Source organism: Meiothermus sp. (assembly GCF_025060375.1).
GTDB lineage: Bacteria > Deinococcota > Deinococci > Deinococcales > Thermaceae > Meiothermus.
In genome coordinates this window covers 1-55,512 of record NZ_JANXCG010000062.1, presented here as the reverse complement: position 1 = coordinate 55,512, position 55,512 = coordinate 1, and the positions used below count along the sequence as shown (strand labels likewise).

51 protein-coding genes (1 of these 51 only partly in view) are annotated in these 55,512 nt (G+C 65.0%); 18 read left to right on the top strand and 33 right to left on the bottom strand.

Translation table 11 applies throughout. The features are described from left to right. Window positions 1–68, top strand: partial view of an acetate--CoA ligase gene (acs, locus tag NZ849_RS07995; RefSeq protein WP_295405936.1) — the final stretch only. 1,816 nt of this gene lie to the left of the window's left edge; only the last 68 of its 1,884 coding nucleotides appear in the window; its start codon lies beyond the left edge, outside the window; the stop codon is at window positions 66–68. A 1-nt stretch (window position 69) separates the two neighbouring features. Here the strand turns inward: acs and NZ849_RS07990 are convergent, their stop codons facing one another. From NZ849_RS07990 to NZ849_RS07920, 15 genes are read right to left on the bottom strand one after another with little or no spacing between them, the layout of a single operon-like run. Continuing rightward, window positions 70–882: an alpha/beta hydrolase gene (locus tag NZ849_RS07990; RefSeq protein ID WP_295405934.1), complete on the bottom strand. Its 813-nt coding sequence runs from the start codon at window positions 880–882 to the stop codon at window positions 70–72. Next, window positions 879–1,589 carry an ABC transporter ATP-binding protein gene (locus NZ849_RS07985; RefSeq protein ID WP_295405933.1) on the bottom strand — a complete coding sequence of 237 codons (711 nt, stop codon included), beginning with the start codon at window positions 1,587–1,589 and terminating at the stop codon, window positions 879–881. The genes NZ849_RS07990 and NZ849_RS07985 overlap by 4 nt, the downstream gene beginning before the upstream one ends. After that, window positions 1,586–2,338, bottom strand: coding sequence for an ABC transporter ATP-binding protein (locus tag NZ849_RS07980; RefSeq protein WP_295405932.1), 753 nt, complete (start codon window positions 2,336–2,338; stop codon window positions 1,586–1,588). The genes NZ849_RS07985 and NZ849_RS07980 overlap by 4 nt, the downstream gene beginning before the upstream one ends. Continuing rightward, entirely contained in the window at window positions 2,335–3,246 is a 912-nt protein-coding gene (locus NZ849_RS07975; RefSeq protein ID WP_295405929.1) for a branched-chain amino acid ABC transporter permease, read from the bottom strand. The genes NZ849_RS07980 and NZ849_RS07975 overlap by 4 nt, the downstream gene beginning before the upstream one ends. Window positions 3,247–3,256: 10 nt before the next feature. After that, window positions 3,257–4,177, bottom strand: coding sequence for a branched-chain amino acid ABC transporter permease (locus tag NZ849_RS07970; RefSeq protein ID WP_295405926.1), 921 nt, complete (start codon window positions 4,175–4,177; stop codon window positions 3,257–3,259). A 2-nt stretch (window positions 4,178–4,179) separates the two neighbouring features. After that, window positions 4,180–5,346 (bottom strand): ABC transporter substrate-binding protein, encoded by a 1,167-nt coding sequence (locus NZ849_RS07965; RefSeq protein WP_295405924.1) that lies wholly within the window; start codon window positions 5,344–5,346, stop codon window positions 4,180–4,182. Window positions 5,347–5,390: 44 nt separating this feature from the next. Further along, entirely contained in the window at window positions 5,391–6,215 is an 825-nt protein-coding gene (kynA, locus tag NZ849_RS07960) for a tryptophan 2,3-dioxygenase (RefSeq protein WP_295405921.1), read from the bottom strand. Then, window positions 6,215–7,444, bottom strand: coding sequence for a kynureninase (kynU, locus tag NZ849_RS07955; protein WP_295405918.1), 1,230 nt, complete (start codon window positions 7,442–7,444; stop codon window positions 6,215–6,217). Before kynU ends, kynA begins: the two co-directional genes overlap by 1 nt. 9 nt (window positions 7,445–7,453) lie before the next feature. Then, window positions 7,454–7,861 carry a RidA family protein gene (locus tag NZ849_RS07950; RefSeq protein WP_295405916.1) on the bottom strand — a complete coding sequence of 136 codons (408 nt, stop codon included), beginning with the start codon at window positions 7,859–7,861 and terminating at the stop codon, window positions 7,454–7,456. A gap of 2 nt (window positions 7,862–7,863) precedes the next feature. Further along, complete coding sequence (locus NZ849_RS07945; RefSeq protein ID WP_295405913.1) at window positions 7,864–9,483, bottom strand: AMP-binding protein; 1,620 nt, start codon at window positions 9,481–9,483, stop codon at window positions 7,864–7,866. A 31-nt stretch (window positions 9,484–9,514) separates the two neighbouring features. Further along, window positions 9,515–10,696, bottom strand: coding sequence for an acyl-CoA dehydrogenase family protein (locus NZ849_RS07940; protein WP_295405911.1), 1,182 nt, complete (start codon window positions 10,694–10,696; stop codon window positions 9,515–9,517). Further along, window positions 10,697–11,527: an enoyl-CoA hydratase family protein gene (locus tag NZ849_RS07935; RefSeq protein ID WP_295405908.1), complete on the bottom strand. Its 831-nt coding sequence runs from the start codon at window positions 11,525–11,527 to the stop codon at window positions 10,697–10,699. After that, window positions 11,524–12,009 (bottom strand): MarR family winged helix-turn-helix transcriptional regulator, encoded by a 486-nt coding sequence (locus NZ849_RS07930; RefSeq protein WP_295405906.1) that lies wholly within the window; start codon window positions 12,007–12,009, stop codon window positions 11,524–11,526. Before NZ849_RS07930 ends, NZ849_RS07935 begins: the two co-directional genes overlap by 4 nt. Beyond that, the gene (locus NZ849_RS07925) at window positions 12,010–12,774 is read right to left on the bottom strand and encodes an SDR family NAD(P)-dependent oxidoreductase (RefSeq protein WP_295405903.1); all 765 of its coding nucleotides are present in this window, start codon (window positions 12,772–12,774) and stop codon (window positions 12,010–12,012) included. After that, the gene (locus NZ849_RS07920; RefSeq protein WP_295405900.1) at window positions 12,771–15,104 is read right to left on the bottom strand and encodes a bifunctional salicylyl-CoA 5-hydroxylase/oxidoreductase; all 2,334 of its coding nucleotides are present in this window, start codon (window positions 15,102–15,104) and stop codon (window positions 12,771–12,773) included. Before NZ849_RS07920 ends, NZ849_RS07925 begins: the two co-directional genes overlap by 4 nt. A gap of 255 nt (window positions 15,105–15,359) precedes the next feature. On the opposite strand from NZ849_RS07920, the gene NZ849_RS07915 reads away from it, so the two are divergent. Next, complete coding sequence (locus NZ849_RS07915) at window positions 15,360–15,842, top strand: redoxin domain-containing protein (protein WP_295405898.1); 483 nt, start codon at window positions 15,360–15,362, stop codon at window positions 15,840–15,842. Here the strand turns inward: NZ849_RS07915 and NZ849_RS07910 are convergent. Next, on the bottom strand, window positions 15,811–16,728 hold the full coding sequence (locus tag NZ849_RS07910) for a DUF1517 domain-containing protein (RefSeq protein WP_295405895.1): 918 nt from the start codon (window positions 16,726–16,728) through the stop codon (window positions 15,811–15,813). The two genes, NZ849_RS07915 and NZ849_RS07910, sit on opposite strands and share 32 nt — an antisense overlap. A 153-nt stretch (window positions 16,729–16,881) precedes the next feature. Here NZ849_RS07910 and lon point away from each other — a divergent pair, with 153 nt between their 5' ends. Both lon and NZ849_RS07900 read left to right on the top strand, forming a co-directional pair. Then, window positions 16,882–19,320 (top strand): endopeptidase La, encoded by a 2,439-nt coding sequence (lon, locus tag NZ849_RS07905; protein WP_295405892.1) that lies wholly within the window; start codon window positions 16,882–16,884, stop codon window positions 19,318–19,320. Window positions 19,321–19,379: 59 nt separating this feature from the next. Further along, window positions 19,380–20,366 carry a ribose-phosphate pyrophosphokinase gene (locus NZ849_RS07900; protein ID WP_295405889.1) on the top strand — a complete coding sequence of 329 codons (987 nt, stop codon included), beginning with the start codon at window positions 19,380–19,382 and terminating at the stop codon, window positions 20,364–20,366. Here NZ849_RS07900 and NZ849_RS07895 read toward each other — a convergent pair. The 3 genes from NZ849_RS07895 to ileS form a co-directional block, all read right to left on the bottom strand. Further along, the gene (locus tag NZ849_RS07895; RefSeq protein ID WP_295405887.1) at window positions 20,359–21,144 is read right to left on the bottom strand and encodes an RNA methyltransferase; all 786 of its coding nucleotides are present in this window, start codon (window positions 21,142–21,144) and stop codon (window positions 20,359–20,361) included. The genes NZ849_RS07900 and NZ849_RS07895 overlap by 8 nt on opposite strands. Window positions 21,145–21,146: 2 nt before the next feature. Beyond that, window positions 21,147–21,581: a SufE family protein gene (locus NZ849_RS07890; protein ID WP_295405885.1), complete on the bottom strand. Its 435-nt coding sequence runs from the start codon at window positions 21,579–21,581 to the stop codon at window positions 21,147–21,149. A gap of 156 nt (window positions 21,582–21,737) precedes the next feature. Then, window positions 21,738–25,019: an isoleucine--tRNA ligase gene (ileS, locus tag NZ849_RS07885; protein ID WP_295405883.1), complete on the bottom strand. Its 3,282-nt coding sequence runs from the start codon at window positions 25,017–25,019 to the stop codon at window positions 21,738–21,740. A gap of 425 nt (window positions 25,020–25,444) precedes the next feature. Between ileS and fsa the strand changes: the two genes are divergently transcribed. From fsa to NZ849_RS07870, 3 genes are all read left to right on the top strand, one after another. Continuing rightward, window positions 25,445–26,095, top strand: a complete 651-nt coding sequence (gene fsa / locus NZ849_RS07880; protein ID WP_295405881.1) for a fructose-6-phosphate aldolase — start codon at window positions 25,445–25,447, stop codon at window positions 26,093–26,095. A 75-nt stretch (window positions 26,096–26,170) separates the two neighbouring features. Continuing rightward, on the top strand, window positions 26,171–27,448 hold the full coding sequence (gene rho, locus NZ849_RS07875) for a transcription termination factor Rho (RefSeq protein WP_295405994.1): 1,278 nt from the start codon (window positions 26,171–26,173) through the stop codon (window positions 27,446–27,448). A 93-nt stretch (window positions 27,449–27,541) separates the two neighbouring features. Next, entirely contained in the window at window positions 27,542–28,723 is a 1,182-nt protein-coding gene (locus NZ849_RS07870; protein WP_295405879.1) for a peptidoglycan DD-metalloendopeptidase family protein, read from the top strand. Window positions 28,724–28,815: 92 nt separating this feature from the next. Here NZ849_RS07870 and NZ849_RS07865 read toward each other — a convergent pair whose 3' ends face one another. From NZ849_RS07865 to aspS, 3 genes are read right to left on the bottom strand one after another with little or no spacing between them, the layout of a single operon-like run. Further along, window positions 28,816–29,628 (bottom strand): HAD family hydrolase, encoded by an 813-nt coding sequence (locus NZ849_RS07865; RefSeq protein ID WP_295405878.1) that lies wholly within the window; start codon window positions 29,626–29,628, stop codon window positions 28,816–28,818. Then, complete coding sequence (locus NZ849_RS07860; protein WP_295405876.1) at window positions 29,625–30,536, bottom strand: PhzF family phenazine biosynthesis protein; 912 nt, start codon at window positions 30,534–30,536, stop codon at window positions 29,625–29,627. Before NZ849_RS07860 ends, NZ849_RS07865 begins: the two co-directional genes overlap by 4 nt. A gap of 15 nt (window positions 30,537–30,551) precedes the next feature. Next, window positions 30,552–32,294 carry an aspartate--tRNA ligase gene (gene aspS, locus NZ849_RS07855; protein ID WP_295405874.1) on the bottom strand — a complete coding sequence of 581 codons (1,743 nt, stop codon included), beginning with the start codon at window positions 32,292–32,294 and terminating at the stop codon, window positions 30,552–30,554. Window positions 32,295–32,483: 189 nt separating this feature from the next. Here aspS and NZ849_RS07850 point away from each other — a divergent pair, with 189 nt between their 5' ends. Genes NZ849_RS07850 through NZ849_RS07840 form a run of 3 tightly spaced genes read left to right on the top strand, consistent with a single transcriptional unit; the run spans window position 32,484 to window position 37,459 of the window. After that, window positions 32,484–33,716: an N-acetylmuramoyl-L-alanine amidase gene (locus tag NZ849_RS07850; protein ID WP_295405872.1), complete on the top strand. Its 1,233-nt coding sequence runs from the start codon at window positions 32,484–32,486 to the stop codon at window positions 33,714–33,716. Next, entirely contained in the window at window positions 33,713–34,246 is a 534-nt protein-coding gene (locus tag NZ849_RS07845) for a GerMN domain-containing protein (protein WP_295405870.1), read from the top strand. Before NZ849_RS07850 ends, NZ849_RS07845 begins: the two co-directional genes overlap by 4 nt. A gap of 9 nt (window positions 34,247–34,255) precedes the next feature. Then, window positions 34,256–37,459, top strand: a complete 3,204-nt coding sequence (locus NZ849_RS07840) for an AAA family ATPase (protein ID WP_295405868.1) — start codon at window positions 34,256–34,258, stop codon at window positions 37,457–37,459. A 53-nt stretch (window positions 37,460–37,512) separates the two neighbouring features. Here NZ849_RS07840 and NZ849_RS07835 read toward each other — a convergent pair whose 3' ends face one another. The 3 genes from NZ849_RS07835 to NZ849_RS07825 form a co-directional block, all read right to left on the bottom strand. Next, window positions 37,513–37,932, bottom strand: a complete 420-nt coding sequence (locus NZ849_RS07835; RefSeq protein WP_295405866.1) for a phosphate-starvation-inducible PsiE family protein — start codon at window positions 37,930–37,932, stop codon at window positions 37,513–37,515. A gap of 13 nt (window positions 37,933–37,945) precedes the next feature. Further along, entirely contained in the window at window positions 37,946–38,980 is a 1,035-nt protein-coding gene (locus tag NZ849_RS07830) for a tyrosine-type recombinase/integrase (protein ID WP_295405864.1), read from the bottom strand. A gap of 119 nt (window positions 38,981–39,099) precedes the next feature. Then, complete coding sequence (locus NZ849_RS07825) at window positions 39,100–40,662, bottom strand: S-layer homology domain-containing protein (protein WP_295405861.1); 1,563 nt, start codon at window positions 40,660–40,662, stop codon at window positions 39,100–39,102. 161 nt (window positions 40,663–40,823) lie between these two features. On the opposite strand from NZ849_RS07825, the gene NZ849_RS07820 reads away from it, so the two are divergent. Next, on the top strand, window positions 40,824–42,971 hold the full coding sequence (locus NZ849_RS07820; RefSeq protein WP_295405859.1) for a diguanylate cyclase: 2,148 nt from the start codon (window positions 40,824–40,826) through the stop codon (window positions 42,969–42,971). A 35-nt stretch (window positions 42,972–43,006) separates the two neighbouring features. Then, window positions 43,007–44,281, top strand: a complete 1,275-nt coding sequence (gene hisS, locus NZ849_RS07815) for a histidine--tRNA ligase (RefSeq protein ID WP_295405857.1) — start codon at window positions 43,007–43,009, stop codon at window positions 44,279–44,281. Window positions 44,282–44,289: 8 nt separating this feature from the next. Here the strand turns inward: hisS and smpB are convergent, their stop codons facing one another. Next, window positions 44,290–44,721, bottom strand: coding sequence for an SsrA-binding protein SmpB (gene smpB / locus NZ849_RS07810; protein ID WP_295405855.1), 432 nt, complete (start codon window positions 44,719–44,721; stop codon window positions 44,290–44,292). 210 nt (window positions 44,722–44,931) lie between these two features. On the opposite strand from smpB, the gene rodA reads away from it, so the two are divergent. Beyond that, window positions 44,932–46,014 carry a rod shape-determining protein RodA gene (gene rodA / locus NZ849_RS07805; RefSeq protein ID WP_295405853.1) on the top strand — a complete coding sequence of 361 codons (1,083 nt, stop codon included), beginning with the start codon at window positions 44,932–44,934 and terminating at the stop codon, window positions 46,012–46,014. Here rodA and NZ849_RS07800 read toward each other — a convergent pair. Both NZ849_RS07800 and yqeK read right to left on the bottom strand, forming a co-directional pair. After that, window positions 45,999–47,228, bottom strand: coding sequence for an LCP family protein (locus tag NZ849_RS07800; RefSeq protein WP_295405851.1), 1,230 nt, complete (start codon window positions 47,226–47,228; stop codon window positions 45,999–46,001). The genes rodA and NZ849_RS07800 overlap by 16 nt on opposite strands. Window positions 47,229–47,233: 5 nt before the next feature. Further along, the gene (yqeK, locus tag NZ849_RS07795; RefSeq protein WP_295405850.1) at window positions 47,234–47,803 is read right to left on the bottom strand and encodes a bis(5'-nucleosyl)-tetraphosphatase (symmetrical) YqeK; all 570 of its coding nucleotides are present in this window, start codon (window positions 47,801–47,803) and stop codon (window positions 47,234–47,236) included. 150 nt (window positions 47,804–47,953) lie between these two features. Between yqeK and rplU the strand changes: the two genes are divergently transcribed. Genes rplU through rsfS form a run of 4 tightly spaced genes read left to right on the top strand, consistent with a single transcriptional unit; the run spans window position 47,954 to window position 50,193 of the window. Then, window positions 47,954–48,259 (top strand): 50S ribosomal protein L21, encoded by a 306-nt coding sequence (gene rplU / locus NZ849_RS07790; RefSeq protein WP_295405848.1) that lies wholly within the window; start codon window positions 47,954–47,956, stop codon window positions 48,257–48,259. A gap of 10 nt (window positions 48,260–48,269) precedes the next feature. After that, complete coding sequence (gene rpmA / locus NZ849_RS07785; protein WP_295405846.1) at window positions 48,270–48,557, top strand: 50S ribosomal protein L27; 288 nt, start codon at window positions 48,270–48,272, stop codon at window positions 48,555–48,557. A 37-nt stretch (window positions 48,558–48,594) separates the two neighbouring features. Beyond that, entirely contained in the window at window positions 48,595–49,845 is a 1,251-nt protein-coding gene (obgE, locus tag NZ849_RS07780) for a GTPase ObgE (RefSeq protein WP_295405844.1), read from the top strand. A 6-nt stretch (window positions 49,846–49,851) separates the two neighbouring features. After that, the gene (gene rsfS / locus NZ849_RS07775; protein ID WP_295405842.1) at window positions 49,852–50,193 is read left to right on the top strand and encodes a ribosome silencing factor; all 342 of its coding nucleotides are present in this window, start codon (window positions 49,852–49,854) and stop codon (window positions 50,191–50,193) included. Here rsfS and NZ849_RS07770 read toward each other — a convergent pair. The 5 genes from NZ849_RS07770 to efp all read right to left on the bottom strand — a co-directional run bounded on the left by NZ849_RS07770 (window position 50,188) and on the right by efp (window position 54,073). Next, entirely contained in the window at window positions 50,188–50,841 is a 654-nt protein-coding gene (locus NZ849_RS07770) for a site-2 protease family protein (protein WP_295405840.1), read from the bottom strand. The two genes, rsfS and NZ849_RS07770, sit on opposite strands and share 6 nt — an antisense overlap. Beyond that, window positions 50,842–51,468, bottom strand: coding sequence for a site-2 protease family protein (locus NZ849_RS07765; protein WP_295405838.1), 627 nt, complete (start codon window positions 51,466–51,468; stop codon window positions 50,842–50,844). It lies immediately after the preceding gene. 41 nt (window positions 51,469–51,509) lie between these two features. Next, window positions 51,510–52,853, bottom strand: a complete 1,344-nt coding sequence (accC, locus tag NZ849_RS07760) for an acetyl-CoA carboxylase biotin carboxylase subunit (protein ID WP_295405835.1) — start codon at window positions 52,851–52,853, stop codon at window positions 51,510–51,512. Between the two features lie 12 nt (window positions 52,854–52,865). After that, the gene (gene accB / locus NZ849_RS07755; protein WP_295405833.1) at window positions 52,866–53,363 is read right to left on the bottom strand and encodes an acetyl-CoA carboxylase biotin carboxyl carrier protein; all 498 of its coding nucleotides are present in this window, start codon (window positions 53,361–53,363) and stop codon (window positions 52,866–52,868) included. A gap of 155 nt (window positions 53,364–53,518) precedes the next feature. After that, window positions 53,519–54,073, bottom strand: a complete 555-nt coding sequence (gene efp, locus NZ849_RS07750) for an elongation factor P (RefSeq protein WP_295405831.1) — start codon at window positions 54,071–54,073, stop codon at window positions 53,519–53,521. 130 nt (window positions 54,074–54,203) lie between these two features. Here efp and NZ849_RS07745 point away from each other — a divergent pair, with 130 nt between their 5' ends. Then, window positions 54,204–55,367, top strand: coding sequence for an MFS transporter (locus NZ849_RS07745; protein WP_295405829.1), 1,164 nt, complete (start codon window positions 54,204–54,206; stop codon window positions 55,365–55,367). Window positions 55,368–55,512: the final 145 nt, after the last annotated feature.

Genomic DNA, 55,512 nt, shown 5'->3' with positions numbered 1-55,512 from the left:
TACGGCGGCTTTTGAGGGCCCAGGCGTTGGGGCAGGACCCAGGCGACCTTTCCACCTTGGAGGAGTAGCCTAGGAGAAGGGCCGCCAAAGCGGGCTGCTGGGGTCAGCCAGGGCGTCTAGGACGCTGAAGTGATGGGTCTCAGGGACCCGGATGATCCCGTGACAGACCCCGGGCCAGGCCTGGTTGAGGAGCTGGCTTTGCCGGTGGAACTCCTCTGATTCCAGCGCCCCTAATGCCAGCACCAAGGGCACCTTCAGGGTGGGTCGCTTGTGAACGGGGCTCGAGGCCTTGGCGCTCTTTTGGTCAAGGCGCAACTCGGTGTTGAAGGACACCTGTAGAAGGGGCTCCAGGTCAAAAAGCCCGCTGATGGCGATGCCCCCTGCGAAGGCCTCCTGGGGTACGTCGTAGGCTTCCCAGGGGGTGGCGAAGAGTTCGGCTGTCAGGTGCCCTCCCGCCGAGTGCCCGCTGATGAGCAAGGGGCCGTGTGCACCGTAGCGGGGGGCCTCGCGGTGCAGCCAGGCCACTGCCCGGCGACACTGCTCGGTAATCTCTGGAATGGTTACCGCTGGGCAGAGAGCGTAGTTCAGCACCGCCACGCTGAGACCAGCCTCTACCAGGGGCGGGGCCAGCCAGGAGAAGTCGTTCTTATCGAAGGCCCGCCAGTAGCCGCCGTGGATGAAGACGAGCAGGTAGCGGCTTTCTGGGGCAGGGAAGAGGTCAAGGGTTTCCTTCTCGCCTGGGCCGTACCGCAGGTTGGCGTGGTGGGGTAAGGCTTCACGGGCGACCCGGGAGGCTTCGGCCCAGCGCTGGAAGTATGCGGCCGCGTCGGGCACGGTAAGACGGGGGCTGTACTGGAGTTCTATCCAGGAGGGTTCGCTCATACGCTCAGATACCTCTTCCAAACCTCGGGGCTAGCCTTGAGCTCTTGGGAGGTTCCCTGCCAGACCACCCGGCCCCGCTCCAGGATGGTGTGCTGGTCGGCCAGGGGGAATAGGCGCTCCAGGTACTTGTCGATCACCAGTATGGTCTGGCCACCCTCCTTGAGCAGGCGGAGTACCCGCCAGATTTCCTCGCGCAGCAGGGGGGCCAGGCCCTCGGTGGCCTCGTCCAGGATGAGCAGGCGGGGATTGGTCATGAGGGCCCGGCCAATGGCCAGCATCTGCTGCTCGCCTCCGGAAAGCTGGTGGCCCAGGTGGTGGCGCCGCTCCCGTAGCCTGGGGAAAAGCTCATAGACCCGCCCAAGGGTCCAGGGGTTTGGGCTTTGGCTGCGGTTGGCGGCGAAGGCGACGAGGTTTTCCTCCACGGTGAGGTTGGGAAAGATCTGGCGCCCCTCAGGCACCAGGCCGATGCCTAGGGCGGCAATTCGCTCTGGAGGCAGGCCCTCAATGGGTTGCCCGGCAAAGCGGATACGGCCTCGCATGGTTGGGATGAGGCCCATGATGGAGCGCACGGTGCTCGTCTTGCCCATGCCATTGCGTCCCAGCAGGGTGGCTACCTGGCCCTGGCCGACCTCGAGGCTCACCCCAAAGAGCACCTGGCTGGGTCCATAGAAGGCTTCCAAGCCTTCAATCTGCAGCAAGGGGTTCACGCCGCACCCCCTTCGTCGCCCAGGTAGGCCCTGTGCACCTCGGGGTTAGCCCGGATTTCCTCTGGGGTTCCAGTGGCGATGACTTGGCCGTAGACCAGCACCGAGATGCGCTGGGCCAGCCGGAAGACGGCGTCCATATCGTGCTCGACCAGCAGGATGGTGAACTCTTGGCGCAGGCTTTCTATAAGCTCCACCATTCGCGCTGACTCCTCAGGGCCCATGCCAGCCATGGGCTCGTCCAGGAGCAGAAGCTTGGGCTTGGAGGCCAGGGCCAGGGCCACCTCGAGGGCCCGCTGCTCCCCGTGGGAGAGCTGGCCCGCCACCACCTCAAAGCGCCTCCCCAAACCCACCCGTTCGGCCACCTGGAAGGCTTCCTCGGTAAGGGCCCTTTCCTTTGCGACGGGCTGCCAGAAGCGAAAACTGCTGCCCCGGCGGGCCTGCACGGCCAGCTCGAGGTTCACCCGCACGGTGTAGTTTTTGAACAGGTTGGTGATCTGGAAGGTGCGGGCCAGCCCCCGGTGCACCCGGGCATGGGCTGGCAGGTGGGTGATCTCCTGGCCGTCAAAGCGAATCTGGCCCTTGCTGGGGGCCAGCACACCGGTTATGAGGTTGAGCAGGGTGGTCTTGCCCGCGCCGTTAGGGCCAATTAGTGCGTGGACCTCTCCTGCCCTCACCTCCAGATTGCAGCTGTTGACTGCCAGCAGCCCGCCGAACCGCTTGCTGAGCTGTTGGGTTTCCAGGAGAATCATGGCCTCCTCCTCAGGAGACCGGCCAGCCCTTTGGGGGCGAAGAGCACGATGAACAGCAGGATCAGCCCCACCCCAAGCTGCCAATGGATGGTGAGGTCCTGCAGGACCTCCTCCACGATGGAGAGCGTTGCCGCCCCCAGCACCCCGCCCCAAAACTGCCCCACCCCGCCCAGGATGACCATCATCATCAGGTGGCCGGACTGCTGCCAGGCCAGCAGGTTGGGCGAGGCGTACTGGGTGTAGTGGGCCATCAGGGCCCCAGCCAGCCCGGCCAGGGCCCCCGAGAGCACAAAGGCCACGAGCTGGAAGTGGAAAACCGGGTAACCCAGGGCCAAAGCCCGGGACTCGTTCTCGCGGATGGCCTGGAGCACCCGCCCAAAGCGCGAGTGAACCAGCCGGTGCAGAAGGTACAGGGCCCCGGCCAGCACCGCCAGGCTGAGGTAGTAAAGGGCGGTATCGGTTAGCTCAAAGAGGCCAAACTCGGGCCGCCGGGCCCTGAGGCCGTCCTCCCCGCCGTACTGCTTGAAGGAGACCACCAGGTAGTAGATCATCTGGGCGAAGGCCAGGGTGATCATGATGAAGTAGACCCCCCGGGTCCTCAGGCAGATGGCCCCGATGAGAAGGGCCAGCAAGGCGCTAAGCCCCACCGCCACCCCCCAGATGACCCAGCCCGAGCTTATCCCTTCGCGCATCAGGATGGCCACGGCGTAGGCCCCCAGGCCGAAGTAGGCGGCGTGGCCGAAGCTCACCATACCCCCATACCCCAGGATCAGGTTCAGGCTGCTGGCGGCCAGGGCCAGGATCATGATCTTGGTCAGGAGGCCCTGGTAGAACTCGAGCCCCGTTGCGCTGGCGATGGGGGGAAACGCCAGCAGGAAGAGGACCAACAGAAGGAGGGGCCAGCGCATCGGGCTCCTCCTAGGTGCGGGCCGGGAAGAGCCCCTGGGGTCTGAAGAAGAGCACCGCCGCCATCAGGAGGTAGATCAGGATGGAGGCCAGGGCCGGCCCGAGGTTGGCCGCCACCTCGGGGGAGGCCACCTGCGAGAGCAGGAGGGGTAGGAAGGCCCGCCCCGCGGTGTCCACGGTGCCCACCAGCAGGGCCCCCACCAGGGCTCCCTTGATGGAGCCAATCCCGCCGATCACGATGACCACAAAGGCCAGGATCAGGATGCCCTCGCCCATCCCAATCTGCACCGCCAGGATGGGCCCCAAGAAGGCCCCGGCGACGGCGCACAGCCCCGCACCCACCCCGAAGAGCAGGGTGAAGAGGGGGCGGATGGGCACCCCCATGGCCTGGGCCATCTCGCGGTTGGAAGCCCCGGCCCGGAGCCACATCCCGACCCGGGTGCGGTTGACCAGCCAGAAGAGGAGCGCCGCCACCAAAAGCCCCACCCCGATGATGGTGAGCCGGTAGGCCGAGTAGCTCAGCCCCGGCAGGAGCTCCACCGGTCCTGAAAGCCCCTCGGGGGCGGAGAGCAGAAGGGGTTGGGAGCCCCAGATGATGCGCACCACCTCGTTGATGATGAGAATGAGCGCGAAGGTGGCCAGCACCTGCGAAAGGTGGTCGCGCCGGTAGAGCTGGCGCAGTACGCTGAGCTCCAAAAGCATCCCGACAAGGGCGGTGCCCAGGACCGCCAGGAGTACCGCTAGCCAGAAGTTGCCCAGCAGGCCCACGAAGGTTGCGGTCAGGTAGGCCCCAATCATGTAGAGCGAGCCGTGGGCGAGGTTGATCATGTCCATGATGCCGAAGACCAGGGTGAGGCCAGCGGCCAGCAGGAAGAGCATCAGGCCAAACTGAAGGCCATTCAGGAGCTGCTCTATTAGGAGTGAGGGGGGCATACCTAGCGGAGCTTGCACCTATCCACGTAGGCGTCGCGGTGGTTGGTGAAGATGGTTCCCACCAGCCGGTTCACGATCTCGCCACCGGGCTGCTGGATCACCTGCCGCAGGTAGTAGTTCTGGATGGGGTAGCCGTTGGGGCTGAAGCGGATGAACCCGCGGGTGCTGTTGAATCCGGCCAGCATGGCCTTGCGCAGCTCATCCTTCTTGCTCAGGTCGCCCCCCACCGCCTTGATGGCGGTGTCCAGGAGCAGGGCCGCGTCGTAGCCCTGCGAGGCGTAGAGCGTGGGGATGCGGCCATAGGCCTTGCGGAACTCCTCTACGAAGCGCTGGTTGACCGGGTTGTTGAGCTCAAGTGCCCACTGCGAGCTGTTGTAGATGCCTACCATGGCCCGCCCCACCGCGCGGATTACGTCCGCATCAGCGGAGAAGCCCGGTAGGAAGAGGGGTATCTCGCGCAAGAGGCCGGCCTCGGCGTACTGCTTGATGAAGTTGACCCCCATGGCTCCGGGCTCAAAGGCATAGACCGCCTTGGGCCGCACCGCGCGGATCTGGGCGATCTCAGCGGAGAAATCGAGCTGGCCCAAGCGGTGGTAGACCTCGGCCACCACCTTGCCCTTGAAGAAGCGCTTGAAGCCGGTGAGGGCGTCGCGTCCGGCGGGGTAGTTGGGGGCCAGCAGGAAGGCGTTCTCGAAGCGGCGGGTCTGCACGTACTGGCCCATCGCCTCGTGCAGGTTGTCGTTCTGCCAAGCCACGTTGATGAAGTAGGGGCTGCACTGCTCCCCGGCGTACTCTGAGGGGCCGGCGTTGGGGCTGATGTAGAAAACCTTTTCCTCGAAGATGGCCTCGCCCACGGCCAGGAGGACGTTGGAGAAGATGATACCGGTCATGAAGTCCACCCGGTCGCGCTTGAGCATCCGGTCCACCGCCTGGCGGGCTACGTCGGGGTTCTGCTGGTCGTCGGCCACCAGCACCTCCACCGGCAGCCCCCCGAGCTGGTTGCCAAGGAGCCTTATGGCCAGGTTGAAACCGTCCCGAACGTCAATGCCCAAAGCAGCCCCTCCACCTGAGAGGGTGCTCACGAAGCCGACCTTGACCGTGCGGGTTTGGGCCAGCGATGCCGAGAAGCCGAGGGCCAGAAGGACTAACAGCCAGATTGCCTTTTTCATCTTTCCTCCTCCGGTTTTCGCTGCATCATAAGGGTTTTCCTCATCTAAAGGAGTGTCCGCACCTGCCAGAGCTCGGGGAAGAGCACGACCTCCAAGGCCCGCCTCAGATAGGGGACGCCGGCGGTACCCCCGGTGCCCTGTTTGTGGCCGATGGTGCGCTCCACGGTGGTCAGGTGGTTGAAGCGCCAGCGGCGGAAATTCTCCTCCACATCCACCAGCTTCTCGGCCAGGTAGTACAGCTCCCAGTAGCGCTCGGTTTGGCGGTAGACCGCCAGCCAGGCTTCCGCTACCGCCGGGTGGGGCTGGTAGGGCTGGGCGAAGTCGCGCGCCAGCACCTCCGAGGGGATGCTTAGGCCCCGTCTGTGGAGGAGCCGCAAGGAGAGGTCGTAGAGGCTGGGGCTGTGCAGGGCCCGCTCGAGCCTCCCGTACTCGGGCCGGTGGCGGTGGGGGCGCATCATGAAGGGTTGCTTGTTGCCAAGGAGGAATTCAATCAGCCGATACTGATAGGACTGAAACCCCGAGGCTTTGCCGAAGGCCCAGCGGAACTCCAGGTAGTCCGCCGGGGTCATGGTGGTCAGCACCTCCCAGCTTTGGCTCATCTGCTCCTGGGCCCGGCAGACCCGGCTGAGCATCTTCAAGGCTGGGTCCACCACGCCTTCCTCCAGCAAGGCCATCGCCGAGGTGAGCTCGTGGATGATGAGCTTCATCCAGAGTTCCTGCACCTGGTGCACCACGATGAAGAGCACCTCGTCGTGGGCCTTGGTCAGGGGTTGCTGGGCCTCTAGGAGTGCGTCCAGCCGAAGGTAGTCGCCGTAGGAAAGCTCCCGGCTAAAGTCGGTGTGGGCGGTCCGGTAGGTCGTGTCCTTCATCAGGTCACCTGGGCTTTCTCCCGGTAGCGGGGGTCCTGCCAGAGCCCCTGCGCCATCACCCGCTCGAACCGCTCCACCGCCTCGTACACGTCGGCGTAGCGCAGGTAGAGAGGTCCAAAGCCGAAGCGCAGGATGTTTGGGTGGCGGAAGTCGCCCACCACCCCCTGGGCGATAAGGGCCTGCACGATGGCGTAGCCCTCGGGGTGGCGGTAGGCCACCTGGCTGCCCCGGCGGGCGTGCTCGAGGGGGGTGGCCAGCTCGAGGCCGTAGCGGGCCGCCAGGGGGGCCATCCGCTCTATGAACAAGTCGGTAAGCCTGAGCGATTTTTCCCGTACCTGCGCCATCTCTACCCCTTCCCACACCTCCAAAGCTGCTTCCAGCGCGCTCATGGAGAGGATAGGTGGGGTGCCCACGGTCATCCGGCGCAGGCCCTCTGCTGGGGTGTAGGTGACGCTGAAGGCAAAGGGGTCTTGGTGGCCCATCCAGCCGGTCAGGAAGGGTTTGAGGGACTTCTGGTGGCGCCGCGCCACGTAGAGAAAGGCGGGCGCTCCTGGACCTCCGTTCAGGTACTTGTAGCCGCAGCCCACCGCGAAGTCCACCCCGCAGGCGTTCAGGTGTACCGGGAAGGCCCCCGCGCTGTGGGCCAGGTCCCAGACCACCAGCGCCCCTCTGGCCTGAGCCAGCCGGGTCAGGTGGGCCATGTCGTGGCGGTATCCGGTGCGGTAGTCCACCTCGGTGAGCAGGAGCACCGCGGTCTCCTCGTCCAGGGCGGCTTCAATTTCCTCCCTCGGCACAAAGCGCAGCTCGCAGCCTTCCCGAAGCTCCCGCAGGCCCTGGGCGATGTAAAGGTCGGTGGGGAAGTTGTCCACCTCGGATAGGATGACCCTGCGGCCGGGGCGCAGCTCCAGTGCGGCCAGAAGCACCTTGAAGAGGTTGACCGAGGTGGAGTCGGCCACCACCACCTCGTCTGCCTCGGCCCCTATGAGCCGGGCGATTCGGGCCCCGAGCCTCTGCGGCAGGCCAATCCAGCCGTGCAGGTTCCAGCTCCGGATCAGGTCCTGCCCCCACTGCCCCTCCACCACCTCCCGCATCCGCTCCGCCACCCGCTTGGGCAGGGGCCCCAGGGAGTTGCCGTCCAGATAGATCAGCCCTTCGGGAATCACAAAGGCTTCCCGCTTGGCGGCCAGGGGGTCGGCCCGGTCAAGGGCCTGTATCTCGGCGGGAACCACAGGACCTCCTCACTCCGGGATAACCGCGGTGGCCTCAATCTCCACCTTGGCCCGGTCCTCCAAGAGGGCCTTCACCTCCACCACGGTCATGGCGGGGTAGTGGCGGCCCATCAGGGCCCGATAGGCTTCGCCCAGGGCCTCCAGCGAGGCCAGGTACTCCGCCTTGCTGGTCACGAACCAGGTGAGCCGCACCAGGTGTTCGGGCCGGCCACCGGCCTCAGCCAGGGTTTCCAGGACATTTTTCAGGGCCTGGTAGGCTTGGGCCACGAATTCGTCGCTCTCAAAAACCCCTTCCCGGTTCCAGCCGACCATGCCCGCGATGAAGACCAGCCGTCCTCGCGCCGCTATGCCGTTGGCGTAGCCTTTGGGCTTGGGCCAGCCGGGGGGTTGTAGAATCTGGATGTCCCTGGTCGCCATCTTCAGCCTTTCACCTGCTGGGCCTCCTGCCGCAGGATGTACCGCTGTAGCTTACCGGTCTGGGTGCGGGGCAGGCTCTCGCGGAATTCGATGGCCCGGGGGTACTTGTAGGGAGCGATTTGCTGTTTGACAAAGTCTTGTAGTTCCTTTGAGAGCTCGCTCGAGGGGGCAAAGCCAGGCCGCAGCACCACGTAGGCCTTCACAATCTGGCCCCGCTCGGGGTCGGGGGCCCCCACCACCGCGCACTCCGCTACGGCTGGGTGCAGCAGGAGGGCGTCCTCCACCTCCGGTGCGGCGATGTTGTAGCCTGCCGAGATGATCATGTCGTCGGTACGAGCCTGGTAGACGAAGTAGCCCTCCTCATCCACCAAATAGGCGTCTCCGGTGATGTTCCAGCCCTTCTGCACGTAGTTGCGCTGGCGGGGGTCATCCAGGTAGCGGCAGCCGGTGGGCCCCCGCACCGCCAGCCGCCCCACCACCCCGGGAGGAAGCGGGTTGCCTTCCTCGTCCACCACGCGGGCCTCATAGCCGGGCACGGGCTTTCCAGTGGCCCCCGGTTTGGCCTCCTCCTCGGTGTGGGAGATGAAGATGTGCAGCATCTCGGTGGCCCCGATGCCGTCTATCATCTCGATTCCGGTGGCCTCTTTCCAGAGCTTGCGGGTGGAGGGGGGTAGAAACTCCCCGGCCGAGACGCACTTCCTAAGCGAGGAGAGCTCGTGTCCCCGGGCCTGGGCGGCCATGGCCCGGTAGGCGGTGGGGGAGGTGAAGAGGACGCTGGCCCTGAACTCCGCAATGGCCGGGAGCAGCAGTTCCGGGCTGGCCCGCTCCAACAGCACGCTTTTGGCCCCGATGCGCATGGGAAAGAGCACCAGCCCCCCAAGCCCATAGGTAAACGCCAAGGGCGGGCTTCCGATGAAGGTGTCCTCGGGGGAGGCCCTAAGGATGTGCTTGCCGAAGGTGTCGCAAACCGCCAGCAGGTCGCGGTGGAAGTGCACGCAGCCCTTGGGCTTGCCGGTGGTGCCTGAGGTAAAGGCGATGAGGGCCACGTCGTCGCTGGCTGTGTCTAGGTTTTGGAACCCCGTGGGCTTGCCCTCCATCCGCCCCTCCAGGCCGCCCCCTTCGCCCCAGTAGAGCACCTGCTGCAGGCTGGGGCAGGCCGCTCGAGCGTTCTCCAGCTCTTCCCCCAGGCGAGCGTCGCACAGGGCGTGGCTGACCTGGGCTTTGGTGATCACCTCGGTGAGCTCCTTGCTCCGCAGCAGGGGCATGGTGGTGACGGCGATGCCCCCAGCTTTCAGCACCGCGAACCAGGCGGCCACCAGCATGGGGTGGTTGGGGGCCCGCAAGAGCACCCGGTTGCCCGGCACCAGACCCATATCCTCCACCAGCACATGGGCGATGCGGTTGGCCTTTTCCAGAAGCTCCCGGTAGCTCCAGCGGATCCCCGGGGCCAGCAGGCAGGTGCGCTCGGGGTGCCGCTCGGCCATCCGGTCGAGCAGCTCGGTGGCGGCGTTGAGCCGCTCGGGGTAGGCCAGCTCAGGTAGCTTGAAGATGAGCTCGGGCCACTCGGACCTGGGCGGCAGGTTGTCCCGAGCAAAGGTGTCTACATGGGCGGTGTGGCCCATACCGGCCCTCCTTTGGTTGGTCGCTTTGGCCTCATACCGAAACCTCCTCCGGCTTTTGGTAGGCTTTTAGCAGTTCGCGGGCGATGATGAGCTGCTGCACCTCGCTGGCCCCCTCGTAGATGCGCAGGGCTCGGATTTCGCGGTAAAGCGACTCCACCACCTGTCCCTTTTTCACCCCCAGACCGCCCCACAGCTGCACCGCGGCGTCAATCACCTGCTGAGCGTGTTCGGTGGCGGTGAGTTTGGCCATAGCCGCTTCCAGGGTTACCCGCCTGCCCTGGTCGCGCAGCCAGGCTGCCCGGTAGGTGAGGAGGGCTGCGGTGTCAATCTGGACGGCCATCTGGGCCAGCTTGGCTTGGGTGAGCTGGAATTCGGCCAGGGTCTGGCCGAACATCCGGCGGGTGGTGGCGCGGGCCAGGGCCTCGTCCAGCGCCCGCCGGGCGAAGCCCAAAGCCGCCGCGGCCACCGAGGTGCGGAAGATGTCCAGGGTCTGCATAGCGATTTTGAAGCCTTCCCCTTCCTCGCCCAGGCGTTGGGCCCGGGGTATGCGGCAGTCCCGGAAGCGCAGGGTGGCCAGGGGGTGGGGGGCCATCACCTCGAGCCGCTCGGCTACCTCGAGGCCCGGGGTGTCCGCGTCCACCACAAAGGCGCTTATTCCCTTGGACCCCTGGCTTCCTGGGGCGCGGGCAAAGACCACGTAGAAGTCGGCGATGCCCCCGTTGGATATCCAGGTTTTCTCGCCGTTCAGCACGTAGGTCCCGCCCTCCTGCTGAGCCAGGGTGGACAGGCCCCCCACATCCGAGCCGGCCTGGGGTTCGGATAGGGCAAAAGCCGCGATGGCCTGGCCCTGGGCTACCTTGGGCAGGTAGCGAGCCCTTTGCGCCTCGTTGCCGCAGAGGGTGATGGCCCCTGAGCCCAGCCCCTGCATGGCAAAGGCGAAGTCGGCTAGGCCGTGGTGGTAGGCCAGGGCCTCGCGGATGAGGCAGACCGCACGGGTGTCAATGGTCTCCTTGGCCCCGCCGTAGGCCTGACCCCCTACCGCATAGCGGATGAAGCCAGCCTCCCCCAAAGCCCGCACCAGGCGCTGGCAGGTGCGGTCCACGTCGGTCTCGGGGTGTTCCCCTAGGTTTTTTCGGGCCCAGGCCCAGACCTCCTGGGCCAGCCGGCGGTGCTCTGGCTCAAAGAAGGGCCACTCGAGGTGCGCGCGGTTCATCTAGTCCCCCTGGAATACCGGCTTCTCCCTGGCCACGAAGGCCTCGTAGGCCCGGCGGAAGTCCTGGGTAGCCATGCACAGGGCCTGGGCCTGAGCTTCGGCCTCTATAGCTTCGTCCAGCCCCATGCTCCACTCCTGGTGGAGCATTCGCTTGGTCATGGCGTGGGCGAAGGTGGGGCCGGTGGCCAGCTCCCGGGCGAAGGCCTGGGCCTCCTCCAGCAGGGTCTCGGGCTCGCAAAGCCGGTTGAAGAAGCCCCAGGCCAGCCCCTCCTCGCCGCTCATGCTCCGGCCCGTGTACAGGAGTTCGGCGGCCCGGCCCTGCCCGATGATGCGGGGTAGCATGGCGCAGGCCCCCATGTCGCATCCGGCCAGCCCCACCCGTGCGAAGAGGAAGGCGGTCCTGCTGCGGGCGGTGCCGAAGCGGAGGTCTGAGGCCATGGCCAAAATCGCCCCGGCCCCGGCGCACACCCCGTCCACCGCGCTTACAATGGGCTGCGGGCAGTTCCGCATGGCCTTGACCACATCCCCGGTCATGCGGGTAAAGGCCAGCAGCTCCGGGGTCTTCATCTGGGTCAGGGGGCCGATGATCTCGTACACATCACCCCCAGAGGAGAAGTTTCCCTGGGCTCCGGTGAGCACCACCGCCCGCACGTCTGTGGCGTAGGGGAGGGCCCGGAATAGGTCGCGCAGCTCGGCGTAGGACTCAAAGGTGAGGGGGTTCTTCCGCTCCGGGCGGTTTAGGGTCAGGGTGGCTACCCGGTCCTCTACCTGCCAGAGGAAGTGCTGGGCCTGGTAGTCGGCCAGGGCGATGCTGCCGTCGGGCCGCTTCATGGGCTCCTCCTCCCGTTTAGGTGGCGCTTGAGTTTGCCCAAAAGGGCGTAGAGGGTCTCCTTTTCTTCCGTGGAGAGTCCCTCGAAGAACTCGATGACCCAGCCCTCGTGGACTTTGGCCATTGCGCTGAAGACGGCCTGCCCCTTAGGGGTAAGCCGCAGCACCACCGAGCGGCGGTCCTTGGGGTCGGCCTCGCGCCGCACCAGCCCTTCAGCCTCGAGCTGGTCGGCAATCCCGGTAACGTTTCCGGTGGTGACCATCATGCGCTGGGAGAGCTCCCCCATCCGAAGCCCCTCGGGGTGGCGCTCGAGCTGGGCCAGCAGGTCAAAGCGGGGTAGGGTGGTTGCGAAGTTCTCGCGCAACCGGCCCCGGATCTTTCCGGTGATGAGGTTGGTGCAGGTCAGCATCCGTAACCAGAGCTTGATGGCCTGGTGGTGGTCTTCGGCCAGGCGGGTCTCCAGGTCCTTCTCCAGCGTGGTCATCTAGACTTCCCCTCCTGCTACCGCAATGGCCTGCCCGTTGACGGCTGCTGAGCCGGGCAGCGCCAGCCACAGCACGGCCTGGGCTACCTCTTCGGGCCTCACGAAGCGGCCCTGGGGGTTGGCCCGGACCAGCTCTTCCCGAGCCTCGCCCGGGCTGCGGCCGGTCTTCTCCACGATGCGGGCTATGCTGTCCTCCAGCAGCCCAGTCTCAGTGAAGCCAGGGCAGACCGCGTTGACGGTGATGTTCTTTTGGGCCAGCTCCAGCGCTAGAGCCCGGGTCAGGCCCACCAGGCCGTGCTTAGCCGCCACGTACGCGGCGACGTAAGGGTAGCCCTTCAGCCCAGCGGTGCTGGCCACGTTCACGATGCGTCCCCAGCCGGCCTGGAGCATTCCCGGCAGGACGGCCCGGGTGCAGAGGAAGGCCCCGGTCAGGTTGACCCTTAGCATCCGCTCCCACAGCTCCAGCTCGGTCTTGGGGAAGGGGCAGCTTTCGGCCTGGCCGGCGTTGTTGACCAGGATGTGCACCGGTCCCCAGGCTGCCTCCGCGCCCCTCACTGCCCGGTGCACCGCCTCGGGGTCGGTCACGTCGCAGACCTCCACGTGCGCCCTTCCCCCAAGCTCCCGGGCCCGCTGCAGGAGGGCCTTCTGGTCGCGGCCTAACAGGCTCAGGGCCGCACCGGCCTCGCCCAGGGCCCTGGCAATGGCCGCCCCGATGCCCCGGCTGGCGCCGGTGATGAGGGCGTGGCGGTCTTCCAGGGGTCTCATACGCCGCGGATGGCCAGCTCCTCGGCCCGCTCGAGCGAGGCCCGGGCCAGGTTGCGCTCGAGCTGGGCCTTGCCCGAGAGGTACTGCTTGGGCCACCCAACCTCGGTGTAGCCCAGCCGGGCAGCCTGGTTCAGCGTCCAGTGGGGGTCGGCTAGGTGGGGCCGAGCGATGGCGCACAGGTCAGCCCGCCCGGCGGCGATGATGGAGTTCACGTGGTCGGCCTCGTAGATGGCCCCCACCGCCATGGTGGCGATGCCCACCTCGTTGCGGATGCGGTCGGCGAAGGGGGTCTGGTACATCCGCCCGTAGATGGGCCGGGCCAGCCGGGTGGTCTGGCCGGAGGAAACGTCGATCAGGTCGCAGCCGGCTTCCTTGAAGAGGCGGGCTATCTCCACCGCGTCGTCGGGGGTGTTGCCCCCCGGGGCCCAGTCGTGGGCCGAGATGCGCACCGACATGGGCAGGTGCTCGGGCCAGACGGCCCTCAGGGCCCTGAAGACCTCCAGCGGGTAGCGGCAGCGGTTCTCCAGGCTGCCCCCATACTCGTCGGTGCGGTGGTTGGTGAGGGGGCAGATGAAAGCCGAGAGGAGGTATCCGTGGGCGCAGTGCAGCTCGAGCCAGTCGAAGCCAGCCTCAACCGCCCACAAAGCCGCTCGTACGAAGTCGGCCTTGACCCGCTCCATGTCCTCCCGGGTCATCTCGCGCGGCACCTGGTTGTTGGGGCCGTAGGGGATGGGGGAGGGGGCGATGAGGGGCCAGTTACCCTCGGGTAGGGGCTCGTCGATGGCCTCCCAGCCCACCTGGGTGGAGCCCTTGGGCCCAGCATGCCCGAGCTGGAGGGCTATCTTGGCGTCGGTGTGCTCGTGGACAAAGTCCACGATGCGCTTGTAGGCCCGCATGTGGGCCTCGCTCCACAGCCCTGCACAGCCCGGGGTGATGCGTCCGTCGGGCGAGGGGGCGGTCATCTCGGTGAAAACCAAAGCCGCCCCGCCCAGGGCCCTGGCCCCCAGGTGGACCAGGTGGAAGTCGTTCACCAGGCCGTCCTTGGCCGAGTACATGGCCATGGGCGAGACCACCACCCGGTTCTTGAGCTCCAGCCCCCGCAGGCGGAAGGGGAGGAACATGGGCGGGATGGGCTTTCTGGGCAGCCCAGCCCGCTCGGCCAGCCAGGCCTCGTAGCCCTCCAGGTACTTCCTGTCCCGCAGCCTGAGGTTTTCGTGGGAGACCCGTTGCGAGCGGGTAAGCAGGCTGTAGGCGAACTGCGGGGCCTCGAAATGGCTGTAGCGCTCCACGTTCTCAAACCACTCGGTGGAGTTGCGCGCGGCGTTTTGCAGCCTGAGCACCTCCACCCGCCGCACCCGCTGGTACTCCTCCAGCACCTCCCGCAGCTGGGCTGGGGTGTCGCCTATCCGCTCAAAGGTGCGCGCCAGCTCGATGGCGTCCTCCAGCGCAAGCTTGGTGCCGCTGCCGATGGAGAAGTGGGCGGTGTGGGCTGCGTCGCCCATCAGCACCACCGGAACCCGGCCGTTCCAGTGGACCCAGCTCTCGCAGACCACACGGGAGAACCTAATCCAGATGGCCGAGCCCCTGAGGTGCCGGGCGTTGGACATCAGCTTGTGCCCGCCTAGGTACTTGGCGAAGAGCCTCTCGCAAAAGGCGATGCCCTCTTCCTGGCTCATCCGGTCCAGCCCGGCCTTTTGCCAGACCGTTTCTGGGGTTTCCACAATGAAGGTGGAGGTTTCGGGGTCGAACTGGTAGGCGTGGGCCTGGAACCAGCCCCACTCGGTTTTCTCGAAGGCGAAGGTAAAGGCCGGGAACGGCTGGTGGGTTCCCAGCCAGACAAAGCGGCACTTGCGAACGTCCACATCGGGCTTGAAGGTGGCCTCGTACTTTTTTCGGGTGCGGCTGTTTATGCCGTCTGCGGCGATGACCAGGTCGGCCCGGTACGCCCGCGCCACTGCCTCGTCGTCGGTGACCTCGGTTTGGAAGACCAGGTTGACCCCCAGCTCCAAGCACCGGTCTTGCAGGATGTTCAAGAGCTTTTTCCGCCCGATACCCACAAAGCCGTGGCCCCCGGAGCGAATGACCTGGCCCTTGAAGTGGATCTCTATGTCGTCCCAGTGGTGGAAGGCTTGCCGGATCTGGTCGTAGGTGGGGTAGTCGGCCTTTTCCAGGTTCCCCAGCGTTTGGTCAGAGAAGACCACCCCCCAGCCGAAGGTATCGTCGGGGCGGTTGCGCTCGAGCACGGTGATCTCGTGCGCCGGGTTCTGCTTTTTCATCAGCAGGGCGAAATAAAGCCCCGCCGGGCCACCACCGATGCAGACGATCCTCATCCTCTCCCCCAAGGCAGACGTTGGTCCCTGCCCGCACTTTTTATTTAGCTCTAAAATAATGAGGTTTCAACTATAGGAATGCGAGGTAGCACACTTTTTCTGGCCCTAGGCCCCCGCGCGGCCCGGAGCCCGGCCTCGAGCCGGCGGAAGATGAAGGCGTAGCCTCCCAGGGCCAGCCCCACCGCCCAGGGCGGGCTGTGGGCCACTCCTCAGTACCCCACGGTTGGCCCAGGGCATGTGGGGTAAACTGGCCTCATGGCAGTTCAGGTAGGCGACCTTCTGCCCGATGTTGTCGTGTACACTCCCAGCGTAGAGCCCTGCCGGCTTCCCGAGCTCGCAGGGGATGGCCCTTTGGTCCTCCTGTTCTTCCCGGCGGCGCACACCCGGGTTTGCGAGAGGGAGCTTTGCGCCGTGCGGGATGGGCTTGCCACCTACAACGCCCTGGGGGCACGGGTCTACGGAATCAGCGTGGACACCCCCTGGACGCTGGGGGCCTATGCGGAAAAGCTAGGGCTGAGTTTTCCCCTGCTCTCCGACTACAACCGCGAGGCTACCCGGGCTTTTGGTCTGGAGATCAGCCTGAAGGGCCTGCCTGGTTTTTCCCAGCGGGCGGCCTATGTGGTGGGGCCTCAGGGGCGGGTGGTCTGGGCCTGGGTGGCTGAGGTTCCCTCCCAGGAGCCCCCTTACGAGGCGATAGAGGAGGCGGTCAGAGCAGCTCGAGCTGGGGCCAGCCCTTGAGCAGCTCCCCCTCGGTCAGCGCCTCGCCGGGGGCTTCGGGCGTCCAGGCTAGGTAGCTGGCTAGGGTGTTGGTAGGGCTCGAGGTGGTGAGGGCCAGCAGTGCGGCCTTGGCTCCTTCCCGGCGCAAGGGGGTGGGCACCGGCGGCAGCCCGCCCCGCACCGCCAGGAGCAGGGTGGCCAGGATGTACCGCCCGTCGGGCTCAGCTTGGGGTCGGTAGTCGTTGTGCACCTCCTTCCGCCCCTCAAAATGCTGGAAGGTCTCCACGAACTCCGCCCGGGTCTCGCTCATCCAGGCGTCGAAGCGGCCCTCGGCCTCTTCCAGTGGGCCTTGCCAGACCTCGTACTGGCCGAAGCGCCACCCCGGGGCTTCGCGCAGCAGGAGCACCGCGGCGTTGTCCACCAGGTCGGCCAGGCCCCGCACGCTCTCGGTATCGGCCTCTTCGGCCAGCCTGCGCAAGCGTTGCTGGAGGGTGGGGGAGTAGAGGATGGCAAGCCGCAGCCGGGCTACCGTGGCCTCCTCATCCCCGGTGCCTGCTCGTTTGAGGCCCCGCACCATGTAGAGGGTGAGCAGCACAATCCCTCCAATCAACAGGAGGGCCACCAGGTCAAACCCCCGGCTTGGGCCGGTGCCTGGAGCCACGTAGATGGGCGGTCTGGGGCTTGGGTAGGTTGGGGTCGGCAGGGGCCAGGAGGGGGTTGGGGCGGGGTTGACCCGCGGGACCGAGGGCAGGCTGCGGGGCGCGGAAAAGCCCCCTCGGCCCCCCACCCCGCCCCCGCTGCGCTGGCCCCAGGCCCAGCCCCACATGGATAGCCCCCAGGTCAGCCCTGCCAGAATCAGGAGGATCGTGAACAGCATTCGGGCCGCCCCTTGCATCCCCTCCAGCATACAGGCTGGACCCTCTGGGGGCTGACCTGGGCAGGCTGTTTGCTAAAGGTAGATTCACTAAACTTGACAAGACTAGGCTCATAGATGTACCTTGCAGATGAGGGCTGAGGGCCCTAAAGTAGTAATTCCGCTGTGCGCTCTTGAGGAATCCAGATGGAAAGGACCACCAACCACCCCATTCCCACTGCCCTCCCGGTCTGCCCGGTGCGCGGTTCGGTCATCTACCCCACCATGGTCATGCCCATTGACGCGGGCCGGCCGATATCAATTCGGGCCATTGAGGCTGCACTCTCCCAGGAGAGGGTCATCCTCATCGTGAGCCAGCGCGATAAGGAGGTAGAGGAGCCGGGCCCCCAGGACCTCTTTGAGGTGGGGACGGCCTGCAACATTCTGAGGATGCGCAAAAACGCCGATGGTTCGGTCCAGATGCTGGTGCAGGCCTTTGCCCGGGTTCGAGTCCTGCAGTACCGCAGGCAGGAAGGCTACCTCGAGGCTGAGGTGGAGCGGTTGCCTGAGGTCATGGGCAAGGAGACCGAGCTCAAGGCTCTCTTCCGCGAGGTGCGGGAGCGGTTTGAGAGCCTCCTCAAGGAGGGTAGGCTGGTTCCTCCAGAGGTGGCCCAGGTCATCCTCAACCTGGAAGACCCCGTGCAGCTGGCTGACTACATTGCCTTCCACCTCGAGCTAAAGCTAGAGGACAAGCAGCAGATCCTCGCTCAGCCCTCCGTGACCGAGCGGCTGAAGCGGGTGGCCGTCCTTTTGGACGCTGAGCTCGACCTCATAGAGACCCAGCGGCGCATCCAGCAGCAGGTGCGGGAAGAGATCGACAAGAACCAGCGTGAGTTCTACCTGCGCGAGCAGATGAAGGCCATTCAGCGCGAGCTGCACGGGGAAGAGGGCGAGATGGAGGTGGAGGAGTTCCGCCAGAAAATCGAGGCCCTCAACCTGCCTGAAAGCGTTCGAGGCGAGGTTGAACGCGAACTCTCGCGCTTTGCTCGCATGCATCCTGACTCGGCCGAGGCCAGTGTGGTGCGCACCTACCTGGACTGGATTGTCAACCTTCCCTGGAACACCCGCACGGAGGACAGGATCGACCTGATAGAGGCCAAGCGCATCCTGGACGAGGACCATTACGGCCTGGAGAAGGTCAAAGACCGGGTGTTGGAGTACCTGGCGGTGCGCAAGCTCAAGCTCGAGCGTCAGCAGAAGGGCGAGATTCCCCCTGAGGAGGCGGCTAAGGGCCCCATCCTGCTCTTCGTAGGCCCCCCCGGGGTGGGGAAGACCTCCATTGCCAAATCCATCGCTAAAAGCCTGGGCCGCAAGTACCACCGCATCTCCTTGGGAGGGGCTCGGGACGAGTCGGATATCCGGGGGCACCGGCGCACCTACATCGGGGCCATGCCGGGGCGCATCATTCAGGGAATGCGGCAGGCTGGTAGCAAGAACCCGGTCATCCTGCTGGACGAGGTGGATAAACTAGGGGTTTCCTACCAAGGCGATCCAGCGGCGGCCCTTCTGGAGCTTTTGGACCCGGCCCAGAACAAGGAGTTCACCGACCACTACCTTGGGGTGCCCTTTGACATGAGCGAGGTGCTCTTCATCTGCACTGCCAACTTTCCCGAGCACATTCCCACCCCCCTTTTTGACCGCATGGAGCTCATCGAGTTCACCAGCTACATCGAACAGGAGAAGCTGGAGATCGCCAAGCGCTACCTGCTGCCTCGCCAGCTCCATGAGAACGGCCTCAGGGAGAACCAGGTGCACATCACCGAGGCGGCCCTGATGCGGCTTATCACCCACTACACCCGTGAGGCTGGGGTGCGGAACCTGGAGCGGGAGATTGGGGCCCTTTTGCGCAAGTCGGCCCGGGTCATTCTGGAGGGCGGCAAGAAGCGGGTGCGCATCGGCGAGGACGACCTGGAGAGGTACCTGGGGCCTGCCCGCTACCAGCCTGAGTCGGAGGCCCGGGAGCCCCAGGTGGGCATGGCGACGGGGATGTTCTACACGCCGGTGGGAGGCGACATCCTCTTTGTGGAGGTGGCCCTGATGCCGGGCAAGGGCAACCTCATCCTCACCGGCCAGCTCGGTGAGGTGATGAAGGAGTCGGCCCGCGCGGCCCTCTCCTACGCCAAGAAAAACGCGCTGCGCTTTGGCATTGACCTGAAGCGTTTTGACCAGACCGACATCCACATCCACGTGCCGGCGGGTGCGGTGCCCAAGGAGGGGCCCTCGGCAGGGGTGGCCATCACCGCGGCCTTGGTCTCTGCGTTGGCCGAGGTTCCCGTGCGCAATGATGTGGCCATGACCGGTGAGATTACCCTGACCGGCCGGGTTCTGCCTATTGGAGGGGTTCGGGAAAAGGTTCTGGGGGCCAGGCGGGCTGGCATCCGCGAGGTCATCCTTCCGAAGCGCAACCAGCCCGACCTTTCCGATATACCCGCCTACCTGCGCCAGAGCCTCCAGTTCCACTTTGCTGAGCATCTGGACCAGGTGCTGGATTGGGCCTTGGTGGGAGGGCTTTCAGCCCTTACCGCTCGGGCTATTGCCCCCAAAAAGGCCCGCCGGTCTAAGGTACAGCCAGCAGCCCGGGCCTAGCCTTTCCCTCTGGTTTGCTGGGTATACTGAGGCGGAAGGCGTGGGTGCTAGGAGGGGGTATGGGTGGAGCTTTCTTGACCGAGGGGCGGCCTGCCCCTGGTGTGGAGGCGGTGGGGGGCGGGCAGGTCAAGCTGTTTAGCGGGAACGCCAACCGGCCCCTGGCTGAGGCCATCGCCAAGGCCCTGGGGGTCCGCCTGGGGGAGGCCGTGGTGGAGCGCTTCCCCGACGGCGAGGTGCGGGTGCGCTTGCAGGAGAGCATCCGGGGGGACGACGTCTACCTTATCCAGCCCACCGCTCCCCCTGTCAACGACAACCTGATGGAGCTTTTGGTTCTGGCCGATGCGGTGCGCCGCAGCAGCGCAGGCCGGATCAATGCGGTAATCCCCTACTTCGGCTACGCCCGGCAGGACAAGCAGACCCAGGGCCGCGAGCCCATCACCGCTCGGTTGGTGGCGGGGTTGCTCGAGCATGTGGGTATCCACCGGGTGATTACCGTGGACCTCCATGCCCCGCAGATTCAGGGCTTCTTCTACCATCCGGTGGATGAGCTCTCTGCGGTGCGGCTTTTTGCTGAGTACTTGGAGGGCCGCGGGCTGACCCAGGACGCGGTGGTGGTTTCCCCCGATTCAGGTCGGGCCGAGCAGGCCCGCAGGCTTTCTGAGCGCCTCAATCTGCCCCTGGCCATCCTGGCCAAGCGTCGCACCGGACCCCTAGAGACCCAGGTCAGCTACGTCATCGGGGATGTGGCAGGCAAGCGCCCCCTGATTATCGACGACATCATCTCCACGGGCGGCACCATACGCCGAGGGGTGGAGGCCCTGCTGGCGGCAGGGGCGGCGCCGGAGGTGGTTGTGATGGCCTCCCACGCGGTCCTGGTGGGAAACGCCCGCGAGAACCTGGCCCACCCGGCCATCCGGGAGGTGGTCTTTACCGATACCATCGCGCTGAGCCCCGACCTGGGCTACACCATCCTGCCCACCGCTCCCCTCCTGGCCCAGGCCATCCGGCGGGTGCACACCAACCAATCGGTGAGCGTTCTTATCTGAGGTTGCGCTGACGGGCGGCCTCGTAGAGCACGAGGGCTGCGGTGACCGAAACGTTCAGGCTGTCGGCCTGGCCCCACATGGGCACCCGTATGCGTGAGGCGGCTCGAGCCAGCCACGCGGGGCCCAGCCCTTCATGCTCGGGGCCCAGCGCCAGGGCTACTGCGCCCCTCAGCTCAGCTTCCCAGTAGGTTTTTTCTGCATGGGGGGTGGTCGCCACGAGGGGGATTTGGTGCCGCTCTAGCCAGCCCCAGGCTTCCTCTTCGTCTACGGAGAAGCAGGGCAGGCTGAAGACAGCTCCTGTAGAGTTGTGCACGACCTGCGGGTTGTACAGGTCAGTTCCCCCTACCACCAGCACTGCGCTGGCCCCAGCGGCCTCGGCGGAGCGGAGGATGGCCCCCAGGTTGCCGGGTTTTTCTATCCCCACCGCCAGGAGCACCAGCGCGTTTTTGGGAGGGGTATACCCGGCCAAGGTGGCCTTGGGAATTCGGGCCAGGGCTACCAGGCCCGCGGGGTTTTCCCTGTTGCTGAGCTTTTTGAGGACGGCTTCAGAGGCCAGGATCAGGGGAAGCCGGGGTTCCAGCGCTGCCGCCAACCGAGCTTCCTCCGGGCTTAGGCGCTCTCCCCGGTAGGCCTCTACAAAATCAAGGCCCGCCTGAAGGGCTCGCCCTATCTCCCTCGCCCCTTCGATCAGGAAAAGCCCCGTTTTCTCTCGAGCCCTTCGCTCCTTGAGCGCCGCGGCGGCCTTGATGCGGGGGTTGGCGGTGGAGGTAATCCGCATCCCTAGCCTTGGGCCTCCCGCACCTGCCGCTTAATGCGCATCAGCACCGCCTGGAGCCCGCGCAGGCGCAGGGGGGTGATCACCTCCTCCAGTCGGGCCAGGGTGTAGAAGTCCTCCGGGACGCTCAGCACGGCCTCGGGGCTTTCCCCTTCCAGCCCCTCGGCCAGCATCCCTGCGAAGGCCCGCACTGTAGGGGCCTCTTGGGGGGCGTCGAAGTAGAGGTGAACCCGCCGGTCCCTTATCTCAGCGTGCACGAAGAAGGGGGTGGTGCACTCGTGCACCTGCTCGAGCTTCCCCTTCATCCCTTCCGGCAGGGGGGGCATTTTCCTGGCGAATTCCAGAAGCATCTCGGTTTTGAGCGCCTTGGGCACGCTTCCTAAAGCCTTGACCACGTTTTGCAACCTGGGGGGCAGCTGGGCCAGCCGTTCCTCGGCCATACGCCCAGGATATAGGTTTTTCCCCTGGTTTTCGAGATGGGGACTTTTTTCCCTAGTCGGCTCTCCGCATCGAGGGTATAAAAGCCTTGCCACCGCCCAGGTAGGCACACCAAGGCGGCCGAAGGTTTTCCTCCCTGGCCTTCGGCCGTTTTTGCCCTAGGCCTTGCTCAGTCCAAAGCGAACGGTGCCCTCCTCGTCGGAAAGCTCGGTGACGAAGCCGGCGGGTTCGCCCTCCAGGAGGGAGAGGGCCAAGGTCTCCTCCTGAAGCCTAGAACCGTGCTGCCTAAGCGCCTCGGCGTACTTGCCCTGGGCCTGGTAGGTTAGGTGGATGCGGTCCGAAACCGCCAGCCCCATCTCCTTGCGGGCCTGCTGCACCAGCCGGATGAGATCGCGGGCTAGGCCTTCCAAGAAGAGCGCCTCGTCTATGCGCACCTCGAGGGCGGCCAGGTACCCCTCCTCCTCCTGGGCGGTGAAACCCTCTGGCGAAAGGGCTTCCAACAGCACCTCCGAGGGCTCCAGCACGACCCGTTCACCCTCGATTTCCAGGCTCAGGCTGCGGCCAGCCTTAACCGTCTGGGCCACCATGCGGCCGTCCAGCTCGGCCAGTGCAGCTCGGATCTGCGGCACCCGCTTGCCGTACTTCCTCCCCAGCAGCGGCAAGTTGGGCAGCACCCGGTAGGAGAGGACTTCCTCGCCTAGCTCCAGGACCTCTACCTGCTTCACGTTGAGTTCCTCGGCGATCTCGTCCGCGAAGTGGCTCAGCCCTTCCCGTTCGGTCTCGCTGGGAGCGGTGGTCAGGAGCCTGGGTAGGGGCATCCGGGTCTTGACACCGCTTATCGCTCGAGCCGACCGGGCCAGACCCACCACCCGCACCACCGCCCCCATCTGGGTCAGCAGGGTGGTGTCTTTGAGCTGGGGGTCTGCTTCAGGCCACTCAGCCAGGTGCACCGACTCAGGGGCCTCGGGCTCCACCGACCGCACCAGGTTCTGCCACAGCGCCTCGGCGATGAAGGGGGTAAAGGGCGCGGTGAGCTTTGCCAGGGTGACCAGGGCTTCCCACAGGGTGGCATAGGCCGCCTCGCGGTCAGCCGCGTCCTCGTTTTTCCAGAATCGCCGCCGGTTGCGCCGCACGTACCAGTTGGAAAGCTCGTCCACGAAGGCCTCCAGGGCCTTGCCTGCACCGCGGGCATCGTAGACCTCGAGCCTCTCGGTAACCTGCTCGATGAGCTGTTGCAGGCGGGCTACCAGCCAGCGGTCCATCTCCGGCCTCTTTTGGACCTCTGGACGGCTTTGTAGGTTCGGTCTGTCTAGATTGGCGTAGAGCACAAAGAAGCTGTAGACGTTCCACAAGGTGCCCAGAAAGCCCCGCTGGGCTTCCTGGACGAGCCGCTCGGAGAAGCGCTTTTGCTCCCCCGGCTCAGAGGCGGTGAAGAGGTACCAGCGCACCGCGTCGGCCCCGTACTTGTCGAACATCGGCAAGGGTTCCACCACGTTGCCCTTGCTCTTGGACATCTTGTGGCCCTTTTCGTCCACCAGGTGGCCCAGGCAGATTACGTTTTTGAAGCAGGGCTCCCCATAGAGCAGGGTGGAGATGGCGTGGAGGGAGTAGAACCAGCCGCGGGTCTGGTCGATGGCCTCGCAGATGTAGTCCGCAGGGAAGTGGCGCCGCCACAGGCGGTAGTTCTCCTCGGTTCCGGGTAGGGGCTGGCCCTTTTCGTCCAGCATCAGGTGCCACTGGGCGTAGGGCATGGCCCCGGAGTCGAACCATACGTCCAGAACCTCTGGTACCCGCCGGAAGGTCTTTCCATTCTTTACGAAGGTGATCTCGTCCACGTAGGGGCGGTGCAGGTCTATGCCGCTCAGGTCCCTCCCGGCCAGCTCCGAGAGCTCCTTCACACTGCCCACGCAGATGTACTCCGAGCCGTCCTCGGAGACCCAGAAGGGCAGCGGGGTGCCCCAGTAGCGCTCTCGGCTGATCGCCCAGTCCACGTTGTCCTTGAGCCAGTTGCCGAACCGGCCGTGCTTGATGTGGGGGGGAATCCAGTTGATCTTCTCGTTGTTCTCGTAGAGCTCCTGCCGGAAGTTGGAGGTCTTGATGTACCAGCTCGGCTTGGCAAAGTAGAGGATGGGGTCGCCGGTGCGGTCGTGAAAGGGGTAGCGGTGGCGGATCTGCCCGGCGTGGTAGAGCAGGCCCCGCTCCTTCAGGGAGCGAATCAGGCCTTTGTCAGCGTCCTTGAAGAACTTGCCCCGCTCCTCGGTAACCTGCATAATTCCGTACTCATCGGTCCCAAAGAGGAGAGGAACCTCGTACTTGCGGGCTATCTCCAGGTCTTCCGCCCCGTACACAGGCGCCTGGTGGGCCACGCCGGAACCGTCCTCGGCGGTCACAAACTCGGCCAAGGCGATGAAGTGCATCACCGGCTTCCCATCCTCCCGCCGCTCCCCTTGGGTCCTCACCACGCCCAGCTCCACGCACACCTCTGGAAAAGGGGGCAGGTACTCCCACCCTTCCATTTCCGCACCCCTAAGGTGGGCGAGCACCTCGAGCCCCTCCTTGCGCAGCGCCCCCACCCGCTCCACCGCCTGGCTGGCCAGCACCAAGTAGCCCACCGAGGGGGAGCGAACCAGGGCGTAGTCCATCTCCGGATGGACCGCGGCCAGGGTGTTGGAGGGCAGGGTCCAGGGGGTGGTGGTCCAGACCAGGATGGCGAGGCCCTCCAGCTCTTCCAGGCGTATTCCCTGGGCCTCCAGGCTATCCCGCACCGGCTTGGGGGTGGTCTCCAGCCTCAAGGGGAAGCGCACGTACACGCTGGGGTCGTCTACCTCCCGGTAGCCGTCGGCAATCTCGTTTTGCGAGAGGGTGGTGGAGATGCGGGGGGAAAGGGGCACCACCTTGTAGTCCCGGACGATCATGCCCCGGTCCCACATCCGTTTCAGCAGGTTCCAGACCGACTCGATGTACTCGTTGGTGTAGGTGATGTAGGCGTTTTCCAGGTCAAGCCACATCCCCATCCGCTCGGTGAAGCGGTTCCAGTCCTCGATGTTGGCGAAGACCCATTCCCGGCACTGCTGGTTGAATTCGGCGATTTGTTCCGGGCTCAGGGACTTACGCCCCAGCACCCCCAGCTTCTTCTCCACCGCAATTTCTACCGGAAGCCCGTGGGTGTCCCATCCTCCCTTGCGGGTGACGTGGTAGCCGCGCATGGTTTTGTAGCGGGGGAAGATGTCCTTGAAGGCTCGAGCCAGCACGTGGTGCATGGCGGGTTGGCCGTTGGCGGTGGGGGGGCCTTCGTAGAAGACGAACTCCCCTTTGGGGGCCTCCTTCCCGTCCGATTTTGCAAAGATGCGGTGTTCCTTCCAGAAGCGAAGAACCTCCTCTTCAAGCCTGGGAAAGTTGGGCTCGCCTACTGCTTGAAACGGTTTTTTCTCCTCCACCATACCTGCTCCTTAAACAAAAACCGCGCCCTGCCGGGTGCGGACGAGAGAACTCCCGCGGTACCACCGCACTTCCCGGGGCTGTCCCGGGCCCTCTTCTGCGCTGTTTCGGGCGCTCCCGCCGGGTTCTACTCGGGGCTTCCCTTTCTTCCCGGGTTAAGCAGGGGGATTTTCAGCGCCCAGGTTGCCGCCCGGCTCGCACCCTCCCGGGCTCGCTGCTTGGGCCTTGGGGGCTTACTCGTCCCTGCCCTTTACACGGGTTGCCGCCTGTGCTATATTCCACTGCTGGCAACCGGCTAGCCTGCATGGTAGCAAGCCGCTAATCCCCACGTCAACAACCTTGCTTCCCATCCGAGGTCGGCGCTATACTCGACCTATTCATCCGCACAAGTGCGCCCATGCGGGAAGGCTGGTAAGGAGTGGACTCAATGGACCTATACCTGGACACAGCGGAACTGAGCGAGATAAGGGAGATTGCGGCCTGGGGTGTGCTCTCCGGGGTAACCACCAACCCCTCCCTCATTGCCAAGACGGGCCGTCCCCTGGAGCCCACCATCAAGGAGATATGCCAGGTGGTGCAGGGGCCGGTTTCGGCGGAAGTGGTCGCCACCAGCGCTCCGGAGATGATTGCTGAAGGGCGGAGGTTGGCTGGAATAGACCCGCACGTGGTGGTTAAGCTACCCACCACCGTAGACGGTCTGAAAGCCTGCAAAGCCCTCTCCTCGGAGGGCGTTCGGGTCAACATGACCCTCGTCTTTTCCCCAAACCAGGCCCTTTTGTGCGCAAAGGCTGGGGCCTGGTGCGTCTCCCCGTTTTTGGGTCGGATCGACGACATCTCCTGGGACGGGATGGGGCTCATTCGGGAGATTGCCGAGATATACCGAGTGCAGGGGATCAGCACCCGAATCCTGGCCGCTTCTATTCGGCACCCTCGCCACGTGACCGAGGCGGCCCGGATGGGCGCGCAGATCGCCACCATGCCCGCCCGGGTTTTCCAGCAGCTTATCAAGCACCCCCTGACCGAGGCAGGCCTCGAGGCCTTCCTTAGGGACTGGGCCAGAGCGAGTGCAAGCTTCTAGGAGTCTCCCATGCCCAAGACCACCCCTGCTGAGAACGCCGAAGCCCAGGTTACGGTAACCCGCACTGGGAAGAAGATTCGCCGCAAACCGCAGAGCAACGTTCCCCTAAGCTACCAGGAACTGGCCAACCGCATTCTGCCTGAGCTGCACCTGCTCGCGGCGGAGGCCGGGATTCCCAACTACAAGAAGCTCTCCAAAGATGAGCTGGTCATGCTTTTGCTCTCGCGGGAAGCCAGCGAGGAGGGATTGGTCATCGCCAAGGGGTACCTGGAGATAAGCCCCGATGGCTACGGTTTCCTACAGGAGAACCTCTACGACCTCGAGTCCCGCACGGTCATCGTTTCGGCAGGGCTCATCAAGCAGTACCAGCTCCGCAGCGGGGACTATGTGGTGGGTCGGGCCCGTCCAGCCCGTGAGCACGAGCGCTACGGAACCCTGATGAAGGTGGAGGCGGTCAACAACCTTGACCCCGAGGCTGCTGCTAAGCGCCCCAGGTTTGACGACCTCATCCCCCAGTTCCCCGACAAGCAGATCATCCTAGAGACCACGCCGGAGGAGGCCTCTACCCGTGTAATTGACCTCTTGGCCCCCATTGGCCGGGGGCAGCGGGGTCTGATCGTGGCCCCGCCAAAGGCCGGCAAGACCACCCTACTCAAGAAAATTGCCCGGGCGGTGCTGAAGAACGAGCCCGACATCAAGGTTATCGTTCTCCTGATTGATGAGCGCCCGGAGGAGGTGACCGATTTTCGCGAGTCGGTGGAGGGGGCCGAGGTGATCGCCTCCACCTTTGACGAACCCCCTCAGAACCACATTCGGGTGGCGGAATTCGTCCACGAGCGCAGCCGCCGCATTGTGGAGGAGGGAGGGCATGTGCTCATCCTTTTGGACTCCATCACCCGTTTGGCCCGGGCCAACAACCTGGTAACCCCACCCACCGGCCGCACCCTTTCGGGCGGTCTGGACTCCGCCGCATTGCACTTCCCCAAGCGGTTCTTGGGGGCAGCCCGCAACATCCGCGGGGGTGGCTCGTTGACCATTCTGGCTACGGCCCTCGTGGAGACCGGTAGCCGCATGGACGACGTGATTTTTGAGGAGTTCAAGGGCACCGGCAACATGGAGCTGCACCTGTCCCGCCGCCTGGAGGAGCGCCGCATCTTCCCAGCCATAGACATTTTGAAATCGGGCACCCGTCGGGAGGAGCTCCTCTTGGGGGAGGAGGTGTTGCAGAAAATGTGGCTTCTTCGCAAGGTGCTCGCCGACATGGACCCTGCCGAGGCGATGGAAATGCTGCTGGCGAGGCTTTACCGGACCAAGTCCAACAAGGAGTTCCTTGCGTCCTTGGGGGGTAAGTAGGTATACTCCCTGCGGAAGTCGCCGGAAACCCTGGGGCTACCCCTGAGTTTCCGAATTGGGGTCTTGCGGCCCCACCCCGCAAGGAGGTTGGCTTTGTCCATCGGCGAAGTCTTGGGTGGTGTGCTGGCTACGGGGGTTCTCGGCCTGCTCCAGCCCAATCTACCCGGAACCAAGATCACCGTAGACGCTCCGGCCCGCAAGGGATGGGTGCTCTACACTGTGCAGCCCGGTGATACTTTGGCTGCGATTGCCCATCGCTACCGCGTGGACCTTCGGGCCATCATGTACAGCAGCGGCCTTCAGAGCGACCATTTGCGGCCTGGTCAGCTTTTGCGCATCCCGCTGGTGGATGACGCTTCCAGCCAGGTCCGGCTGCCCCCAGGGGTGCGGCCCTACGTCGTGCGGTCTGGGGACACCACCGAGTCCATTGCCCGACGTTTTGGGCTGACCCTGCTGGGTCTGGTTTCGGCCAATCCAGACCTAAAGAGCCTGGACCGGCTCGAGGTGGGTTCCACCCTTTACATCCCCACCGGTGAGCCTGGCCTGTTGGTGCGGCTCAGACCAGGGGAGACCATTCACGATCTGGCCCAGCGTTATCGGGTGCCCCTGCTGGTGGTGGCCAGAGCCAACGGGCTGACCTCTCCTACGGAGGTGGGACCAGGCGATCTGGTGCTGTTGCCAGGGGTTCAGGCCAGGGCTACCTACGAGCGGCTGTTGCAAATCCAGGAGGCTGAGCGGAAGGCGCGCGAGGAAGAGCGCCGCCGGCTTGCGGAGGAGCGCCGCCGGCAGGAGGAGGCCCGGCGTAGGCAGATGGCCGAGCGTCAGGCCCGGCTCCAGACGCGTTCCCCAGCACAGGGTCAGCCTCAGCTCCGTCGGGCCAACGCGGTGGTGGCCGCTGCGGGGTACCGGTGGCCTATGACCAGCTTTACCGTAACCACCTACTTTGGCCGCCGGGGGGCTTTCCAGCGCTTCCACACCGGTATAGACCTGGCTGCCCCGGTGGGCACACCCATCTACGCAGCCCGTGCGGGGCAGGTGGGGGTGGCCGGCTGGAGCCGGTTTGGCTATGGGCTTCATGTGGTGCTGGACCATGGCGGGGGTCAGGAAACCCTCTACGGCCACATGTCCCGGATTGCGGTGCGCCCTGGGCAGTGGGTGGAGCGTGGTCAGATCATCGGTTATGTCGGTTCTACTGGCTGGAGCACCGGTCCTCACCTTCACTTTGAGGTGAGGGTGGGGGGTGTTCCCCGCAACCCCCTGGCTTTCCTGCCTTAGCCCCTGCCCCCCATCGGGTGGCGGGGGTTAGCTGGTTGTGGGGTGCAGGTATTAGATAAAATTTTCCCAACCGAGAAAAATCGTGAATAAAATCACTTTAGTCCCCATGCCAGCGCCAGTGCCTCGGCCAGCCCACACTCCTCCACCCGCTTCACTACCCGCCGAGCGGTCCGCCTGACCTTTTCAGGGGCATTGCCCATGGCGATGCCAAGACCGGCGGCCTCTATGAGCTCGAGGTCGTTCTCCCCATCGCCCACCATGGCTGCTTGGGCCAAGGAGAGGCCCAAGCGCCTTGCCACCCACTCGGCCGCGCTGCGCTTGGAGACCCCTGCTGCGGTCACGGAGCTGAACCCTACCCCCGGCATTCCCGGGCTGGTGGCCTCGTGTAGCTCTATCCCTGGGATCTCCAGGATGCCCTGCCGCACCGCTTCCCAGGCAGGGGAGGGACGCCACACATACTGAACCCGGATGACCTCACCGGGGACCCTGTCGAGAGGGAGCTCCTCTGCCGCAAACCCTAGCATGGCTTCGTGCTGGTGCAGGTCGGGGTGGGAGGACTCGCGATAGAAACCCCCCTGAGCGGTGTAGACCTCGAAGGGGATGCGGTGCCTTCGGCTCAGCTCGAGGAGCCTGGCGTAGGCCTTCTCTGGCAGGCCTGAGGCCCTGACCGTCTCCCCCTGGCCCGAGACCACCACTGCCCCCGACTCAAAGACGTGGAAGCCCTGGGGGTCCAGCCGCTTGGCGTACTCCAGGGCGAAACCCCGGCCTGGGCGGCCGGTGCACAGGCTCAGGTGAAGACCAGCCTGGCGAGCCTGTTGGGCCGCTTCCCAGGCGCACTCGGGGACGCCCGAGGGGCCGAGAAGGGTGCCGTCCACGTCGATCAGCACCAGCTGAATCCGGCTCATAGCCCTCCTGTGCCAGGGGAGGCCCCCAGCTCGAGCCATCCGCTCTTCGCAACCACGGCCCTTCCCCCGATGTAGATGGCCAGAATGTTTCCTGCCGGTCCATAGCTGACCCGAACCTCCACTTCGCCCGGCCCGCCTACCCGGTGCCCCTGCACCACGTTAAGCCGCACCTCCCCCTCCCAGCGGGGCACCACCCCTGCCCGGGCCAGCATGGCCCCAAGGGCGGCGTTGGGGGAGCCAGTGACCGGGTCCTCGGGGATGCCCAGGGCCGGGGCAAAGGTGCGGGCGTAGAAGCGCCTGGGTCCGATGGGGGCGTATACGTGGACTGCGGCTACCCCCAGCTCGGCCGAGAGACGACTTAGAGGCTCCATTTCCGGCTCCAGCGCGTCCACCAGGCCAGGCGCCACCACTGGGACGAAGAGCGTCCACAGCCCCGTGAAGGTAATGCCGTGGGGGAGCCCGCGGTGCAGGTAACGCTCGTTGGCCCCCAGTACCTCGGTGATTTCCTGAAGCGCTCGCCAGGTTGGCGGGTCGCGGAAGCGGGGGGTTGGGCTTTGCACCAAGGCCAGCCGGTCCTCGAGCCGGGCCGTGAGGGGGCCGCCTATGGTTCGGAGGAGGGTTTGCGGGGTCTTGATCCGCCCCTCCTGGGCTAGGCTGTGGGTCAGGGCTACCGCGGCGTGCCCGCTGAACTCCACCTCCCCGCCCGCGGTGAAGAAGCGCACCTCGAAGCTGGTGTGGTCCCAGTCGGTGACGAAGGCGGCCTGGGCCTCCCCAAGCTGGGCGGATACCCGCTGCATTTCCTCTGTAGCGAGCCCCCGCGCATCCAGCACCAAGGCCACCCGGTTGCCGCCGCCCACCACCTCAGTAAAGGCATCCACCAGCTTGTAGGCTACCCGGGGGCTACCCACGGGACACCTCCTGCCTCATCCCTCACCCCTCAGCTGCAACCCCAGGGCCTCGAGCTGGGCCCTTTCCACTGGAGCAGGGGCGCCGGTGAGGGGCTCTTTGCCCTCTTTGTTCTTGGGAAAGGCGATGACCTCGCGGATGGACTCCTCACCTGCGAGGCTGGCCACGAAGCGGTCCAGCCCCCAGGCAATACCCCCGTGGGGTGGGGCGCCGTAGGAGAGGGCCTCGAGCAGGAACCCGAACTTCTCCTGGGCTTCCTTTGGGCCGATGCCCAGGAGGGCAAAGACGCGCTCCTGCAGGTCCCGGCGGTGGATGCGGATGGAGCCTCCGCCGATTTCGCTGCCGTTGAGCACGAGGTCGTAGGCGTAGGCCCTCACCCTGCCAGGCTGGCTTTCCAGCAGGTGTAGGTCGTCCAGGTTGGGGCTGGTAAAGGGGTGGTGCATGTAGGTCCACCGCCCAGCCTCCTCATCCCACTCCAGAAGGGGGAAGTCCACCACCCACAGGAACTTGAAGCCGGGTTCAATCAGCCCAAGCCGCCTGCCCAGCTCGAGCCGCACCACCCCCAGGCTCTCCACCGCCTTTCGCCAGGGGCCGGCCACAAACAGGAGGGTCTGCCCCTCCGAGACGGCCACCGCCTCCAGGAGCGCAGGGGGGATGAACTTGGCGATTCCGCCGGTAAGCACTCCGTTTTCCAGGCGGGCCCAGGCCAGCCCGGCCGCCCCTTTGGCCTTGGCTATGGCCTCGAGCTCCTCAATCTCCCTGCGGCTGAGCGCTTTGGGGACCACCAGGGCCTTGACCACCTCGGCCTCCGCAAAGGCCCGGAAGTCCCCGCCCTTGAACACCTTGGTTACGTCCTGGAGCTCCAGGCAGAAGCGCAGGTCAGGCTTGTCTGAGCCGAAGCGGTTCATGGCCTCAGCGTAGGAAAGGCGTGGAAAGGGCAGGCTCAGCTCCACCCCCAGCGCCTCCCGCAGGACGTAGGCAGCCAGCCGCTCGTTGAGTTCGATGACGTCCTCCTGGTCCACGAAGGACATCTCCATGTCGAGCTGGGTGAAGTCGGGCTGCCGGTCGGCCCGCAGGTCTTCGTCGCGAAAGCAGCGGGCAATCTGGAAGTAGCGGTCGTAGCCTGCCACCATCAGCATCTGCTTGAAGAGCTGGGGCGACTGGGGCAGGGCGTAGAAGTGGCCCGGCTCGAGCCTCGAGGGCACCAGAAAATCCCGGGCTCCCTCGGGGGTAGAGCGGGTCAGGTAGGGGGTCTCCACGCTGATGAAGCCCTCCGCGTCCAGGAAGCGGTAGATGGCGGCGATGACCCTGTGGCGCAGCCGCAGGTTGTCGTGCAGACGCTTGCGCCGCAGGTCCACCACCCGGTTTTTGAGCCGCACCTCCTCGGCGACGTTCTGGTCCTCCTCCCCGCGCCAGCCAGCGTCGATGGGGAAGGGGGGGGTTCGGGCCTCGGCCAGCACCTCGAGGCCCTGGGCTACCACCTCCACTGCACCGGTTGCGATTCTCGGGTTGACCTGCTCAGCTGGGCGGTTCCGCACCACCCCCTCCACCCGGATGACCCACTCCGACCGGACCCGGCTGGCCTCGGCAAAGCAGGGCGCCTCGGGGCTCACAACGACCTGGACAAGCCCCTCGCGGTCGCGCAGGTCTATGAAGATGAGCCCACCCAGGTCGCGTCTTCGGTTGACCCAACCCTCCAGGGTTACCCTTTGGCCAGCGTGTTCTTCTCGCAATTCCCCGCAGTAAAGCGTCCGGCGCATGGGCTTTAGCATACCCCTTTGTGAAGGCTTCTCAAGAGGGGAAAAACCAGAGGTTGGGAGGTCTTGTCCTGCTGTGCGGTGTTGGTGGGCCAATTTCCCTTCCTCAGCCAACCCCGCTGGGTGGCTTTGTGAGGCCTTGACCTTGCGCTTGAGCCCTCCCCTCAGTAAAACTGAGGCGGCGGTGTCTGGATGTGGCGTGTGTTCATCCTCCTTCTGCTCGCCCTCGGCCCCACCTCGGCCCAGTACGAAAACCTCCTGCGGGTGGGGGCCCAGGAGGGCCGGGTTGTCCGCCCGGGGGGCGCGGAGGTCTATGGTCAGGCCCGCTTGATCGCGGACGCCCTGGGTCTTGGGTATTTGGAGACGCCGCAACAGCTCTACCTGAGCCTGGGAAGCCGGGTGGCGGCCTTTGAGATCACCGCCCAGGAAGCTGAAGCTGCTCGTTCATCCGTGGCCTACCGCCACCAAGGAGAGCTATGGGTCCCGGTGCGGGAGCTGGCCCGTCGGCTGGACCTCTACTACCGCACCGACTTCGGTGCCTCAGTCCTTGCCCTGCACCCAGCCCGACTGCTCGGCCTGGAGCGGGTTGCCGCGGGGGGGGTAGAGCGTTATACCCTGCGCTTTGACCGGGAGGTGCAGGCCCGGCTCCTTCCGGGGAACCCTCCGCGCGTGGCCCTGATTGGGGTTCAGCAACTTCCGGATACCCCTCCTGACCCCTCCGTTGGCCTCAGTCAGGCAGAGTGGGGCACCGAGGTCCGCCTTCCCCAAGGGGAGGGGCCGCTGCGCCTCTTCTACCTTCCGCGCCAGGTTGTCGTGGAGAGGGGGGAGGTTCGCCGGGCTGTCCGGGTGGTGCTGGACCCAGGCCACGGGGGGAGTGATGTGGGGGTAAGGGTGGGCGAGCTGCGGGAAAAGGATCTGACCCTGAGCCTTGGCCTGCGGCTGAGGGGGCTGCTGCAGGCCCGTGGCTTAGAGGTTATCCTGACCCGGGAAGCGGACCGCAGCGTTCCCTTGCTGGCGCGCGCCCAGTATGCCTCCACTGCCCAGGTCTTCGTAAGCCTGCATGCTGCTGCAGGGCGGCGGACCACGGTCTATACCCATCCCGAGATCCAGACCCTGCGCCTCATAGAAAGGGGCCGCGAGCTCCTTCGCGCCCCTGGCGCTCAGCGAGAGCTGCTGGAGCGCTACGTGGCCCCTTCGGGCTCCTCGGCGCGCCTGGCCCAGGCCATGCTGGAGGGGTTTGCGGCCCAGGGGGTGGTAGCCCAGGTAAGCCAGGACGCAATGTACGTGCTGTCGCTGGCAGGGGGTGCGGCGGTTTTGGTGGAGGTCGGTTTTGAGGGGCTCCGCACCCCTCAAGGGCGGGACCAGACAGCGGCCGCGATTGCCCAGGCGATCGCCTCTTACCTGGGCCTCGGAGGTAGCCGATGAAGGGGTGGCTTAGCCTGACCAACCTGGTGGGGCTCTTGGTTTTGCTGCTGGGGGTTCTGGCCCTGTGGGCCACCCAGGAGTCCTCGGAGTTTAAGCCCCTCAACCTGCCCTCTGGACCCCAGGTTCAGGACCACAGCACCCGCACCCTCCGGCTCTACTTCGCTAAGGACGCTCAGGATGGCCTGGTGGTAGAGGAGCGCACCATTCAGGTAGCCGAGGGGGAGTACCTCCTTGGTCGGGCCCTGGAGGAGCTGGTCAAGGGGCCCCAGCTTCCCGGTGCGGCCCCTCTGGTTCCTGCCGGAACCCCTGCTCCTACGGTCTTCTTGCGCGATGGCACTGCCATTGTGGATCTGCCCTCTGCCTACGGGGGCCTAGGCTTCGGTGCTGCGGGTGAGACCCTGCTCATCTACGGCATTGCCAATACCCTGCTGGAGTTCAAGGAGGTGCAGCAGGTCAGGTTTCTGCTGGCAGGACAGGAAGTGGAAAGCCTGGGGCACCTCTCCCTTCTCGACCCCTTCAAGCGCCCCTAGGAGACCCTAATGCGCATTGAGCGGCTCATTGTGCAAGGCTTCAAGTCGTTTGGTGAGCGGACCAGCCTGGAGTTTGGCCCTGGCGTCTACGGCATTGTAGGGCCCAATGGCTCGGGGAAGAGCAACCTGGTAGAGGCCCTGCGCTGGGCGGTGGGGGCCCGGGCCCGGGAGCTTCGGGGCGAGGAGGCGCTCTCCCTGCTCTTTCACGGCTCGGAGGGGCGGGCGCCTTTGGGCTTTGCCGAGGTGACCCTGGAGCTGGGCGGCAACGGCCGTCGGGTGGTGCTGAGCCGCCGTCTGGAGAGGGACGGCAGCGGCGAGGTTCGGCTAGGGGGTGTTCGCAGCAGCCTTCGCCAGGTGGAGCAGGCCCTGATGGGTACGGGCCTCTCCCGCAACGGCTACGCCATCGTGGGCCAGGGGGAGGTGGGCCAGGTCCTGCAGGCGGGGCCGGCGGTCCTGCTGGGCTACCTGGAGGAGGCTGCTGGGCTGCGAGCGGTGGCCCAGGCCAGCCGGGTGGCCCAGGAACGTTTAGAGCTCGCTGGCCTCGAGCTAGACCAGCGGGCCAGGGAGCTGGCCGAGCGCAGGGCTGTTCTGGGTGAAAAGGCGGCCCAGCTCGAGGCCTCCCGCAAGGCTAAAGCCCTGGCCGCCCGCGCTCTGGCGCTCAAGCGCGGCCTCCTCCTGGCCCGGATGCGCGAGGCTGAGCAGGAGGCGACGGCCTCCCGTGAGCGGGCCCGGGCTCTGGAGGCCGAGCGTGAGGAGGTGGAACTGCGTTTGAAGGCCCTGGAGGCTCTCAGGAAAGAGGCTTCAGAGGCCCTGGAGAAGGCCCAGGTTGCCTATACCGAGGCCCTGCGCCGGACCGAAGCCCTGGCCGGCGAGCTGCGTTTGGTGGAGCAGGAGCAGGCCTCGCTGGAGCAGCTTTTAGGACGGCTCCAGCGGGAGAGGGAGGAGCAGCTTGGGCGGCTCGAGCGGCTTCGGTCGGTAGGGGCCCCCTCCCAACCCCAGGAACCCGAGCCTACTCTGGCCGATCTGCAGGGTGCCGAGCTGCGTCTAAGGGAACTCCAGCAGGCCTTGCGGGCTGAGGAAGAGCGGCTTCGGGCTCAGCGGCGGGCCTACGAGGACTACCTTCAAGCCCAGGCCAGCCATCAGGCCCGGCGGCAGGTCTATGAGGAGGCCCGTGCCCAGCGGGAGGTTCTGGAGGCTGAGGAGGTTCGTTTGCGCTCCGAGCTGGAGGTTTTGAGGGATCAGATTTCCCGCCTCCAAGCCCGTGAGCGGGAGCTGCGCGTCCGCCTGGAGGAGGGCCGCCGGGAGCATGGGCGGCTTTTGGGTGAGGCCCAGGCCGCCCTTTCTGAGGCCCGTCGCCTGGAGGCCCTGCTGCGCTCAGGGGCCGACCTGGCCGAGGGGCCTAAGCGGGCCCGAGCCTCGGGAATTCCCGGGATTATTGGGGTGGTGGCCGACCTGCTGCAGGTACCCCCAGGTCTCGAGCTGGCCCTCGAGGTGGCCTTGGGTGGGCGGATGCAGTGGGTGTTGGCTGAGGATGAAAAGGCTGCCCAGGCGGCCATTGAGTACCTCAAGCGCCACGGGGGTCGGGCCACCTTCCTCCCCCGAAGTCTGCTCAAGCCTCCTCGGGAGCGGAACCCCGACCTCAGCTCCTTTGCCGGGGTAGTGGGCGAGGCCCGCCGGCTGGTGGCGCTGCCGGCCTGCCCGGAGGCTTTGCCGGTCCTTTTGGGGGAAACCCTGGTGATGGAGAACCTTTCCTCTGCCTTGGCCTTGGCCCGCCGCTACCCTCAGCACCCCCGCCTGGTGACCCTGGAGGGGGAGCTCCTGGAGAGCAGTGGGGCCCTCACCGGGGGGCGGGTACAGCGCGGGGGTCAGGTGCTGGCCCTTCGGCGGCGCCACCGGGAGGCTCTTCTGGAGGCCCACCGCCTGGAGGAGGAGGCCAGGACTGCGGGGGGGCACCTCGAGGCCCTTCAGGCTGAGCTGGAGGGTCTTGGTCTGTCCGCCCTGCGCCAGAGAGAGGCTGGGCTAACCTCTGAGCTGAGGGTGCTGCGTTCCAACCTGGCCCGGCTGGCCCAGGCCCCGCTCCCCGAGGCCCCTACCCCGGTGGAACCCCCCGACCCGGGCCGCCTGGAGGGGCTTCGGCAGGAGCAGGAGGCGCTGATCGCTCGGCTTGCGGCGCTCCGCGAGCTCTACCAGCGCTGGCAGCGCTATCGGGAGGAGCAGGAGCGCTACCGCCTGGCCCAGCAGGAAGCCGCGCAGGTGGGGGAGCGCATTGCGGCCTTGCGCTTGGAGGAGGAGGGGTTGCTCCAGCGGCGGATGCGCCTGCTTGAGCGTAAGGAGGCGCTGGAGCGAGCCCGCGAGGGGCTCCAGCTTGGCCCCTTGGAGGAGGGCCTGCGCCTGGCCCGCCAGCAGAGCCGCGCCCTGGAAGAGGAGGAGCGCCGGCTTCTGGCCCGTGTGAACCAGCTTCTGGCTGAGCTCGAGGCCCTCCATCTGGCTCAGGCTCGTCGCGAGGCCACCGCTGAGGCCCTGCAGCAGGAGCTGGCTGGCCTGCCCCCGGGGCTGGCTGAGGTAGGGCCACCGCGCGCGCTGGCCCGGGCTTTGGCTGAGGCCGAGGCTGCCCTGGAGGCCTTGGGCCCTGTCAATCACCTGGCCGAGCAGGAACATGCCCTGCTGGAGAAGGAGGTGGGTGAGCTTGAGGCGGCCCTGCGGGAAGCGGAGGCAACCGCAAGGCGGCTCGAGGAGGAGCTTCGACGGGTTGAGGCAGACCACCGCGAGCGGTTGGAGCGGGTCTACGCCCGCTTCAAGGAGCGGTTTGCCCAGTACGCAAAAGCCTTGCTGGACGCCGAGGCCGGCCTGGAAAGGGGGCCTCAGGGCCTAGAGCTGGTGCTCAGACCAGCGGGTAAGCGCACCGTGAGCCTGGGCCTTCTGTCCATGGGTGAGCGTACCATGGGGGCTTTGGCCTTTCTTTTCGCCCTTGCGGAGGTCGGGGAGGGTAGCGGTCTTCCTATTGCTGTGCTGGACGAGGTGGACGCGCCCCTGGACGAGGCGAATATCCAGCGCTTTTGCAGCTTTCTCCAGCGCTTCAAGCTGCAGACCCAGTTCATTTTGGTGACTCACCAGAAGCGCACCATGGAGGCTTGCGATGCCCTCTATGGGGTGACTGCTGATCGGGGGGTGAGTCGGGTTTACAGCGTTAAGCGGGCTGAGGCGTTGGTTTAGCATATTTTTTTCACGAGGTGCTATAATCGTGAAAAATATCACTAATACCGCAGTCACCTCTTCCCGTAGGGGAAGGCGATGGCCAGCGCTCGAGCCCCAATAAGGGCCAGAATACCCGCACTCCAGACCAAGACATCCAGGCCGCGGATGTCGCCGGAGAAAAGCCCTAGCATCATCTCCCTCAGCACAAAGACCACCGCCACCTCCACTAAAATCTCAGCCCGGATGCGCTCGTACTCAAAGTAGTCTACGAAGGCTCGGACGAGCTCGAGCACCACCACCAGGGAGAGGATATTGGTCACCAGATCCTTCAGCCCAAGGCGCACGGTGGGCTGGCTGAAGGCTAGGCCCAGGTCGAGCAGGGTTCGGGTAACGCTCACCAAGAGCCCAACCAGGAGGGCCACCAGGGCCAGATTGAAAATCAGCCGGGTGACGATCCGGAAAAACGCCAGCAGGTTTTTCTGGTTGATCATTGCTTAGAGTCTATCAGACCTCTTCCTCCAACCTGTCCACCAGCGAGAACAGCCCTTCCATGTCCATCTTGGCGTAAATCGCACTGGTGTTTACGTTGGCGTGGCCCAGAAGCCTGGCGGTAATGTGAAGGTCGCGGCTTTTCCTGTATATGCGCGTGCCCGCGGTGTGCCTGAGGAGGTGGGCCCCATGGTAGCGGGAAGGGAAGCCCAGGGCACGGTAGTGCTGGTTGAGCCGCTCCCGCAGGGTTTTCTCGGTCATGCCCTTTCCGTGACCCTTGCGCCCTCCTAGGTTGATGAGCAGGCGTGCCTCACCGGGGCGGGCGTGAGCCCGGCGTAGCAGGAGCCAGCGCCCAAGCTCTTCAGCCAGCGAGCGGGATATGGGGACACTGCGGCGTTTGCCGCCTTTTCCGGTTACCTCGAGGAGCCGTTCGTCTAGGTGTACCTCTGTCAGCCTCAAGTTAACGACTTCACTTATACGCAGCCCAGCCTCGCCCATAAGCCGCACCGCCAGGCGGTCTCGGTGGGCTTGGGGTTCGTCGTAGGTCAGGTACAGCAAGAGCTTTTGGTAAAGCTCCGGCGGCAGAGCCGGGCGGCGTTCGTGGGCTGGGGTGGGGTCCTGCGGGGCCCGTACCTGAGGTATCTCGGCGGCCTTGGCCCAGGCTAGGGCACGGTAAAACGACCGCACGGCAGCCAGGTAGGTAGCGATGCTGCCGGGCTTGAGGGGGCTGGGCTTTGGGTTCAAATGGCCGCCTTGGGTTTCGAGGTCGTGTATCCAGCGGTCGAGATCGTCGCCGGTGGCCTTGAGGATCTCTACCTTAGGCCCAGGGGCCTCAGGGGGCCAGGCCCAGGCCAGGTAGTCCCGGATCGCTACCTGGTACAGGGCTAGAGTCTCAGGGCTCAGCCGGGCCCGCTTGCGGCCTTTGAGCACCAAGTAGGCCCGGTGCAGCTCGAGCAGTTTTTCCTCGTTGCGCTCCTGCGCTGCCCGAATGGCCTCAAGGCGTCGCTTGCTGGGGTTGTCCCAGGCGCTTAGGGGAACCAGGGTGCCCATGCTCAACACTATACAAAAAGTGCGTTTATACAGCTAAATGAACTTTTTAGCCGGAGCTTCCCCCAGCCGCACAGTTCAGCCGGGGTCGAGCAACTACCCAGAGAAGACCGGCGGTGGGGTTACCAAAGGGGCTTGTTCAGGCTGATACGCAACAGCCCCTGCTGGACCGTTACTATCTCGGTAGGGCTTGGGATGGCCAAGCCACGCGGGTTTTCCAGGGCTACCTCGAGCAACAGCCTTTTGGGTAAGGGCCGTACCTGGGGGCGCAGCTCGAGGCCTGCCTCAGGACGGTCCCATTCGGTAAAGGCCAGGTCATCGGCTTCGTTGAGGTCCACGCTGTAGATGCGGCTTTTGGTGCCGTCGTGCTCGTGTACCAGGAGCAGCCTGGGCTTAGGCCAGGCCAGGCCCACCACCTGGCTTCCAGGGCTGTCCAACAGGTAGGCGTGCTCAGCAAAAAGCCCGTCGGGGTTCAGACCCAGAAGCACTAACCGCAGCACCGAGGAGCGGGCGGCCTGCTCGCAGTTCGGCAAGCACAGCGGACGGCCGTTGATGAGGGCCAGGTAGTTGCGGCTCTCGTCCAGGGCCACCCCACCCAGCGCCCCTTTGGCCACACCGGCTGCGAAGACCGGGGGCAGGGCCTCCTTAGCCTGGCTCTGGCCGATGGGGCCATACAGGCGGGTTCTTTGGGTCTTGGGGTCTAGGTACAAAAGTCTCTGGCCGCCCTCGAGCCAAACCCAGCCCTCGCTGGCCGCCATCACCCCCCCATCAACTGGGAAGAAGGCTTCCAGACTGGGAACCTCATCCAGGCGCAGCAGGGCAATGGCCTGCCGGCCCTGGTGCTGGAGGGTAGCCCAGACCTGTCCGCCCCGCTGGGCCTGTCCGAGGTGGAGCAGGCTTTGCTCGAGGGAGGCCCCAGCCCACTCCTCCGGCAGCGCCACACTGCTGATGTGGGCCAGCAGGGTACCCTTGGGGTCTTCCGCGCGCTGCAAGGCGCCCACTTTGGCTATGAGCTCTTTGGGCTGGGTTTCCTCTGGCCCCGTGGGCGCACCTCTGGGGGCCAGAGCAGGGCTGGCTGGGGCCGCAAGGCCGGAGGTGAGCTGGCCGATGCGCCAAAGGGCCCGGGCCATCTGGTAGCGGTTTACCGGCTCCCCGCCGCGGAAGCGGCCGTCCGAGCCCAGCGGCAACACCTCCAGCGCGACCACCCGGAGCACCGCGGCTTCTGCCCAGTGACCTCCGGGCAGATCATCGGGACGCCACATCCTGGCTGGCGGCGCAATCCCCAGGGCCTGGGTGAATTTATCTAGCACGAGGGCCAGTTGGTAGCGGGTCAACACCGACTCGCCCCGGTAGGTCCCGTCGGGAAACCCCTGGACCAGGCCCTCCCCCACCATCCGGCGGATGCCCGGCAGGGCCCAGTGGTTGGGCTTGACATCTTTGAAGCGGACCTCGGCCTCGCGCACCGGCAGGGGGCTGTCGGCGAGCACCCGGGCCAGGGTAGTGGCAAGCTGGTAGCGGTCAAGAGCTACCTCACCGCGGAACTGGCCGCCTGGATAGCCCTGCAACCACCCTCGAGCCGTCACCTCCACAACGGCCTGGGCTGCCCAGTGGTCCTTGGGAACGTCGGACGGAAGTGCTTGTGCTGTGGTCGCCACGAATAGGAGGCTGTGGATAAGAATTCTCATACTTTCCGTTCGAAGAATAGCGGCTCAGGGGTCTTTTCCCTGTGGGATTTCACCCGTGCAGCGTTACGTGTACCTCAGTCCAGCTTTGACGGATGGGCCAGCAGGTGGTCCTGCACTTGATTTGCTAAAGTAGTCCCAAGCCGGTGCGACGGGGCTCGCCTATGCCCATACCCTACCCCGCAGTTCTTGTCCTTTCCTTGACGGCCATTGTGGCGGTCTACAGCCTGGGCATGGCCGGCGTGTACGCCCTGCCTTGGATGATGTTTTTCACCGCCATCACGGCCAGCATCTATGGGCTGATCCCCGGCCTGCTTTCGGCGGCGGCCTCGGTGGCTGGGCTACACCTTTTCCGCTCGAGCCTCCTGGATTACCTGGTCATGGGCTTCATCCTCTTCCTCTCGGCCTACCTGGCCCACCAGGTGGGAGAAAGCCTGCGGCGGGCCCACCGACGGGCCAAGCAACTGGCCCAGGTCCAGGAAGTCTTTCTGCAAGGCCTGGAGGTGGTGCCGCGCTTTTTTGAACGCCACCAGCTCCTGCGGGAGCTGCCCAGACTGCTCTCGCGCCTGCTTCGAAACAGCCATCTCCGGATTTGGGTCTTCAGCGGGGCTGGGCGGGTAGAACTGCTGGAGGCGGAGGGTCCGGAGGCGCCAAGCGAGCTGGTCTGGCAGGCCCTGCGGGAACGCCGCCCAGTCTGGCTCGAGCCTGCAAGGGTGGCCTGGCTGCCCGATGGAGGCAGCTACGAACTGGCGCTCCCCCTGCTGATGCGGGAGGAACCGGTGGCGGTCCTGCAGATTGTCCGGACCGAGGCCTGGCGCCCCGAAGAGCTGGAGCTCTTTTCCCGGCTGGCCCAGACCATCGGGCGTCAGCTCGAGCACCTACACGACCTCGAGCTGCGCCGCCTCCTGCTCCAGGTAGCCGACCGCCTGGCCACCGCGGACAGCAAGTACGAGGTAGCCCGAACGGCTCTGCGGAGCCTGATGCCCGCTTTGGGGATGGAGGCCGGAGCGGTTCTTCAGTACCGCCGGGGGGTGCTTCGGGGCATAGCCTGGGAAATCCCCAAGGAATTGCGTCCCAAACTGGTCCCGCTGGCCCGGGAACTCCAGTGCCACCAGGGCCCGGCCTGGCAGGCCTACCACAGCGGGATGCCCTTCTTCACCGAGAGCTACAGCGCCCACCCCGGGGCTCTGCCGGAGCTCAAACAGCTCGGCTTCGAAACCCTGGTGGCCTATCCGGTCCACACCCGCGACGCTATGAAGGGTCGGGTAGTGCTGGTGCTGGCCCACCGGGGCCGGCTGGCCTGGACACGGGGGCGAAAGGAGATCCTCCTGGGGGTGGAGCGGCTTCTCAGCTCGGCTCTGGAGCGGGCCCTACAGGATGAGCTGTACCAGCGGATTAACCGGCTGCTCACCGAGGCCTGGTCGTACCCCTCCCAGGAGGTCTACCACCGCATTCTCGAAGCGGCGGTAGAGCTGGTTCCGGGCAGCAAGACGGGGAGCCTTTGGATATGGGAGAAGGGGGCCTACGTCTGCCGCGCGGCGGTGGGGAGTGCCTGGGATTGCGGGGTCCAGATGGGTGAGGAGGGGATGCTCGAGTGGTACGCCGAGGGCTCGGCCCAGGCTCTGGAAGGGAGACCCCGTATCCGCCTGGGGGGTGGGGAAGGCGCAGAGGCCACCGCCAACCTCTGCCTCCCGGTGGCTCACCAGGGTCGGGTGCTGGCCTACCTGAACCTGGACAGCTCGCAGGACCCCGAGGCCTTTGCCGAGGACTCCCTGGCTGCGGTTCAGCTCTTTGCTACCCCCATCGCTACCCTGGTGCACGAGCTGCAAAACCGCGCAGCCCTGGAAGAGGCTGCCCTGACCGATGGGCTCACCGGGCTGTACAACCGCCGGGCCTTTGACCTGAGGCTCAAAGAGGAGGTCGAGCGGGCCCGCCGCTACCGCTATCCCCTTTCCCTCCTGGTGATCGACCTGAAGAACTTCAAACCCATCAACGACCATCTGGGCCACGCGGCGGGCGACTGGGCGCTGCGGGAGGTGGCCCGGGCACTTCTGCAGGGGGGACGGGCCGGGGATCTGGTCTTCCGCTGGGGCGGGGATGAGTTTGCGGTGCTGCTGCCCCAGACCGATGCGGAGGGGGCCCTGGTGGTGGGGCGGCGGCTCCTTGCGGCCATTGGGGCGGTCTGCCTGGAGGGCTTATGCCTCTCGGCCAACCTGGGGCAGGCCACCTTCCCCCAAGAAGCCCGGAGCGCCGAGGAGCTGTTGCGTCTAGCCGACAACCGGATGTATGCGGACAAGCGGGCGTCTCCCTAGGTTGGGACTGAGCCGGCCTGCTTAGAATGGGGCTCATGCTGAGAGCAGTGCCCGGAAGTAACGACATCTTCCCCCAGGCCAAGGAGTACCCCTTTCGCGAGCCGGTTTTTCGTCACATCGTGAGGACTGCCGAGGAGGTTTTGCGGAATGCGGGAGCCCAGATGATCCACACCCCTATCTTTGAGCAGCTCGAGGTCTTTCAAAGGGGTGTGGGGCTCACCTCGGATATCGTTGTCAAGAAGGAGATGTTCGTCCTGGAGGACCGGGGCGGCCGGCTCCTGGCCTTGCGCCCGGAACCCACCGCGGCTGTTGTGCGGGCCTACAACGAGCACGGCATGAAGGTCTGGCCCCAGCCTGTGCGGCTTTTCACCTGGGGCCCCATCTTTCGCGGGGAGCGGCCGCAGAAGGGCCGTTACCGGCAGTTCCACCAGGTGGACTACGAGGCCTTGGGCCTGGCCGACCCGCTGCTAGACGCCGAAGCCATTGCCCTGATGGTCCGGATTTACAGAACTTTGGGCCTTAGGAACCTCGAGGTCAGGCTGGGCTCGGTGGGCGACCCAGAGGATCGGGCTCGCTATAACCAGTACCTGCGGGGGTTGCTCATGCCCCATGCCGACCGGCTTTCGGAAGAGTCCAGGGCCCGTTTGGAGGCCAACCCCATGCGCATTCTGGACTCCAAAAGTGAGCAGGACCAGGCGGTTTTGGCTGAGCTTGGGGTAAGGCCGATGCTCGAGTTCTTGGGCGAGGAGGCCCAGGCCTTCCACGAGCAGGTCTGCCGCTACCTGGAGCGGCTGGGGGTGGCCTATACGGTGGACCCCAGCTTGGTGCGGGGTCTGGACTACTACGTTCGCACCGCCTGGGAGGTCCACCATATGGCGATAGGGGCCAAGTCGGCCCTCGGGGGTGGGGGCCGCTACGATGGGCTTTCGGAAATGCTGGGCGGCCCCCGGGTGCCTGGGGTGGGTTTTGGGATTGGGATTGAGCGGGTGGCCATTGCCCTGGAGCAGGAAGGGGTGGTTGTCCCTCCCGACCCCTCCCCTACCCTCTACCTGGCCCCGCTGGATGAGCCTGCCAAGATAGAGGCTCTGGCCTTAGCTGAGCAACTGCGGCCTAGGGTCTATGTGGAGATCGGCTACACCCCCAAAAGCCCGCGTAAAGCCCTCGAGGACGCCCTCAGGAAAGGAGCCCAGTACGTAGGGTTCCTCGGTGAAGCCGAGCGGGCCAGGGGGGTGATTACCCTCAAACACCTGCAAAGCGGTGAGCAAAGGGAAGTGGAGCCTTTTCAGCTCCACAGCCTGTTTGAAGAATAGAACCCAGATCAGAGTTCCCTCAGCGCCCGTTGCAGAGCTTGGCGTTTATCCTCCTCCTTCTTCTGGTAGCCGCGCCGGCCTCGAGCGAGCGCCAGAAGCAGCTTGGCCTTGCCTCTCTCGTTGAAATAGATTTTGAGGGGCACCAGGGTAAGGCCCTTTTGCTCCACGCGCGCCCTGAGCCGGTCCAGCTCCCTCCGGTGGAGCAGGAGCTTGCGGGAACGCCTGGGCTCATGGTTGGCATAGCCGCCCTTCTCGTAAGGGGCCACATAAAGGTTTTCCAGAAAGAGCTCGTTGCCCTGAAAACGGGCGAATGCCCCGGTGAAGTCCACCTGGCCTCCCCGAATGGACTTCACCTCACTTCCCTTTAGGGCCAGCCCCGCTTCAAAGGTCTCTAAGACCTCGTAGTCATGCCTGGCTCTGCGGTTTTCAAGACCCGCCATGGGCTTTATGTGATATTATTCACGATTACTAGGTTCGTGAAAAAAATATCCCGAAAAGGCTCAGTGGTCCTTATCCGGCAACCCCTTGTCCTTGACCAGAAAGATGAACATAAGCAGCAAAAGCAGGATGACCACCGCCGCAGCTATGGTAATGGCTTCGTCCATACAACCTCCGGGAAAAGTCTATCACTTCTCCTATAGACTGAAGCCGTGACGCTGCCCAGGGTTCCGATGCTCGCCTATGACTGGGTGCTCATCAGCCTGGTCCTCCTTATCAACTTGGTGGGCCTGATCACCCTCTACAGCGCCGCCCCAAGCAAGGCGGTGTGGACACAGCAAGTGGTCGCCGTTCCCATATCCGTGGCCCTGGCAGTCTTGGTACAAACCCTATCCCGCCGCCAAATTTTCTCCTGGGCCTTCCCGCTATACGGGCTCTCCATCGGGCTTCTCGTCCTTGTCCTGCTTGTAGGCCGGGAGATCAACGGGGCCAGGGCCTGGTTTGATCTGGGACCTGCCAGCTTTCAGCCCAGCGAGGTAGCTAAAATCAGCCTGGTGCTGGTGTTGGCCCGGGTGCTAGCCCTGCGGCCCCTTGAGCGGCCAACCGACTACCTGCTGCCCATCACCATCGCAGCACCGGTACTGGGCCTGGTGCTCATCCAACCCGACCTAGGTGGAACCCTGGTGCTCCTCGCTGGAGTGCTGGGAATGCTTTTTGTGCGGGGCATGCCCCCACGGCACATCCTGGTCAGCTTGGCAGTTGCTGCAGCCTTGCTGCCCACGGTGGTCTGGCCCAACCTAAGCCCCTACCAACGAGAACGGGTAGCCATCCTCTTTGACCTCTCCAAAGACCCGCAAGGAAAAGGCTTTCAGCAAATCCAATCCACCATCGCCATCGGCTCGGGCGGCCTCACCGGAAAAGGCTTTGGCGCTGGCACCCAAACCCAACTGGGCTTCGTTCCAGAACGGCAAACCGACTTCATCTTCTCGGTGCTGGCTGAGGAATGGGGCTTTGTGGGGGCTGTGGGGTTGCTCTTCCTCTACGGGCTGCTCTTCTTCCGGCTGGGGCGGATGACCACCGAGTGCGTGCGGCTGGAAGACCGGTTGGTCATCGCAGGCATACTCTCCATGCTGGCCTTTCAGGTTGCGGTCAACGTTGCGGTAACCCTAGGCCTGGCCCCCGTCACCGGCCTCACCCTCCCCTTAGTGTCCAAGGGTGGGAGCAGCCTTCTGGCGGTTTACCTGGGGCTTGGGATAGCTCTTCTAGTCCACCGCGACCGTTACCGGGAGGCGTAATCCGGTCCAAGAACCACCACCACGCTGTAGCCAGCGGGTTCCAGGCGCAGGCGGGTCTGCAAGGGGAGGTGCATCAGGTCGGCCAGGTCTTTGGCAAGCATAAGGGCCGAGGATTCCCGGCCTGAGGAGGAGACCCCACTCTGCACCAAAACCTGGCTCCGACCCCCGGGCTCTGCCAGGCGCACCTCCGGAGGGGAAAGGCCAAGCTCGAGGAAGCCCTGCCGAAAACGTTCCCCCAGGCCCACGCCGCTTCGATCCAGCAAGAGAACCCTAAGCCCAAGGGCCTCAGCCTGTACTAGCCGCGCGATGGCCTCAGCGTCGGTGCGGTAGCCCAGAAGGGCTGAGGTAAAAGCAGGCATAGCCACAGGGTCAGGGACAAGGTAGGGGCCCTCCTCGAGGGTGGGCAAGGTAGCGCTGCGCAGCACCACCCCGCGCAACCCTGGAAGCAACTCCAGCACCTGGGTAAGCGAGAGGTTTGTCTCTAGGGAGCCCCAAAGGGAAGCCGCCACCCCGGGTAGGCGGGGCCAGTAGCGGGGGCTTTGGGCTTTCTGGGCAACCTGCTGCAAAACCTCCTTAATCCGGTCTATCCGGCCCAAATCAGCACCCTCCCAGCGGCGAAAACGCATGTACTTGACCGCGTCCTTTCCGTCAAGGTGAAGCCGGCCAGCAGGAAAGTCTATGTACAGGCCCGCCGCCCGGTCGGTGTAGCGCATGGGGTAGGGCAACTCCACCTCAACCCCATCCACCGCATCCACCAGGCGCATCACCGCTTCAAAGGTGAGGATGAGGTAGTGCTGTACCGGAACACCCAAAACATCCTGAACCGCCCAGCGCAACCCCTCTGGGCCCGCCCGCTCGTAAACTGCGTTGATTCTCCCGAAAAAAGGGCCGCTTGGGGTCTCGCCCCGGTAGCGCAGGTCGCGAGGAATAGCCACCAGGGTCGCCTCAGCCCCCTGAAGGCGGAGGTAAAAGATGGTGTCGGTCCGGCGGCCAGGCCCACACGGGGTATGGTAGCCGCAGTACTCGGTGTCCCGCGCGGCCACCACCAGGCTGAGCTGCTTAGGAAGTTCCTGGGAAAAAGCCGGGCCCGGCCCACCCTGGGCTGCCTGGGGATGAGACCCGTAGACCAGAGCCCCGGCCAGGAGGAGCAGGGAAAGGCCGAGCAGCAGAAAGGAAAGGCGAGGGGTTGGGGTCTTCAGCCGCGCTGGAACCATGACCGTTACACCCTGGGGCAGGGCGGCCGCTGCAGGGCCTCGTAGGCCGCCCGCGTGCGCGGATGCGGCTCAATGCCCCGGCTCTGCAGGTAGTTGACCTTGCAGGCCACAGCCTCCCTATAGGCCTCCAGGAGCCTGCCTTCCAGGGCCCGCTGCCGAATTTCGTGGTTGACCCCCCGACCCGGCTCAGAAACATCGGCCACATAGAGGGCCATACCAATTTGGTGTGCGGGGTCCACACCGTACACGTGCCCCTCAACGGCCTCCAGCACCTCCTCGTCCTGGACACCCCACTCCCGGGCCATCCGCCGGGCCGCGCGGCCGTGTAGGGCCAGAGGATGCCGCCGCTCCACCTCGTTCTCTGGTGGTGCCAACAGAACAAGCTCCTCGGGGCTTAAATCACGCGCGGCGTCGTGCAGTATCCCCGCCAAATAGGCTCGCTCTGGGTCCAGGCCGTTGGCCCTAGCAATAGCAGCGGCGAGCTCGGCCACCCGAAGGATGTGCGCAAAGCGCTCAGGCCTCACCCGCTGGCGCACCCTTTCCACGAAATCGGTAGCTGCAACAGGGTTGGTCAAATCCTCCCCCCCAAAGGCACCACACCTGCCGAGTAGCAGGCTACCAGCATCCTCGGAAATTTCCAACACCCTTGCGCCAAGGGCCAAAAAAAGCTATAGTTTTCAGATGGCTGGGTTTTCACCCGAGCTTTTTGGTCTGGAGAGTGCAGCATGTACGCAATTATCAAAACCGGTGGAAAGCAGTACCGGGCCGAGACCGGCAGCCGGTTGCGGGTGGAGAAACTCGAGGCCAACCCCGGCGAGACCGTGGAGTTTGAGGCGCTGATGCTGGGCGGGGAGCGGACCGTAATCGGAACCCCCACCGTTCCGGGAGCCAAGGTGGTGGCCGAGGTGGTGGGCCACGGCAGGGGCAAAAAGGTGGTGGTTGCTAAGTTCAAGGCCAAGGTCCAGTACCGCCGCAAGCGGGGTCACCGGCAGCCCTACACGGAAATTGTGGTGAAGGAGATTCGCGCCTGAGGAGGCAACTATGGCACACAAAAAGGGTTTGGGTTCAACCAAAAACGGGCGCGATAGCCAGTCCAAGCGGCTGGGGGTCAAACGCTTCGAAGGCCAAGTGGTTCGCGCCGGGAACATCTTGGTGAGGCAGCGCGGCACCAAGTTCCGCCCTGGCCCCGGGGTAGGCATGGGGCGTGACTACACCCTCTTCGCCCTGGTGGACGGGGTGGTGGAGTTTGCCGACAAGGGGCGGATGGGCCGCTTCGTCCGGGTGAGACCCCTAGAAACTGCCCAACCCAGCCAAGAAGTGCGGGGCTGAAGCCCGGGAGCGGCTTTGGTCCGCCGGCTTTCTGGCAATGTTCAGGGATATCCTGGAAATCCAGGTAGAGGCCGGGCGAGGAGGCGACGGCTGCATCAGCTTTTGGCGGGAAAAGTACATCGCCAAAGGCGGCCCCGATGGAGGCGACGGGGGCCATGGGGGCTCGGTCATCCTGCGGGCTCGAGGCGAGGTAGACTCGCTTTCCACCCTATCCAAACGGGTGTACAGGGCGGAAAACGGCCAGCACGGCATGGGTAAGGGCCTAGCGGGCCGCTCAGGCAGGGACCTGGTGGTGGAGGTACCCCGCGGCACGCGGGTCTACGATGCGGAGACCGGGGAGCTGCTGGCTGATCTGGTCGAGGAAGGGCAGACCTTCGTGGCGGCTCGAGGGGGACGAGGCGGCTTCGGAAACCCTCGGTTCGTAACCCCTACCCGACAGGCCCCGCGCTTTGCCGAGGCCGGGGAGCCAGGAGAAAAGCGCAGGCTGCGCCTGGAGCTGATGCTCTTGGCCGACGTGGGCCTGGTGGGTTACCCCAACGCAGGAAAGAGCAGCCTGCTCGCCGCGGTTACCCACGCCCACCCCAAAATCGCCAGCTACCCCTTTACCACCCTCTCCCCCAACCTGGGGGTTATCGAGCGGGACCTCGAGCGGCTAACCCTTGCTGATATCCCCGGTATCATCGAAGGAGCCGCCCAAGGAAGAGGCCTGGGGTTGGAATTCCTTCGGCACATCGCCCGCACACGGGTGCTCCTATACGTGCTGGACGGAAGCGATAGGCCAGCCGAAGCCCTGCGCACCCTTCAGGAGGAACTCCGGGCCTACAACCCCGAGCTGCTCACCCGGCCCGCCCTTATCGCCCTGAACAAGGTAGATCTGCTGAGCCCTGAGGAGGTAGAGGAATACCTTGCACAGCTGGCCCAGAGCGGGCTACCAGTCCTGCCCATCTCCACCGTAAGCCGCGTGGGGCTGGACGAACTGGTGGAAGCCCTCGTCGCCCTGGTCAAGGCCGCCCCGCGGCCGCGGCTTGAGCAGCCCAAACCCAGGCCCGCGCCCAGCGAAGAGATCAGGGTGGTCCAGGTGGCCGAGGGGGTGTTTGAGCTGGAAGCCCCCCATCTAGAGCGCCAGCTCAACCGAATCAGGGGCGATCTGATGGAGGCCGCGGGCTACCTCCAAGAACTCTTCAGGCGCCACCGGGTGGAGCAGGTCCTGAAGGCTCACGGGGTGCGGGCTGGCGACACGGTGCGCTTTGGAACCCACGAGTTCGAGTACATCCCTGAGGTAGTATAAGGAGGAATGGTCAAAACCCTCGATGCCCTAACCCTGATCGCCGAAATCAGAGAAGCCTTGGAGGACAAAAAGGCCCTGGACGTGGTGGCCCTTGACCTGAGGGAGGTCTCCGATGCTCTGGACTACTTTGTGATTGCCACCGGAACCTCCCAGCCCCACCTGCAAGCCCTGGAACGCGCCGTTCAGGAAAGGCTGCAAAACCAGGGTATCCGCCCTGAGCACGTGGAAGGGCCCAGTCCCCGCTGGGTTCTCCTGGACTACGGCCCGGTTCTGGTGCACCTGATGAGCCCGGAGGCCCGGGAGTACTACGACCTCGAGGGATTCTGGGCCGATGCCAAGAGGCTATAGCCCGAACAGCCCGAAAAACCCCTCACGGGCCCACGAGAGAAGCTCCCCCAGGGGCTGACGAAAGACCGTGAGGAGCAGAAGCAGGGCCACCACTGCATAGGTGGGGCTGCGCTCCAGCCGCCATATGTAGGGGTGCCAGCGCAGGGGGAGAAAGCTCTGCAGGATTTTGGAGCCGTCCAGGGGAGGGATGGGCAGCAGGTTGAAGACCGCCAGGACCAGGTTGACGCTGGCTGCCACCGCCAGGGCCTGCACCAGGCCGCGAAGGGGCGCCCCCGGATTTTGCAGAAGGCCGGCCTCGAGCAGGTAGCGGAGGAAGAGGGCCAGGGCAGAAGCAATTAGGAGGTTCACGAAAATTCCCGCCACCGAAACAACCAAAAGCCCCAACCGGTATGAGCGGAAGTTGGGGGGATGGACGGGTACCGGCTTGGCCCAGCCTACCCCGACCAACAGGACCAGCAGGGAACCGATGGGGTCGAGGTGGCGAAGGGGGTTTAGGGTCACCCGCCCCTGCTCCTTGGCAGTGGGGTCCCCCATCCAAAGCGCTGCTGCCGCATGACCCCACTCATGCAGGGCGAGCGAAAAGGCCAGCACCACCACCACCAAGGCAAAGGCCAAAGGGTCGCTTTGCAGCAGGGATAAAAGCCCCATCTACAGCCCCATGGCGGAGAACAAGCCGTTTAGAAGACCGCTCAAACCAGCTCGAACAGCGGGAAGAATCCCGGTAAGGTTGAGCACCAAGAAGATCACAAAGAACCCCACAAACCCGTAGCTTTGGAGCTGGTCCATGAAGCGCCGGGCCTCGGGGCTGCCCACCGCATAGACCACCCGCGCCCCGTCCAAGGGGGGCACCGGGAAGAGGAAGACCGCCGCGTGGCCTACCATGAGCGAGCCCGCCGTCTGCAGGCCCTGGGCAAGGCTCGAGGTGGCTGGCCCCAGGGGCTCCAAAACCCGGCCCAAGAGGATGTACAGGAAGGCCGCCGCGAAAAACCCCAAAGGCCCCATCAGGGCCACCTGGGCCCCCTTGGGCCCGAAAAGCCGCCAGGGAACCAGGCGAGGAAAGCCGAAACCCAAAAGGGCCAGGAACAAAAGCCCCAAAGCGTCCAGGTGGACCCTGGGCTCTAGGGTCAGGAAACCATAGCGCCGGGGCTCGCTGTCCCTGTAACGGTCGGCCAGGTAGGCTTGAAACAGGTTGTGGACCACCAAGCCAAAAGCACCCGCAGCAAAGGCCACCAGATAGGCCAGGGGGTCTCTGCCAAGAAGCTCAAAGAAAAGCATGCTGCCACCAGTCTATAATCCCCAAGCGGAACCCCGCCTGTTCAATCCGACAATCGGGTAGCGACGAAGTTGGTATAGACCGCCCCTTGCTGGTAGAAGGCGTTGTCCATAACCTTGAGGTGGAAGGGCACCGTGGTCTTTAGGCCAGGACCCTCAATTACGGTCTCGGAAAGGGCCCGGCGCATCCGGGCAATGGCCTCTTCCCTGTTCTCCCCGTGCACAATCAGCTTGGCTACCAGGGAATCGTAATAGGGGGGAATGGTGTAGCCGGCGTAGAGGTGGGAGTCCACCCGCACCCCGGGCCCCCCGGGAAAATGCAGCGTCTCCACCTTGCCAATGCTGGGGCGGAAATCCTTCTCATAGTCCTCAGCATTGATGCGGCACTCAATCGCATGCCCCCTTAGCTGAATATCGCTTTGCTGAAGGGTAAAGGGCTCTCCAGCGGCAATCCTAATCTGAAGCTTGACCAAATCCAGGCCCGAGACCATTTCCGTGACGGTGTGCTCGACCTGGATGCGGGTGTTCATCTCCATGAAGTAGAAGTTCCCCTCCGGGTCTACGATGAACTCCAGGGTGCCGGCCCCCTGGTAGTTGACGTACTTGGCAAGGCGGACCCCGGCGGCCAGAATCTCCTGGCGCAAGGACTCCTCCAGCCGGCTGGGGGCTTCCTCAATGAGCTTCTGATTCCGCCGCTGAACCGAGCAGTCGCGCTCCCCCACATGCACCACGTGGCCTTTGCCGTCGCCCACCACCTGCACCTCCACGTGGCGGAAAAGCTCAATGTACTTCTCCAGGATAAGCGAAGGGTCGGAAAAGTAGCTCTGGGCTTCCAGCTGGGCCTGAGCAAAAGCAGTCCTCATCTCCTCGGGGGAGCGCACCACCTTCTGCCCCCGCCCCCCCCCACCCGCACTGGCCTTGAGGAGCACGGGGTAGCCGATGGCCTGGGCTGCCTCGAGAGCCTCCTCCACCGATTGGAGCACGCCCGTCCCGGGTACCGTAGGTACGTTGGACCTAGCCGCAATCTCCCGTCCACCCGCCTTGGAACCCAGGCTGTACATGGACTCCGGGGTAGGGCCGATGAAGACGATCCCGTGGTCGCGGCACATCTCGGCAAACTGAGGGTTCTCGGCCAAAAACCCATACCCCGGATGAATCGCCTCTGCCCCGGTGATGATTGCTGCTGAAAGGAGGTTGGGTATGTTGAGGTAGCTCTGCGCCGAGGGGGCTGGCCCGATGCAGATGGCCTCGTCGGCCAGCAGGACCGGCAGCGACTGGCTATCGGCCTCGCTATGGGCCACCACAACCTTGATCCCTAGCTCGCGGGCTGCCCTGAGCACCCTTAGGGCAATCTCACCGCGGTTGGCCACCATTATCTTCTTGAACATAGCCGATCCGCTCTACACAGGTTCAATCAGGAAGAGAACCTGCCCATACTCCACGGGCTCGGCGTTCTGCACCAGGATTTTCCGCACCACGCCGCTCACCTCGCTCTCGATCTCGTTCATGAGCTTCATGGCCTCGATGATGCAGAGCACCTGACCCTTCTTCACGGTGTCCCCCTCCTTCACGTAGGGCTCAGCATCAGGGGAAGGGGCCCGGTAAAAGGTGCCCACGATGGGGGCCTTGACCTCTACGTACCTCCCGGCCTCCTCTTTGGGGGGTTCAGCCCTGGGAGGAGGCGAAGGCGGGGCGGCCTCAACCGCTGGGACCGGTGGGGCGGCGGGGGCCGCCTGGAACGCCGGCTGGTTCTGAGGAATCGGGGCCGGGGTTGGCACATACTGCACCTCCGGCCCGCGCTTGATGGTGAGCTTGTAGTCAGGGGTCTCCAGGGTGAGCTCTGAAACCTCATGGTCTTGCAGGGCCTGGAGGATGGACTTAAGCTCCTTTGCATTCATGATTGCCTCCAAAAGGGCTAGGGTCTGCTCTGCGGAAGCCAGCCTATAGAAGTATAAGACCAAAGCTGGAACCTACAGCCCGAACCCCGTGGACGAGAAGCAACAAACCCCGGCTACCGCCCAAAGGCGACAGCTCTTCGCTGGGCAAAGCCGGTCTAGGCCCGGCCTAGGTACTCCCCCGTGCGGGTGTCTACCCGGATCACCTCACCAGGCTCCACAAAAAGGGGCACCTGCACCACGGCTCCGGTCTCGAGGGTGGCGGGCTTGCTGCCCCCCGAAACGGTGTCGCCCCGCACGCCTGGTGGGGTATCCACCACCTTCAGCTCCACCGAGGCCGGCAGCACTATCTCCAGCGGTCGACCGTTGTACATGGCCCCCTGCACCACCATGCCCTCCTTGAGGAAGCGGGTCGAGTCAGAGATGCTCTTGGGCACGTGGAACTGCTCGTAGGTCTCCATGTCCATAAAGACCAGCTCCTCCCCTTCGAGGTAGAGGTACTGCAGGTCTTTGGTCTCGATGTAGATGTCCTCCAGCTTCTCCCCCGAGTTGAAGGAGCGCTCCACGATGGCACCCGTCTCGAGGTTGCGGAACTTGGCCACTACCTTGGCCCCACCCCGGCCTATCTTCTGGTGCTGGTACTCAATGCACTGCCAAAGAGCGCCGTCCATCTTTACCTTGGTACCGCTGCGCAAGTCGGTTACGCTGATCATCCAGCCTCCTTGAGCATCCCCAAAAGGCGGGGAAAACCAGAGAACTAGGATAACGAAGGCATCCCCTTGGTTTCAATCCCAGACCAGAAGAGGCGTTGAAGCGCAACCCCCAAAAACTTAGACTGGGCGGGTGCAGCGGCTTCCCCGCGAGGTCTATGCCCTAGGGGCGGTCAGCTTTCTCAGCGACGTGGCCTCGGAAATGGTCTACCCCTTGCTGCCCCTTTTCCTCACGGGCGTGCTGGGGGCCTCCGCAACCCTGGTGGGCCTGGTCGAAGGGATAGCCGAAGCCACCGCCAGCCTGTTCAAGGTGGTGGGGGGCCATCTCTCCGACCGCACAGGAGTCCGCAAACCCTTCCTATTGTTCGGTTACGGCCTCCCGGCCCTGCTGCGGCCTGTACTGGCCCTAGCTCAGGTTCCCAGCCAGGTGCTGGCCTTTCGCTTTCTAGACCGTCTGGGTAAGGGTATCCGCACCGCGCCCCGGGACGCCCTGATTGCCGAGAGCACACCCCCCGAGGCCTACGGCCGGGCTTACGGTCTGCACCGCGCCATGGACACCCTGGGGGCTGCACTAGGACCCACCCTGGCCTTCTTCTTACTGCCCTGGCTGGGATTCCGGGGGGTCTTCTGGGCCTCCGCTCTGCCCGCAGGGCTGGCCGCCCTGGTGGTGTTCCTCTTTCTCAAGGAGCGACCCAAGCCCAAGGCCCAGGCCTTCCCCTTGCGCCCCTCGAGGCTCTCGCCCCAGTACCGCCGGTTCCTGCTGGTGAGCCTGGTAGCGGCCATGGGTCTTTCCTCCAACGCGTTCCTGCTCCTCCGCCTCAGCGAGCTGGGACTCAGCGCAACCCAAACCACCCTGGCCTACACCGCCTACAACCTTCTCTATGCGCTTTTAGCCATGCCTGCGGGGGCCCTTGCCGACAGGGTAGGGTTGCGGCGGATGGTCCTTTGGGGTTGGGCCCTCTACACCTTGGTCTACCTGGGCTTTGCCCTCAGCACAACCGCCTGGCAAGGTGTCCTCTGGCTTATAGTCTACGCCGGCTACAGCGCCGCTTTTGAGGGCAGCAGCCGGGCCTATCTGGCCACCTTGGTACCTCAGGAAGAAAAGGCCGGGGCCATTGGCCTCTACCACACCGCTACGGGCCTGGCCCTCCTCCCAGCCAGCCTGCTGTTTGGAGCGATCTGGGAGCATCTCGGCTCAAGCTGGGCCTTCGCCACTAGCGCCGGCTTTAGCCTCACAGCCCTGTGGCTTTTAGGGCTGGACCTACCCAAAGGCTCCCGCCCCCATGGGAAGGGGTAAAACACTGAACCCATGGCCAGCCCACAAAGGCTGAACCCGGCCAGACACATGTGAGACTGGAGGAGTAAAAATGTGGGGACCACTCCAGGAGAGAGGGGGTCCCCACGGATGCAGCTTACCACGGTTGGCAAAGAGGTTTTGCGGG

Coding starts and splice junctions, on each gene's coding strand:
- NZ849_RS07990 (WP_295405934.1), bottom strand. CDS start 882: ATGAGCGAACCCTCCTGGATAGAACTCCAGTACAGCCCCCGTCTTACC.
- NZ849_RS07980 (WP_295405932.1), bottom strand. CDS start 2,338: ATGATTCTCCTGGAAACCCAACAGCTCAGCAAGCGGTTCGGCGGGCTG.
- NZ849_RS07975 (WP_295405929.1), bottom strand. CDS start 3,246: ATGCGCTGGCCCCTCCTTCTGTTGGTCCTCTTCCTGCTGGCGTTTCCC.
- NZ849_RS07970 (WP_295405926.1), bottom strand. CDS start 4,177: ATGCCCCCCTCACTCCTAATAGAGCAGCTCCTGAATGGCCTTCAGTTT.
- NZ849_RS07965 (WP_295405924.1), bottom strand. CDS start 5,346: ATGAAAAAGGCAATCTGGCTGTTAGTCCTTCTGGCCCTCGGCTTCTCG.
- kynA (WP_295405921.1), bottom strand. CDS start 6,215: ATGAAGGACACGACCTACCGGACCGCCCACACCGACTTTAGCCGGGAG.
- NZ849_RS07950 (WP_295405916.1), bottom strand. CDS start 7,861: ATGGCGACCAGGGACATCCAGATTCTACAACCCCCCGGCTGGCCCAAG.
- NZ849_RS07945 (WP_295405913.1), bottom strand. CDS start 9,483: ATGGGCCACACCGCCCATGTAGACACCTTTGCTCGGGACAACCTGCCG.
- NZ849_RS07940 (WP_295405911.1), bottom strand. CDS start 10,696: ATGAACCGCGCGCACCTCGAGTGGCCCTTCTTTGAGCCAGAGCACCGC.
- NZ849_RS07935 (WP_295405908.1), bottom strand. CDS start 11,527: ATGAAGCGGCCCGACGGCAGCATCGCCCTGGCCGACTACCAGGCCCAG.
- NZ849_RS07930 (WP_295405906.1), bottom strand. CDS start 12,009: ATGACCACGCTGGAGAAGGACCTGGAGACCCGCCTGGCCGAAGACCAC.
- NZ849_RS07925 (WP_295405903.1), bottom strand. CDS start 12,774: ATGAGACCCCTGGAAGACCGCCACGCCCTCATCACCGGCGCCAGCCGG.
- NZ849_RS07920 (WP_295405900.1), bottom strand. CDS start 15,104: ATGAGGATCGTCTGCATCGGTGGTGGCCCGGCGGGGCTTTATTTCGCC.
- NZ849_RS07915 (WP_295405898.1), top strand. CDS start 15,360: ATGGCAGTTCAGGTAGGCGACCTTCTGCCCGATGTTGTCGTGTACACT.
- NZ849_RS07910 (WP_295405895.1), bottom strand. CDS start 16,728: ATGCTGGAGGGGATGCAAGGGGCGGCCCGAATGCTGTTCACGATCCTC.
- lon (WP_295405892.1), top strand. CDS start 16,882: ATGGAAAGGACCACCAACCACCCCATTCCCACTGCCCTCCCGGTCTGC.
- NZ849_RS07900 (WP_295405889.1), top strand. CDS start 19,380: ATGGGTGGAGCTTTCTTGACCGAGGGGCGGCCTGCCCCTGGTGTGGAG.
- NZ849_RS07895 (WP_295405887.1), bottom strand. CDS start 21,144: ATGCGGATTACCTCCACCGCCAACCCCCGCATCAAGGCCGCCGCGGCG.
- NZ849_RS07890 (WP_295405885.1), bottom strand. CDS start 21,581: ATGGCCGAGGAACGGCTGGCCCAGCTGCCCCCCAGGTTGCAAAACGTG.
- ileS (WP_295405883.1), bottom strand. CDS start 25,019: ATGGTGGAGGAGAAAAAACCGTTTCAAGCAGTAGGCGAGCCCAACTTT.
- fsa (WP_295405881.1), top strand. CDS start 25,445: ATGGACCTATACCTGGACACAGCGGAACTGAGCGAGATAAGGGAGATT.
- NZ849_RS07865 (WP_295405878.1), bottom strand. CDS start 29,628: ATGAGCCGGATTCAGCTGGTGCTGATCGACGTGGACGGCACCCTTCTC.
- aspS (WP_295405874.1), bottom strand. CDS start 32,294: ATGCGCCGGACGCTTTACTGCGGGGAATTGCGAGAAGAACACGCTGGC.
- NZ849_RS07850 (WP_295405872.1), top strand. CDS start 32,484: ATGTGGCGTGTGTTCATCCTCCTTCTGCTCGCCCTCGGCCCCACCTCG.
- NZ849_RS07845 (WP_295405870.1), top strand. CDS start 33,713: ATGAAGGGGTGGCTTAGCCTGACCAACCTGGTGGGGCTCTTGGTTTTG.
- NZ849_RS07840 (WP_295405868.1), top strand. CDS start 34,256: ATGCGCATTGAGCGGCTCATTGTGCAAGGCTTCAAGTCGTTTGGTGAG.
- NZ849_RS07835 (WP_295405866.1), bottom strand. CDS start 37,932: ATGATCAACCAGAAAAACCTGCTGGCGTTTTTCCGGATCGTCACCCGG.
- NZ849_RS07830 (WP_295405864.1), bottom strand. CDS start 38,980: ATGGGCACCCTGGTTCCCCTAAGCGCCTGGGACAACCCCAGCAAGCGA.
- NZ849_RS07825 (WP_295405861.1), bottom strand. CDS start 40,662: ATGAGAATTCTTATCCACAGCCTCCTATTCGTGGCGACCACAGCACAA.
- NZ849_RS07820 (WP_295405859.1), top strand. CDS start 40,824: ATGCCCATACCCTACCCCGCAGTTCTTGTCCTTTCCTTGACGGCCATT.
- hisS (WP_295405857.1), top strand. CDS start 43,007: ATGCTGAGAGCAGTGCCCGGAAGTAACGACATCTTCCCCCAGGCCAAG.
- smpB (WP_295405855.1), bottom strand. CDS start 44,721: ATGGCGGGTCTTGAAAACCGCAGAGCCAGGCATGACTACGAGGTCTTA.
- NZ849_RS07800 (WP_295405851.1), bottom strand. CDS start 47,228: ATGGTTCCAGCGCGGCTGAAGACCCCAACCCCTCGCCTTTCCTTTCTG.
- rplU (WP_295405848.1), top strand. CDS start 47,954: ATGTACGCAATTATCAAAACCGGTGGAAAGCAGTACCGGGCCGAGACC.
- rpmA (WP_295405846.1), top strand. CDS start 48,270: ATGGCACACAAAAAGGGTTTGGGTTCAACCAAAAACGGGCGCGATAGC.
- obgE (WP_295405844.1), top strand. CDS start 48,595: ATGTTCAGGGATATCCTGGAAATCCAGGTAGAGGCCGGGCGAGGAGGC.
- rsfS (WP_295405842.1), top strand. CDS start 49,852: ATGGTCAAAACCCTCGATGCCCTAACCCTGATCGCCGAAATCAGAGAA.
- NZ849_RS07770 (WP_295405840.1), bottom strand. CDS start 50,841: ATGGGGCTTTTATCCCTGCTGCAAAGCGACCCTTTGGCCTTTGCCTTG.
- NZ849_RS07765 (WP_295405838.1), bottom strand. CDS start 51,468: ATGCTTTTCTTTGAGCTTCTTGGCAGAGACCCCCTGGCCTATCTGGTG.
- accC (WP_295405835.1), bottom strand. CDS start 52,853: ATGTTCAAGAAGATAATGGTGGCCAACCGCGGTGAGATTGCCCTAAGG.
- accB (WP_295405833.1), bottom strand. CDS start 53,363: ATGAATGCAAAGGAGCTTAAGTCCATCCTCCAGGCCCTGCAAGACCAT.
- efp (WP_295405831.1), bottom strand. CDS start 54,073: ATGATCAGCGTAACCGACTTGCGCAGCGGTACCAAGGTAAAGATGGAC.